This is a genomic window from Roseibium alexandrii DFL-11, from assembly GCF_000158095.2.
Taxonomy (GTDB): domain Bacteria; phylum Pseudomonadota; class Alphaproteobacteria; order Rhizobiales; family Stappiaceae; genus Roseibium; species Roseibium alexandrii.
This window is the reverse complement of the sequence record NZ_CM011002.1, coordinates 3,819,621-3,877,291: the sequence shown is the minus strand read 5'-3', so window position 1 is coordinate 3,877,291 and position 57,671 is coordinate 3,819,621. Positions and strand designations below refer to the sequence as shown.

At 55.9% G+C, this 57,671-nt stretch carries 54 protein-coding genes (2 of these 54 cut by a window edge); 25 read left to right on the top strand and 29 right to left on the bottom strand.

All coding sequences use genetic code 11. The annotated features are described in order from the left end of the window. The 8 genes from ureC to acs all read left to right on the top strand — a co-directional run. Positions 1-501, top strand: partial view of an urease subunit alpha gene (ureC, locus tag SADFL11_RS17760; protein ID WP_040451194.1) — the 3' end only. Its footprint begins 1,212 nt before the window's first position; 501 of the gene's 1,713 nt are visible here — the last part of the coding sequence; its start codon lies off the left edge, out of view; the stop codon is at positions 499-501. Positions 502-532: 31 nt separating this feature from the next. Then, a complete protein-coding gene (locus SADFL11_RS17755; RefSeq protein ID WP_008194664.1) occupies positions 533-1,144 on the top strand; it encodes a glutathione S-transferase family protein in 612 nt (203 codons plus the stop codon). A 112-nt stretch (positions 1,145-1,256) separates the two neighbouring features. Next, on the top strand, positions 1,257-1,739 hold the full coding sequence (locus SADFL11_RS17750) for an urease accessory protein UreE (protein ID WP_008195397.1): 483 nt from the start codon (positions 1,257-1,259) through the stop codon (positions 1,737-1,739). Between the two features lie 171 nt (positions 1,740-1,910). Next, positions 1,911-2,636, top strand: a complete 726-nt coding sequence (locus tag SADFL11_RS17745) for an urease accessory protein UreF (protein WP_008195765.1) — start codon at positions 1,911-1,913, stop codon at positions 2,634-2,636. Beyond that, a complete protein-coding gene (gene ureG / locus SADFL11_RS17740; RefSeq protein WP_008196876.1) occupies positions 2,633-3,244 on the top strand; it encodes an urease accessory protein UreG in 612 nt (203 codons plus the stop codon). Before SADFL11_RS17745 ends, ureG begins: the two co-directional genes overlap by 4 nt. Positions 3,245-3,399: 155 nt before the next feature. Then, positions 3,400-3,954, top strand: a complete 555-nt coding sequence (locus SADFL11_RS17735) for a hypothetical protein (protein WP_209002645.1) — start codon at positions 3,400-3,402, stop codon at positions 3,952-3,954. 127 nt (positions 3,955-4,081) lie between these two features. Continuing rightward, a complete protein-coding gene (locus SADFL11_RS17730) occupies positions 4,082-4,495 on the top strand; it encodes a DUF1761 domain-containing protein (RefSeq protein ID WP_040451195.1) in 414 nt (137 codons plus the stop codon). A gap of 442 nt (positions 4,496-4,937) precedes the next feature. After that, positions 4,938-6,875: an acetate--CoA ligase gene (gene acs, locus SADFL11_RS17725; protein ID WP_008189669.1), complete on the top strand. Its 1,938-nt coding sequence runs from the start codon at positions 4,938-4,940 to the stop codon at positions 6,873-6,875. A 73-nt stretch (positions 6,876-6,948) separates the two neighbouring features. Here acs and SADFL11_RS17720 read toward each other — a convergent pair whose 3' ends face one another. The 10 genes from SADFL11_RS17720 to SADFL11_RS17675 all read right to left on the bottom strand — a co-directional run bounded on the left by SADFL11_RS17720 (position 6,949) and on the right by SADFL11_RS17675 (position 16,869). Further along, positions 6,949-8,346: a TadE/TadG family type IV pilus assembly protein gene (locus SADFL11_RS17720; RefSeq protein ID WP_008190430.1), complete on the bottom strand. Its 1,398-nt coding sequence runs from the start codon at positions 8,344-8,346 to the stop codon at positions 6,949-6,951. Between the two features lie 285 nt (positions 8,347-8,631). After that, entirely contained in the window at positions 8,632-9,189 is a 558-nt protein-coding gene (locus tag SADFL11_RS17715; RefSeq protein ID WP_040452667.1) for an HNH endonuclease, read from the bottom strand. A gap of 294 nt (positions 9,190-9,483) precedes the next feature. Then, positions 9,484-10,896, bottom strand: a complete 1,413-nt coding sequence (leuC, locus tag SADFL11_RS17710) for a 3-isopropylmalate dehydratase large subunit (protein ID WP_008195833.1) — start codon at positions 10,894-10,896, stop codon at positions 9,484-9,486. A gap of 274 nt (positions 10,897-11,170) precedes the next feature. Continuing rightward, complete coding sequence (locus tag SADFL11_RS17705) at positions 11,171-12,043, bottom strand: isocitrate lyase/PEP mutase family protein (RefSeq protein WP_008195482.1); 873 nt, start codon at positions 12,041-12,043, stop codon at positions 11,171-11,173. Positions 12,044-12,052: 9 nt separating this feature from the next. Beyond that, positions 12,053-13,327 carry a TRAP transporter large permease gene (locus SADFL11_RS17700; RefSeq protein ID WP_008195300.1) on the bottom strand — a complete coding sequence of 425 codons (1,275 nt, stop codon included), beginning with the start codon at positions 13,325-13,327 and terminating at the stop codon, positions 12,053-12,055. Next, positions 13,324-13,818: a TRAP transporter small permease gene (locus SADFL11_RS17695; protein ID WP_008194340.1), complete on the bottom strand. Its 495-nt coding sequence runs from the start codon at positions 13,816-13,818 to the stop codon at positions 13,324-13,326. Before SADFL11_RS17695 ends, SADFL11_RS17700 begins: the two co-directional genes overlap by 4 nt. 4 nt (positions 13,819-13,822) lie before the next feature. Continuing rightward, positions 13,823-14,467, bottom strand: coding sequence for a LysE family translocator (locus SADFL11_RS17690; protein WP_008195617.1), 645 nt, complete (start codon positions 14,465-14,467; stop codon positions 13,823-13,825). An 11-nt stretch (positions 14,468-14,478) separates the two neighbouring features. Then, a complete protein-coding gene (locus SADFL11_RS17685; protein WP_040451196.1) occupies positions 14,479-15,471 on the bottom strand; it encodes a TRAP transporter substrate-binding protein in 993 nt (330 codons plus the stop codon). A gap of 274 nt (positions 15,472-15,745) precedes the next feature. Further along, positions 15,746-15,976 (bottom strand): PLC family EF-hand domain-containing protein, encoded by a 231-nt coding sequence (locus SADFL11_RS17680; RefSeq protein WP_008191794.1) that lies wholly within the window; start codon positions 15,974-15,976, stop codon positions 15,746-15,748. Positions 15,977-16,197: 221 nt separating this feature from the next. Next, complete coding sequence (locus SADFL11_RS17675) at positions 16,198-16,869, bottom strand: YggS family pyridoxal phosphate-dependent enzyme (protein WP_008191796.1); 672 nt, start codon at positions 16,867-16,869, stop codon at positions 16,198-16,200. 386 nt (positions 16,870-17,255) lie between these two features. Between SADFL11_RS17675 and leuS the strand changes: the two genes are divergently transcribed. Genes leuS through holA form a run of 3 tightly spaced genes read left to right on the top strand, consistent with a single transcriptional unit; the run spans position 17,256 to position 21,492 of the window. Continuing rightward, positions 17,256-19,880: a leucine--tRNA ligase gene (leuS, locus tag SADFL11_RS17670; RefSeq protein ID WP_008190956.1), complete on the top strand. Its 2,625-nt coding sequence runs from the start codon at positions 17,256-17,258 to the stop codon at positions 19,878-19,880. Continuing rightward, the gene (gene lptE, locus SADFL11_RS17665) at positions 19,867-20,433 is read left to right on the top strand and encodes an LPS assembly lipoprotein LptE (RefSeq protein ID WP_040451197.1); all 567 of its coding nucleotides are present in this window, start codon (positions 19,867-19,869) and stop codon (positions 20,431-20,433) included. Before leuS ends, lptE begins: the two co-directional genes overlap by 14 nt. 18 nt (positions 20,434-20,451) lie before the next feature. After that, complete coding sequence (holA, locus tag SADFL11_RS17660) at positions 20,452-21,492, top strand: DNA polymerase III subunit delta (RefSeq protein WP_008190846.1); 1,041 nt, start codon at positions 20,452-20,454, stop codon at positions 21,490-21,492. 59 nt (positions 21,493-21,551) lie between these two features. On the opposite strand, the gene SADFL11_RS17655 is transcribed toward holA, so the two are convergent. The 9 genes from SADFL11_RS17655 to hemE all read right to left on the bottom strand — a co-directional run bounded on the left by SADFL11_RS17655 (position 21,552) and on the right by hemE (position 31,740). Next, complete coding sequence (locus tag SADFL11_RS17655) at positions 21,552-22,457, bottom strand: ParB/RepB/Spo0J family partition protein (RefSeq protein ID WP_008193387.1); 906 nt, start codon at positions 22,455-22,457, stop codon at positions 21,552-21,554. 104 nt (positions 22,458-22,561) lie between these two features. Further along, positions 22,562-23,386, bottom strand: coding sequence for a ParA family protein (locus tag SADFL11_RS17650; protein ID WP_008192791.1), 825 nt, complete (start codon positions 23,384-23,386; stop codon positions 22,562-22,564). A 19-nt stretch (positions 23,387-23,405) separates the two neighbouring features. Then, a complete protein-coding gene (gene rsmG, locus SADFL11_RS17645) occupies positions 23,406-24,023 on the bottom strand; it encodes a 16S rRNA (guanine(527)-N(7))-methyltransferase RsmG (RefSeq protein WP_228198217.1) in 618 nt (205 codons plus the stop codon). Positions 24,024-24,061: 38 nt separating this feature from the next. Next, entirely contained in the window at positions 24,062-25,945 is a 1,884-nt protein-coding gene (gene mnmG / locus SADFL11_RS17640; RefSeq protein ID WP_040452668.1) for a tRNA uridine-5-carboxymethylaminomethyl(34) synthesis enzyme MnmG, read from the bottom strand. Positions 25,946-26,239: 294 nt separating this feature from the next. Then, positions 26,240-27,589, bottom strand: a complete 1,350-nt coding sequence (gene mnmE / locus SADFL11_RS17635) for a tRNA uridine-5-carboxymethylaminomethyl(34) synthesis GTPase MnmE (RefSeq protein ID WP_040451198.1) — start codon at positions 27,587-27,589, stop codon at positions 26,240-26,242. Positions 27,590-28,028: 439 nt separating this feature from the next. Next, positions 28,029-28,601, bottom strand: coding sequence for a GNAT family N-acetyltransferase (locus tag SADFL11_RS17630; protein ID WP_008190984.1), 573 nt, complete (start codon positions 28,599-28,601; stop codon positions 28,029-28,031). Between the two features lie 116 nt (positions 28,602-28,717). After that, entirely contained in the window at positions 28,718-29,983 is a 1,266-nt protein-coding gene (gene rho / locus SADFL11_RS17625) for a transcription termination factor Rho (protein ID WP_008191409.1), read from the bottom strand. Between the two features lie 296 nt (positions 29,984-30,279). Further along, positions 30,280-30,708: a protoporphyrinogen oxidase HemJ gene (hemJ, locus tag SADFL11_RS17620; protein ID WP_008195943.1), complete on the bottom strand. Its 429-nt coding sequence runs from the start codon at positions 30,706-30,708 to the stop codon at positions 30,280-30,282. 3 nt (positions 30,709-30,711) lie between these two features. Beyond that, positions 30,712-31,740, bottom strand: a complete 1,029-nt coding sequence (hemE, locus tag SADFL11_RS17615; protein ID WP_040451199.1) for a uroporphyrinogen decarboxylase — start codon at positions 31,738-31,740, stop codon at positions 30,712-30,714. 425 nt (positions 31,741-32,165) lie between these two features. Between hemE and SADFL11_RS17610 the strand changes: the two genes are divergently transcribed. The 5 genes from SADFL11_RS17610 to dnaQ all read left to right on the top strand — a co-directional run bounded on the left by SADFL11_RS17610 (position 32,166) and on the right by dnaQ (position 35,891). Then, complete coding sequence (locus SADFL11_RS17610; protein WP_081450527.1) at positions 32,166-33,014, top strand: pyruvate, water dikinase regulatory protein; 849 nt, start codon at positions 32,166-32,168, stop codon at positions 33,012-33,014. Positions 33,015-33,042: 28 nt separating this feature from the next. Beyond that, entirely contained in the window at positions 33,043-33,636 is a 594-nt protein-coding gene (locus SADFL11_RS17605; RefSeq protein ID WP_008190765.1) for a Maf-like protein, read from the top strand. Then, positions 33,633-34,481, top strand: coding sequence for a shikimate dehydrogenase (locus SADFL11_RS17600; protein WP_008193222.1), 849 nt, complete (start codon positions 33,633-33,635; stop codon positions 34,479-34,481). The genes SADFL11_RS17605 and SADFL11_RS17600 overlap by 4 nt, the downstream gene beginning before the upstream one ends. Then, the gene (gene coaE, locus SADFL11_RS17595) at positions 34,478-35,065 is read left to right on the top strand and encodes a dephospho-CoA kinase (protein ID WP_040451200.1); all 588 of its coding nucleotides are present in this window, start codon (positions 34,478-34,480) and stop codon (positions 35,063-35,065) included. Before SADFL11_RS17600 ends, coaE begins: the two co-directional genes overlap by 4 nt. Positions 35,066-35,171: 106 nt before the next feature. Further along, positions 35,172-35,891 (top strand): DNA polymerase III subunit epsilon, encoded by a 720-nt coding sequence (gene dnaQ, locus SADFL11_RS17590; protein WP_008193718.1) that lies wholly within the window; start codon positions 35,172-35,174, stop codon positions 35,889-35,891. A gap of 138 nt (positions 35,892-36,029) precedes the next feature. Here the strand turns inward: dnaQ and SADFL11_RS17585 are convergent, their stop codons facing one another. Continuing rightward, the gene (locus SADFL11_RS17585) at positions 36,030-37,016 is read right to left on the bottom strand and encodes a 2-hydroxyacid dehydrogenase (RefSeq protein ID WP_008196335.1); all 987 of its coding nucleotides are present in this window, start codon (positions 37,014-37,016) and stop codon (positions 36,030-36,032) included. Between the two features lie 312 nt (positions 37,017-37,328). Here SADFL11_RS17585 and SADFL11_RS17580 point away from each other — a divergent pair, with 312 nt between their 5' ends. After that, entirely contained in the window at positions 37,329-37,799 is a 471-nt protein-coding gene (locus SADFL11_RS17580) for an SH3 domain-containing protein (RefSeq protein WP_008196311.1), read from the top strand. A 68-nt stretch (positions 37,800-37,867) separates the two neighbouring features. Here the strand turns inward: SADFL11_RS17580 and fabI are convergent, their stop codons facing one another. The 3 genes from fabI to fabA all read right to left on the bottom strand — a co-directional run bounded on the left by fabI (position 37,868) and on the right by fabA (position 40,548). Further along, positions 37,868-38,680: an enoyl-ACP reductase FabI gene (fabI, locus tag SADFL11_RS17575; RefSeq protein WP_008197120.1), complete on the bottom strand. Its 813-nt coding sequence runs from the start codon at positions 38,678-38,680 to the stop codon at positions 37,868-37,870. A 10-nt stretch (positions 38,681-38,690) separates the two neighbouring features. Then, the gene (gene fabB / locus SADFL11_RS17570) at positions 38,691-39,914 is read right to left on the bottom strand and encodes a beta-ketoacyl-ACP synthase I (RefSeq protein WP_008194668.1); all 1,224 of its coding nucleotides are present in this window, start codon (positions 39,912-39,914) and stop codon (positions 38,691-38,693) included. Positions 39,915-40,041: 127 nt separating this feature from the next. Next, a complete protein-coding gene (gene fabA, locus SADFL11_RS17565) occupies positions 40,042-40,548 on the bottom strand; it encodes a 3-hydroxyacyl-[acyl-carrier-protein] dehydratase FabA (protein WP_008194104.1) in 507 nt (168 codons plus the stop codon). Positions 40,549-40,892: 344 nt separating this feature from the next. Between fabA and irrA the strand changes: the two genes are divergently transcribed. Continuing rightward, a complete protein-coding gene (gene irrA / locus SADFL11_RS17560) occupies positions 40,893-41,324 on the top strand; it encodes an iron response transcriptional regulator IrrA (RefSeq protein WP_008190843.1) in 432 nt (143 codons plus the stop codon). 12 nt (positions 41,325-41,336) lie between these two features. On the opposite strand, the gene SADFL11_RS17555 is transcribed toward irrA, so the two are convergent. Then, the gene (locus tag SADFL11_RS17555; protein ID WP_008190680.1) at positions 41,337-41,873 is read right to left on the bottom strand and encodes a GNAT family N-acetyltransferase; all 537 of its coding nucleotides are present in this window, start codon (positions 41,871-41,873) and stop codon (positions 41,337-41,339) included. Continuing rightward, a complete protein-coding gene (nth, locus tag SADFL11_RS17550; protein ID WP_008188754.1) occupies positions 41,867-42,688 on the bottom strand; it encodes an endonuclease III in 822 nt (273 codons plus the stop codon). Before nth ends, SADFL11_RS17555 begins: the two co-directional genes overlap by 7 nt. 22 nt (positions 42,689-42,710) lie before the next feature. On the opposite strand from nth, the gene SADFL11_RS17545 reads away from it, so the two are divergent. Beyond that, entirely contained in the window at positions 42,711-43,232 is a 522-nt protein-coding gene (locus tag SADFL11_RS17545; RefSeq protein WP_008196770.1) for a DUF2244 domain-containing protein, read from the top strand. Here the strand turns inward: SADFL11_RS17545 and SADFL11_RS17540 are convergent. Then, complete coding sequence (locus tag SADFL11_RS17540) at positions 43,229-44,428, bottom strand: MFS transporter (protein ID WP_209002643.1); 1,200 nt, start codon at positions 44,426-44,428, stop codon at positions 43,229-43,231. The genes SADFL11_RS17545 and SADFL11_RS17540 overlap by 4 nt on opposite strands. 264 nt (positions 44,429-44,692) lie before the next feature. On the opposite strand from SADFL11_RS17540, the gene SADFL11_RS17535 reads away from it, so the two are divergent. Then, positions 44,693-45,967 (top strand): hypothetical protein, encoded by a 1,275-nt coding sequence (locus SADFL11_RS17535; protein ID WP_008195552.1) that lies wholly within the window; start codon positions 44,693-44,695, stop codon positions 45,965-45,967. A gap of 289 nt (positions 45,968-46,256) precedes the next feature. Here the strand turns inward: SADFL11_RS17535 and SADFL11_RS17530 are convergent, their stop codons facing one another. Both SADFL11_RS17530 and mutS read right to left on the bottom strand, forming a co-directional pair. Continuing rightward, positions 46,257-46,910 carry a hypothetical protein gene (locus SADFL11_RS17530; RefSeq protein ID WP_008191525.1) on the bottom strand — a complete coding sequence of 218 codons (654 nt, stop codon included), beginning with the start codon at positions 46,908-46,910 and terminating at the stop codon, positions 46,257-46,259. 282 nt (positions 46,911-47,192) lie between these two features. Beyond that, complete coding sequence (gene mutS / locus SADFL11_RS17525) at positions 47,193-49,913, bottom strand: DNA mismatch repair protein MutS (RefSeq protein ID WP_008194110.1); 2,721 nt, start codon at positions 49,911-49,913, stop codon at positions 47,193-47,195. Positions 49,914-50,152: 239 nt separating this feature from the next. On the opposite strand from mutS, the gene SADFL11_RS17520 reads away from it, so the two are divergent. Then, positions 50,153-52,435: an NADP-dependent malic enzyme gene (locus tag SADFL11_RS17520; protein WP_008191252.1), complete on the top strand. Its 2,283-nt coding sequence runs from the start codon at positions 50,153-50,155 to the stop codon at positions 52,433-52,435. A gap of 78 nt (positions 52,436-52,513) precedes the next feature. Here SADFL11_RS17520 and secB read toward each other — a convergent pair whose 3' ends face one another. After that, positions 52,514-53,017 (bottom strand): protein-export chaperone SecB, encoded by a 504-nt coding sequence (gene secB, locus SADFL11_RS17515; protein ID WP_008190507.1) that lies wholly within the window; start codon positions 53,015-53,017, stop codon positions 52,514-52,516. Positions 53,018-53,203: 186 nt separating this feature from the next. Between secB and SADFL11_RS17510 the strand changes: the two genes are divergently transcribed. From SADFL11_RS17510 to SADFL11_RS17495, 4 genes are all read left to right on the top strand, one after another. Beyond that, on the top strand, positions 53,204-54,529 hold the full coding sequence (locus SADFL11_RS17510; RefSeq protein WP_008191802.1) for an ActS/PrrB/RegB family redox-sensitive histidine kinase: 1,326 nt from the start codon (positions 53,204-53,206) through the stop codon (positions 54,527-54,529). A gap of 99 nt (positions 54,530-54,628) precedes the next feature. Then, positions 54,629-55,186, top strand: a complete 558-nt coding sequence (locus tag SADFL11_RS17505; protein WP_008189998.1) for an ActR/PrrA/RegA family redox response regulator transcription factor — start codon at positions 54,629-54,631, stop codon at positions 55,184-55,186. Positions 55,187-55,325: 139 nt separating this feature from the next. Then, positions 55,326-57,128 carry a VHL beta domain-containing protein gene (locus tag SADFL11_RS17500; protein ID WP_008194625.1) on the top strand — a complete coding sequence of 601 codons (1,803 nt, stop codon included), beginning with the start codon at positions 55,326-55,328 and terminating at the stop codon, positions 57,126-57,128. Positions 57,129-57,312: 184 nt separating this feature from the next. Next, on the top strand, positions 57,313-57,671 hold the beginning of the coding sequence (locus SADFL11_RS17495; RefSeq protein ID WP_040451202.1) for a methyl-accepting chemotaxis protein. It continues 1,330 nt past the right edge of the window; the window shows 359 of its 1,689 coding nt (coding positions 1-359); the start codon lies at positions 57,313-57,315; its stop codon lies beyond the right edge, outside the window.

Sequence of the window (57,671 nt, the reverse complement as noted above, 5' to 3'; positions counted from 1 at the left end):
TACATGTCCAAAATCACCATCAATCCGGCGATCGCCCACGGGCTGGACGAACACATCGGTTCCGTCGAAGTCGGCAAGCTCGCGGATCTCGTACTTTGGGACCCGAAATTCTTCGGCGTCAAACCGGACATGATCCTGAAGCTCGGCACGATTGCCGCCGCCCCCATGGGCGATCCGAATGCCTCGATCCCGACACCGCAACCGGTGCATTACCGGCCGATGTTCGGCGCGTTCGGCAAGGCCATGACCCAGAGCCGGGTGACGTTCGTGTCCAAGGCCGCCTATGACAACGGCGTCAAGGACAAGGCCGGTCTCGACAGTCTGGTTCTGCCCGTCAAAAACGTGCGCGGCGGCATCTCCAAGAAGTCCATGGTCCTGAACGACGCCACCCCGCATGTCGAGGTGCATCCAGAGACTTATGAGGTGCGTGCCGACGGTGAATTGCTGACCTGCGAACCAGCCGACGTTTTGCCCATGGCACAGCGCTACTTCCTGTTCTAATCTCCCGGAAAACACGCAGAGGGAGAGAAAAATGTACAAGATTGTTGGCTATCCGCAGACACGGGCGATGCGCGTCATGTGGCTTCTGGAGGAGCTGGGCGAACCGTATGACATCGACCCGGCGATGCCCCAATCAGAGGGCATTCGCGAGGTCAATCCGGCCGGAAAAGTACCGGTCCTGATCGACGGCGATCTGATACTCCCGGAATCAATCGCCATCTGCCAGTATCTTGCTGACAAGCATGGAAAATTCACCTTTCCGGCCGGCACCAAAGAGCGCGCCATTCAGGACAGCTTCACCCAACTTGCGGTCGACGTTCTGGAAGGAGCACTCTGGACGGCGGCCAAGAACAGCTTCATTCACCCGAAAGAGCTTCGCGTTCCGGAGATAAAGCCGGTCTGCAAGGCGGAATTCGCTGAAGGGTTGCGGATCCTCGACGCGCGCATGGGTGAGGGGCCATATGTCATGGGTGAGACCTTCACTGTGCCGGACGTCATCCTCGGCCATTGCGGTGCCTGGGCCGTGACCGCCAAATTCGACCTGCCGAAAGAAGGCCGCATCTACGACTACTTCAAGGCCCTTCGAAACCGCCCCGGCTACAAGGCCATGATGGCCAAGGTCGTTGCGGCTGCAGCGGCCTAAAGCATCGGGCGTTTGATGAAAACGCCCGATGCTCGACCACTTTTATTGCGATCAGCTTTGGGCGCGAGATCGATCCCGATTAAACGCCCGCTGATCTAACAGGAAGGACTTCATGATCCGGGTTGCCAGCATCAAACCGGCCGGTGAATGGACCGGCCAATCCGCAGATACGATCACACTGGATCGCGAAGACCGGCATCGCCGCCGTGCGGCAATGACGGCAGCCAACGGCCTCCCTTTCCTTCTGGATGAGGCTAATGCGGTTCATCTTCATCATGGGGACGGCCTGGTTCTGGAAGACGGCAGGATCATCGAAGTGCTGGCGGAACCGGAAGACCTGGTCGAGATCCATGCCGAGAACACGGCACATCTTGTGAAGATCGCCTGGCATCTCGGCAACCGGCATTTGCCGACCCAACTGATGGGCGATACGCTGCGTATCCGGCGTGATCACGTGATTGAGGACATGGTCAAAAAGCTCGGCGCCAAGCTGACCGCCTTGAGCGCCCCGTTTGATCCGGAGGGCGGCGCCTACGGTCACGGCCAGACGCACGGTCATGGCCACAATCATGGGCATACGCACTCCCATGGCTGATGTTTTCCATACCTTTTTTATATGTGTCATCCCGGCCCCCGAGCCGGGATCCACTCGCGATTGTGCTTGCCGCAGCTCGGGCATTTCTTGTTCGATCGCTCTGCAAACGAGTGGATCCCCGCATGAATCGGGGATGACGCTTGAGAAGGCTGTAGCCGTAGGGGCTTTAGTATGACAGGGTCCGTCACCCAATCAGCGCTCTACAGGCTGCTGACGTTCCTCTCCCCGGCCTTTCCGATTGGAGCCTTCACCTATTCCCATGGGCTGGAACAGGTCATCCACGCTGGCGGTGTCAGCTCCGCCGAAGAACTCCGGATCTGGCTCAAGGACATACTGGCACACGGAGCCGGACGCAGCGATGCAATCCTGATGAGCCAGACCTACCGGGCGGCGCTTGCCGGATCACACGAGGACGTCCGGGAACTGGCAGAGCTTGGCCTCGCGCTTCAGCCCTCAAAGGAACGGCACCTGGAAACATCCGCCCAAGGCACGGCGTTCATTGACACCGTGACCGCAAGCTGGCCGCCGAACTCACAAACTACAGCAGGAGCTGTTTTCAGCAGTTTGACCAATGGAAATTCTGAAACGCCCCTGACCGAGTGGCCCTATCCTGTCGCGCTGGGTCTGATCTGCGCAGCTCATGAGCTGCCGGAAGACGCAAGCCTGACGGCCTTTCTCCACTCCTTTACGGCCAATCTCATCTCGGCAGCTGTCCGCGCCGTACCGCTTGGACAAAACGAAGGCCAACGGGTGCTGGCCGCACTGGAACCAGTCATCTCAGAAATCGCCGCCGAAGCGATGGACGCCGATCTTGACGACCTTGGCACCTCCACCTTTCTCGCCGACATCGCCTCCATGGCGCACGAAACACAATATTCGAGGTTGTTCCGCTCATGAAATCTCAAAACGGTCCCTTGCGCGTCGGCATCGGCGGCCCAGTCGGCGCCGGGAAAACGACGCTGACGGACAAACTGTGCAAGGCCATGCGCGAACGCTATTCGCTCGCGGTCATCACCAACGACATTTACACGAGCGAAGATGCCGAAGCGCTGATGCGGTCGCAGGCCCTGACCAGCGACCGGATCCGCGGCGTGGAAACCGGCGGCTGCCCGCATACGGCCATCCGGGAAGACGCCTCGATCAATCTGGCGGCGGTCAAGGATCTCAATGACAAAATCCCCGATCTCGACCTGATCCTGATTGAATCGGGCGGCGATAATCTGGCGGCCACTTTCTCACCGGAGCTTGCGGATCTGACGATCTATGTCATCGATGTGGCGGCGGGTGAGGAAATTCCGCGAAAAGGCGGTCCCGGCATCACCCGCTCGGACTTGCTGGTCATCAACAAGACGGATCTTGCGCCTTATGTCGGAGCAGATCTTAGAGTCATGGACCGGGACGCAGCCAAGATGCGCAAAACACGGCCGTTTGTTTTCGCAAACATGCGAGCCGGAGATGGTGTAGATAAGATCGTAGAGTTCATCATCGAAAAGGGCGGCCTATAGCTTTGACACCGGGGGAAACGGTTCAGCTTTGCGCAAGGAATAATGCGCTGTGGTGCGATGCCGTTCTGAGAACAGCCGGCGCAAAAACAAGTTTTCACCACGGTTTCTGGCGGGCCTCCAATAAACAAGTCCCTCTGTTTCCAAGCATTGTCACATTGGCCGCAGAGCACAGTGCGGATCTAACAACAGCGCTTTCCGCACTCCCTTCCAAGGCGGCGGTGAAGGACAGTTTCGATTGCCTTGATCTTCGTACGTCCGGTTTTGAGAAACTTCTCACCGGAACCTGGCTGTTCCGGTCACAAGAAGGCACACGAAAACCCAGTTCGCCGCCGGACTGGCAAAAAGCACAGACCTCGGAGGCGCTCGGTAAATGGCTTCCGGCGTGGAATAAGAGCGAAAAACTTCATACGCTTTTTCCGCCAAAACTGCTGGAGTTTCCGGACATTGATTTTGTATCGATCAGGCGGGACGACGCGATACAAGGCGGGGCTGTCTTGAATTACGGTCCATCTCACGCTGGCAAGGATTTCGTCGGCATTTCCAACATCTTCCATCGCAAGAGCTGGCTCTATGGAGCCCTCCATGCGCTCATCGAGCCGTTCCCGCATCGGCCAATTTGCACCTATGAGACCGACACAGCGCTGTTGCCCGTCTATCGCCAGATCGGTTTTGAAGATGTTGGAACCCTGACGGTCTGGCAAAAGCTTTGATTCTGGCTTCAGATGCCTCGCATTTTTGACAGGTACTTTTCTATCCAGTGCGCTTGATCTCCGGTCTGATTGATTTCATTGTCCAATCGAAAAGCGCGCATCGCAGTGCTTTAGGGAGAGTCCAAACATGATGTTCGATGGGATCAATCTGCTGGCAGCCGGAGGCGCAGCAGTTGCCTCATTTATCATCGGCGCGATCTGGTACGGCGTTCTTGGAAAAGCCTGGATGAAAGCCGCCGGCTTAACCGAAGAACAGACACGGCCGAACTCGGTCACGATGATTATAGCCTTTTTATGCCAAGTGGTTATGGCCATCGTTTTTGCCGGGATTATTTATCACACCGGCGAGGTAACAGTCCGTGCAGGCATCATCTCGGCCATCATGGTCTGGATCGGGATCGTAATGACGACTCAGATCATCAACCATCGCTTCCAGAACCAGCCGTGGGCCCTGACTGCAATTGATGGCGGCCACTGGCTGCTGGTTCTACTGGTTCAGGCAGTGGTGATCGGCTTGCTGTCCCCCTTCGTGATCGCCTGACGCAAGCGTAAATCCTTACGTATTTGAACGTGCAGGGCCAGGGCTTGCTCATATGATGGAACTGGTTGGAATGAGTTGCTTCGGATACGAGGCGCGAAGCTGCAGGAAACCTTCTGGTTTTCAAAGCTTTGCAACGCAGTTGCCGAAGAAATTCATCCAATCAATAGACGCTAAAACGGCTTCGATATGCGGCGTCAAAACGCTCGACCGGGCACCTGCCCGCTCCTCGCGCTTTTCCTTGCATCTCATCGCCGTTTTTAGCGCCAGATCAATCAGATGAGCAAGCCCTGACCCTATACCAATGTCGCGCCTACGAAAGTACGAATGTTAAGTTATGGACGCTGGGGAAGGCCATACGCATAATGGCCACCAGCAAATAAGACTGGCGGGAGGAGAGCAAATGCGACCGCCGGTTCAAATCGGGGTTTCTGGGAGGTCTTAAATGTCCGCATCTGTTTTTCCCGTTCCGGCGGAGGTAGCCGCTCGGGCGCATGTCGATAACGTCAAATATCTGGAAATGTATCAGCAGTCGGTGAGCGACCCGGATGGCTTCTGGGGCGAGCACGGAAAGCGTGTTGACTGGATCAAGCCTTTCACCAAGGTGAAGAACACCTCTTACGACTACCACAATGTCTCGATCAAATGGTTCGAAGACGGCACGTTGAATGTCTCGGCCAACTGTATCGACCGGCATCTGGCGACACGCGGCGATCAGCCGGCCATCATCTGGGAAGGTGACGATCCGTCTGAAAGCAAGGTGATCACCTACAAGGAGCTGCATCACGAGGTGAACAAGTTCGCCAACGTGCTGCATGCCCAAGGCGTCAAGAAAGGCGACCGGGTCACCCTCTATCTGCCGATGATCCCGGAAGCGGCATATGCGATGCTGGCTTGCACCCGGATCGGGGCGGTTCACTCGATCGTGTTTGGCGGCTTTTCTCCAGATAGTCTGGCCCAACGCATCGAAAGCTGTAAAAGCACCTGCATCGTGACCGCGGACGAGGGTCTACGCGGTGGCCGCAAGGTGCCGCTGAAAGCCAATGTCGACAAGGCGGTCGAGAAGGCACCGGTCGATAGCGTGATCGTGGTCAAGCGTACTGGCGGCGACATTTCCATGCAGGACGGACGGGACGTCTGGTACCACGACGAAGCCGACCGCGTGTCTGACCATTGCGATCCGGTTGAAATGAATGCGGAAGACCCGCTCTTCATTCTCTACACGTCCGGATCCACGGGTCAGCCAAAGGGGGTGGTCCACACCACGGGCGGATATCTCGTCTACGCCTCGATGACCCACCAATATGTTTTCGACTATCAGGATGGCGACATCTACTGGTGTACGGCGGATGTGGGCTGGGTCACCGGACACAGCTACATCGTCTATGGTCCGCTCGCCAATGGCGCGACCACGCTGATGTTCGAAGGCGTGCCGACCTATCCGGATGCCGGCCGCTTCTGGCAGGTCTGCGAGAAGCACAAGGTCAACATCTTCTACACGGCACCAACTGCGATCCGGGCGCTCATGGGTGCTGGAGACGACTTCGTAAACAAGTCAGATTTGTCCTCGCTGCGCCTGCTTGGCTCGGTCGGTGAGCCTATCAACCCGGAAGCCTGGAACTGGTATTACAACGTCGTCGGCAAGCAGAACTGCCCGATTGTAGACACTTGGTGGCAGACTGAAACCGGCGGCATCCTGATCACGCCGCTCCCAGGCGCGACCGACCTGAAGCCCGGATCTGCAACCCGTCCGTTCTTCGGCGTGCAGCCGGCCGTCGTTGATGCGGAAGGCAAGTTCCTGGAAGGGGCAACCGAGGGCAACCTGGTCATCACCGACAGCTGGCCGGGCCAAATGCGCACGGTTTACGGCGACCACGACCGCTTCGTGCAGACCTATTTCGCCACATACAAGGGCCTTTATTTTACCGGTGACGGCTGCCGCCGGGACGAGGACGGCTACTACTGGATTACTGGCCGCGTCGATGACGTGATCAACGTCTCCGGCCACCGCATGGGCACAGCGGAAGTGGAAAGCGCGCTGGTTGCTCATGAGAAAGTCTCAGAGGCCGCCGTGGTCGGCTATCCGCATGACATCAAGGGGCAGGGCATTTATGCCTATGTCACGCTGATGGAAGGCGAAGAACCAACGGATGAGCTGAAAAAAGAACTCGTCAAACATGTCCGGGCAGAAATCGGCCCCATCGCCTCACCGGACCTCATCCAGTTCTCACCCGGCCTGCCGAAGACGCGCTCGGGCAAGATCATGCGCCGCATCCTGCGCAAGATCGCCGAGGACAGCTTCGACAATCTCGGCGACACCTCGACACTGGCAGACCCGGCTGTGGTCGATGACCTCATCGACAACCGCCAGAACCGGGCGTAAACGCCAGTCGACAATAAGCACAAAATGGCCCGCCAATGAGCGGGCCTATTTCATATCCAGCAGCTATAAAACTTTACTGGGACAAGTAAATCTGTTGAATCCGCTTTGCGATGTTGGAGAATGCCGTAATCAACTCGTCTTTGTTATCGGCTTCATAATAATAGTCGCTTCCGCTGGCGCAGTATGACATGAGATCATCACCGAATGCTGAACCACCGGTGTCAAAAAACACTGTGAAGATTTCGATATTTTCTGCTTTCATGGCATCGCAAAGGGTCCGCGCACGGGTTGCCGGAGGGTCATTGTAATCTGAATATCTGTGATAGCGCTCAACCCAATACTCATTGGTTGTGCACACGCGGTTCCTGCCGCGTCCAGTACAGGTGGTGCGTTCTTCTTTGCCGTACTGAGCGTTAAAATCACCATCAGTCATGATCAGTGCAAACTTTTTGACATCATCATCCGGAGTGCCGTTGCCATAGGGTTCCGGATCGCTGTCAGTGGGCCAAAGGCTCGTCCAGTTGGGCGACAGAGTGTACCAGCCCCAAGCAACGCCTGTTTGGCCTCCTGTTCCGCCGCCCGAGCTTAAGTTCCGGATATCGGAAATCAAAGTGTTTTTATCCGATGTTAAAGGCTGCAAACTGCTCGACGGGCAGTCATCTCTCGCGCTTGACCAGTTTTCAGAGGACCCATAGTCCCAAATGAAATAGCTCTGAAGGCCATGAAAGTACTCAGAGTTTGTACCGTCATAATTATAGACCGCGTCTGTGTATTTTTGTTGTCCTTCGCGCTCGTTGACGCAATTCCGCCACGACGTACTTCCGTTGGTGACCGTAGATGCATAAGAACCAAGGTTTACGCCTTGGGAGTAAGGAACAAGTGAAATCCGAACTTTACTGGCACTGTTTGAGGCATCGTCCTCGATCAGGATATCAACAACCTCTTCTGCGGCATCTCTCAATGCACCCATATCGCCTGCCATAGACCCGGTAACGTCAACAACCAGGGCAAGCTCGACATCGAACCGAGAGTAGTTCACCTCCGCACTGGTGCCGAAGTTGAAGACATCAGGACCCAGGCCATCTTTTCCAAATCCTGGTATATTTAAAAAATAGTTGTTTAATCCGGCAGAAGACGACACCGTCACGGTGCCTGCATTGCTGTCGACATCGAAATCTAGATTGTCGATCGCCTGGTCCAGAAACTCAGCATCGCTTAGATTTGCTCGGAATGAGTTCTCGATCCGAGTTTTGATCTGGTTGTCCCTAAGAACAGTCGTTGACAGATCCGTTGCGACAGAAAGCGCTGCAGCATCAATGGCGTACGCAAGCTTTTCCCGTGCATTCACCGCCCGGGAGATATCGATCGCTGCGCCCCCAATGACGACCAGCACCAACACCATTCCCGCAAATATCGGCAGGATTGAACCATCTTGATTTCGGTTAAATTTTGAAATCAGGGCTTTTATCATTTAGCCACGCAATCCCGTTTCTACGAATGCCCTTCAGGCACGTTACGGAATAGCTACTAAAGAAAAGTACCTAAACAATTAAAATGCTACTAGAATTTTTGAAGTATTTACGCTTTTTTTACGAATCAAACCGCCACAAAACGTCAACTCGCTTCTCTGATTTGCCAGGCCAAACGACGATTTACGCCTGAATCCATGAGTGATTTTGAGGAAGTACACACCCTTCAACTCCCGACACACATGGAAGTCATTCAAAGATCGCAAGCTGAAAACTCTGAGACAACCCTATGGGTCCAGCTCTGTATCCCAGTAAAGGAAGTCCATCCAGCTTTCGTGCAGATAGTTTGGCGGGAAGCCGCGGCCGTTGTTGTGCAGATCCTGGATCGTCGGCCGGAACGGCATGTGCATGGGCCACATGTTGAGCTGTTCGCAGGACTTGTTGGATTTGCGCAAGTTGCACGGGGAGCAGGCAGTGATCACGTTTTCCCAGGTTGTCAGGCCCCCTTTGGAGCGCGGGATCAAGTGATCGAAGGTGAGTTCCTCTTTGCTGCCGCAATACTGGCACTGGAACTTGTCGCGAAGGAATACGTTGAAGCGAGTAAAGGCGGGGTGCCGGCTGGGTTTGACGAAGGTTTTTAAGGAAACGACGCTGGGCAGTTTGAATTCGAAGCTCGGACTTCGGACCGCCGCGTCATATTCCGCAACGATGTTCACCCGGTCTAGAAACACAGCCTTGATGGTGTCCTGCCAACTCCACAAGGACAAGGGGTAGTAGCTCAAAGGCCGGTAATCCGCATTGAGCACCAACGCCGGATGAGCTCCCGGCGATACCGCTATCGTCACCTTCCACTCCTTACGCTTCATCAGAACGTCTGGTGTCCAGTCAGGCGGACAGCAGATTATGTCCCTTTGCGACGCGAGTATTGTAGTGCCGAGGTGACAGTCTTGTGAAGACCAATGATTTCATTTATTCACCCTGCCGGGTGGTGCCGAAGACTCGTGAAAAAAATCCGGCAACTTTCTGAATCACTTAGCGAAATGCGGATGAATTCACTGAGCCGTGACAGTTTTTTCTTGCAAACCAAAAGGGGCGCTTTGACGCGCCCCCTGACTTTTTCCTAAAAGGTCAATGACGAATCAGTTGGCCGTCCAGTCGCGAATGTCGACGAAATGACCAGCAATCGCGGCCGCTGCAGCCATCGCCGGCGAAACCAGATGGGTGCGGCCCTTGTGACCCTGGCGGCCTTCGAAGTTCCGGTTGGACGTCGACGCACAGCGCTCACCCGGAGCGAGCTTGTCCGCGTTCATCGCAAGACACATGGAGCAACCCGGCTCACGCCACTCAAAGCCTGCTTCCTTGAAGATGACGTCGAGGCCTTCTTCTTCCGCCTGTTCTTTCACAAGACCGGATCCTGGAACAACCATTGCGCTGACGTGCGACGCGACCTTGTGGTTGCCGATAACAGCTGCAGCGGCGCGCAGGTCTTCGATACGGCCGTTGGTGCAAGATCCGATAAAGGCGCGGTCGATCTTGATGTCCGTGATCTTCGTGCCCGGCTCGAGGCCCATGTAATCGAGAGCCCGGAACTTTGATTGACGGCGGTTCTCGTCTTCGATCTCCTTCGGATTCGGAACAACCCCTTCAACGGAAACAACGTCTTCCGGAGACGAGCCCCAGGACACGATCGGCGGCAGATTGGCTGCATCCAGCTCGATAACCTTGTCGAAATAGGCATCTGCGTCGGTATGCAGGGTCTTCCAATAGGCAAGCGCCTTGTCCCAATCGTCGCCTTTCGGCGCTTTTGGGCGACCCTTGATGTATTCGAAGGTCTTTTCATCCGGCGCGATGAGACCAGCGCGTGCACCGCCTTCGATCGACATGTTGCAGACCGTCATACGGCCTTCGATTGACAGGGACTCAATGGCTTCACCGGCATACTCGATCACGTAACCTGTGCCGCCGGCCGTTCCGATCTTGCCGATGATCGCCAGAACGATGTCCTTGGCCGTGACACCGGCCGGGATTTGGCCGTTGACCTTCACCAGCATGTTCTTGGCTTTTTTCTGGATCAGGGTCTGGGTGGCCAGAACATGCTCCACCTCGGACGTACCGATACCGTGGGCCAGCGAGCCAAAAGCGCCGTGAGTGGACGTGTGGCTGTCGCCGCAGACAATGGTCATGCCGGGCAGGGTAAAGCCTTGCTCCGGGCCAACGATATGGACAACGCCCTGACGCATATCGAGCTCAGAGTAATACTCAACACCGAACTCAGCCGCGTTTTTGGCCAAGGTTTCCACTTGAAGAGCGGACTCAGGATCGTCAATTCCATGACGGCGGTCGGTGGTCGGCACATTGTGGTCGACCACGGCAAGGGTCTTGCCCGGCTGACGGACCTTGCGGCCGGTCATGCGCAGACCTTCAAACGCCTGCGGGCTGGTCACTTCATGCACCAGGTGGCGGTCAATATAGAGCAGACCGGTTCCGTCCGGCTGCATGTCGACCGCGTGGTCGTCCCAAATCTTGTCGTAAAGCGTCCGTGCCTTGGCCATGGGTCTCTCCTAAGTCAGGCTGGCCCTGCGCGTTTTCAAGCCGCGCCGCCAGCCTTCGTTCTCTCACAGTTGTCTCCCGGAATGGGGCTACTGCCAAATTCTGTCCAGTGAATGGCGCAGCTCCGCGTCAAGGTCAAGCATTCCGAGTTGAGCTGAATTCAACTGAGTTTGATTGCAGATGCGCAAGACCCGCCTGATCGAGCAATCAGGCGGCGAACCAACCCGCAAAAGGGCCGGTCTACGTGTGGCTTTGCATTCGCCGGCCCTCTAAATGCTAATCCCGTTTGGACGTCTCGTAGTGCGCTGACGCTTCGTAATAATCATTGAAGCCGATCCGGTCGCGGAGTTCAGAAAAGTTCATCAAATCCGGGGTGCGATCTTCATCCGATTTCAGCTTGGCCAAAGTCCCCATCATCGCCTGCATGGCACTGGCCATCAGGGTGAGAGGGTACGCCGCAATGGAAAACCCTATGTCTTCCAGTTCCTTGTGGGAGAGCTCCGGCGTTTCGCCGCCTTCCACGATATTAGCCATTTTTGGGCCTGGGAGTTCGCGGCAGATGGTTTGCATCTCTGAGACAGTCTTCGGCGCCTCGACAAAAAGGATGTCAGCTCCGAGCTCCTTGAACTTTGCCGCACGGTCGATCGCTTCGGTAAGCCCGTGATCATGGCGGGCGTCTGTCCGGGCGAGGATCAGGATGTCGGCGCCAGCATCCTTGGCATCTTGCGCGGCACGGATCCGATCAAAGGCTTCTGCGCGTGAGACGACTGCCTTGCCCGGCGTGTGTCCGCAGCGTTTTGGCGCGAGCTGATCCTCAATCATGACGGCGGCAGCGCCCGCCTTGGCAAATCCGGTGACGGTACGGCGTACATTCATGGCGTTGCCGTAGCCTGTATCCCCATCTGCAATCAGTGGGATCTCGATCGCATCGGTGACGTTACGGGCCTGATCGAGGACTTCGGCATAAGACATCAACCCCAGATCCGGCTGACCGATGCGGGACGCGGAAGTGGCAAAACCTGACATGAAGGTCAGCCCGAAACCCGCTTGTTCAATCAGCTTTGCTGACAACGCATCGAAGCAGCAGGGCATCACATTGAGTTTGTCTTGCGCCAGAAGGGCGCGGAGTTTGTCAGCCTGAGACGGCATGGAATGTCCTTAGAGTTTAAACGGAATATAGAGGGCCAAATCAGTCCAGAGGTACAGTATGACGACGCTCAGCAGCATAAGTGCCAGGAAGGGGAGAACCCCACGTGAGACATCCGCCAAACTGGATCGCGCCACCGACTGGATGACATAGAGATTGAGCCCGACCGGCGGCGTGATCAGTGCACATTCCACCATGACCACCATATAGACCCCGAACCAGATGGGATCAAAGCCAAGGGCCATTGCCGCCGGCAACAGAACCGGGGTCATGATCAAAACCATGGAGAGCGCCTCGAACACCAAACCCATGATCAAGAGCACCACCGACACCACCAGAATGAAGGTAAGCGGCGTATCGATGTTCTGACCGATGAACATCGAGATTTCCTGCGGGATCCGGTAAAGCGTAATCGCCTTGCCGAAGACCTTGGCACCGGCAACAATCAAGAGGATCGCAACGGTGGTCACCATGCTCTCAAAAGCTGCTTCCTTGAAGCCCTGCCAGGTGAGGGTTCTGAGGTAAAGGCCGGTTATCAAAAGCGCGACGGCAAAGCCAATGGCCGCGGCCTCGGTCGGTGTGGCGATCCCAGTATAGATAACACCGATCACCACGCCAGCCAGAACCATGGAGGGCAGGGCGCGGATCGTGCTGGAGATCCGCTCCTTGGTGCTCGTAGGCGGTTCCGGTGTGTAGCCGCCAAACCAACGGGCGTAGATCATGGCAAATGCGATGAAGAGCGCGACCAGCAACAGGCCAGGGCCGATTCCCGCCAAAAACAGCGCGATTACCGACTGTTCAGTGACGAAGCCGTATACGATCATCGGGATCGACGGCGGAATCAGGATCCCAAGCGTGCCACCGGCGGCGAGAAGCCCATAGACGAATTTTTTCTCATACCCCCGGCTGATCATCTCGGGGATCGCAACCGTGCCGATGGTGGCCGCTGTGGCAACGGACGATCCGGAGATCGCTGCAAAGATACCGCAGGAGACAATAGTGGCTACCGCCAATCCGCCCGGCCAATGCCCGACCCAGGCATGCACGGCGGCAAAGAGATCTTTTCCGACCCCGCCTTTCAGCAAGACATTGGACATTAGCAAAAACAACGGCACAGCAATCAGAATAAACCCGTCGAGTGTCGACAGGATGGCCTGCGGCGCCATCAGAGGTGAAAATCCGCCGAACAAAAGCAGGGCCAACCCAAGTCCGCCAAGCGTAAAGGCAACAGGTACCCGGATGAGCAGCAGCGTGAAAAGGGCTAAGAGAATAAGGATTGTTGTCAATGTCCGGCTCCACCTAGAGAAACCGGCCCTTTGGCCGCTTTGCCAAGCTCAATCAGCGCCTGCAGGAACAAGAGTGCAAAGCCAACCGGAATTGCGAGTTCCGTAACCCATGTGGGCAAATCCAGCATGGACCCGGTTGTCCGGCCACGCTCAAAGGAATCGTAGAAAATCCCGAAACCCTTCCAGGCCACAATGGCGCTGAACCCCGCGACAAAGATCATCGCAAGGCCCTGACAGACCCGCTGCGCCGTTAAACCCAGCTGGTTGGTCACCGCATCAACGGCAATATGCCGCCCAGCGCCGAGGATCCAGGGCATTGCGATCATGGAGCCCCAAATGAGGCTCATCTGGGACAACTCCGCAGCCCAAATTGTTGGCGCAACAAAGAGATATCGGGCCGTCACCTCAAAGGTAAGCATGCCGCCGGCCAGAACAAACAAGAGTGCCGATACCCAGGCAAGAGCGAGGGTCAGCTTCGAGAAAACAATCATTTTGTTACCGATGCGCTTCGCGCAATCCTGAAAGAATGAGAGCAGCGCCCATTGTGCCGAAGGCAGCAGCGAATGCAGCCTCAAATCCACGTTGGAATTTTTGATAGGCCAGGGTCATACGGCCCGTCGAAAAAAGCAGAGCGTAAGCGCCATAGACAAGGAAGGCTGAAACGGCCCCAAGCGGCCCGAAAGCAAGAACGGCTGGTGCTTCTAAACCCTGGCCAAACAGAAAGGATGCAACAGCAATCCACATCAAACCCGCTTTCGGATTGCTGAGCACAACGAAGAGGCCAAACCGCCAGTTTCTGAAATCAGACGCTTTCTTACCGGCAGCCCGGATCGTCCCACCAGACGATGGCCATAAAACCGAACGCGCCGCCTTGGCAGCCACATAAAGAAGATAACAGCCGCCGAGGATCTTCATGGCTGTCAGCACAGCCGGAAAAAGATCCAGTAAAACAGCCAGTCCGAACGCAACTGCCGTAACCCAGACAAGAACGCCGGACGCCACACCAAAGGTGACGTAAACGGCCGCACGGCGGCCTTGCCCCAAGGCGGCAGCTGCAACGGCAACCAGGTTTGGACCTGGCGCAGCTTGCGCGGCGACCGTGAGGATCAGGGCCGCCGCATAGGCTTCAACGATATACACGTCGAAACGTCCTAAAGCTTCTGCGCCGCATCCATGACTTGCTTGCCAAGGTCACCGGCTTTTTCGCCATAAGCGTCGTAAACCGGTTGGCTGACCGCTCTCCAGGCAGAGATTTCCTCAGCTGTCGGCCTGTAAACGGACATTCCGTTTTCTTCCGCAGCTGCATACGCATCCGCCTCGATCTGGGACATCCGGTCGCGAACATCATTTTCGGCCGTCAAAGCAGCAGCTTGAATGATTTCCTTGTGAGCGTCCGGCAGGCCATTCCAGAAATCCGTGTTCACAACGACAATGAATTCGATGTCCGCGTGGTTGGTCACGGTAATGGTGTCCATGACTTCCCAAAGCTTCCGGGACTTGACACCGGAAACGCCAGTCATGCCGACATCGACTGTGCCGCGCTGATAGGCGAGGTATTGTTCGGATCCGGAAATGAGCGTTGGAGCGCCACCCGCAGCGGTCACGAAATCGCTGAGGGTCTTGCCGAAGACACGGACTTTTTTACCCTTCATGTCTTCCGGCGTTTTGATCGGTCCGTCCTGAGACAGCATGATCGCACCACCATAGGCCTGCCACCACAGGACAGTTGATCCGGTGTCCTTGATCGCCTCATCGAGCGGTCCGCGGACAGGAGAACCTGGAGCAACAGCTGCGCGGACCTTGTCCTCGGTATCAAAAAGAAACGGCTGATAAAAAATATCGACCGCTGGAATGTCACCGACATATCGGGTCAGGGACGCCACGCCCATCTCGATCGCGCCGGACCCAACGGCAGCGGGCACTTCCTTGTCTTTATAAAGCTGCGCGGAGTCGTAGATTTCGACCGCTATATCACCGTTGGAGTTCTTCTCCACTTCTTCCTTGAACAAGGTAAGGTTTTGACCAAGGTGGCTTGTCAGCGGCAGCTGCAACGAAATACGCAGAGTTGTATCAGCTGCAAAGGATGAGCCGGCAGTCATGCTAAGCGCCATCGCGGCTCCAAGAGCCCACGTAAATGGTTTCATAATTTCCTCCCAATTATGGAAGGCAGTCTGACAAACGAAAAATTTTTGGTCAACAAATCCTTGACCACTTGGCCAAAAAGACCAGCCTCGGCAGGCACAGGACCGTAGAAATCAACATAAGCTTCCCGGGGTTTTCGGCTAACCGGCAGGATACAGATATCGAACATAAAAAAATAAAGAGAACCATCGCCGGCGTGACCTCTCCCGGCGATGGTCCCTACTGGGCGGACCGCGCACCTTCCGCGGTCCGAAAGCTACGATCCACCCAAGCCAGTTACGGCTGAACAGCCGAGAATTCTGCCGGATCGAGCAGGTTGTCCTGGTTTGCATCGGCTGCCTTGAAGGCATCCTCTGTTACATCCGGCATGACGGCAGTGACTTCATCAAAGCTGACAAATCCGTCCCGGTCGCTGTCGACAACATCAAAAGACATGCCCTGAGCAAATACCGCTGAAGAAGCGGTAACGGCACCGAAAAGCACGGCAGCTGCGAGAGACTTGGACATGATATGACCTCCAGTTTTGGTCTTTGTGCTCCGTCGCTCAACCAGACCCCTGCGGCCGGTGAACCGGAACGAGAGAACACTGATTTGAGATCGGGACGGCCAAAAGGCCGCTCAAAGGAACTGTTGGGGCATTGTTGTGACCGCCGGGCTTCGGCAGTCACGTCTCGGTCAAATTATTGTCAAAAGTAGCAATTTCGGACCGCAATAAGGCGGACACAGATTTACGCATAATCCCGCGATCCGAAAATCGCGGATCCGACACGCACATGGGTTGCGCCAAACCCAACGGCAGTCTCGTAGTCAGATGACATACCCATGGAGATCTGAGACAGGCCGTTGCGCGCAGCGATTTTCTGAAGAAGCGCAAAATGCTCCCCCGGGGCCTCATCAACCGGCGGAATACACATCAGACCGACGATGTTCAAACCGACCGTGTCCTTGCATTCCTTTACGAACTGATCGACCTCTTTCGGCGGTATTCCGGCCTTCTGCGGTTCTTCTCCGGTATTCACCTGGATGAAGCACGGCAGATCCCGGCCTTGCTTATCCATTTCAGCTTTGAGGGCTTTTGCGATTTTCTGTCGGTCCACCGTATGGATGACATCGAACGTCGCTACGGCTTCTTTCGCTTTGTTGGACTGCAACGGGCCAATGAGATGCAATTCAATCCCGTCATAGGATCCACGCAGCTCCGGCCATTTTCCCATGGCTTCCTGAACACGGTTTTCACCGAAAACCCGATGACCTGCCTCCAACGCCGGGCGGATGGCATCTGCCTCAAACGTCTTGGACACGGCGATCAAGGTCACAGCGCCTTCGGGCCTGCCATACTCTGCTTCTGCCTTGCGAATGTCTGAAAGAACGTTGGAAAGCTGATCTGCAACGGGGGCCATGAAGACTGCTCTGATTTAGGAATGGAACTTACTCTTTGACATATACGCAGGGTGATACCCCAACAAGGGAAGACTCAAAATCTTAAAAACCGAAACCAACTTTTGGCGGTCGTGATGAGCCAGATCCGCGCTCAAGAAGCCAAAGCACCAAATTGGGCCGTATGCTGAAAGTGAACATGTGGGGCCTAATGGTCATTGAACCCGTTGTTTGTGGCCCAGATTCCCAAACACAATAGCTTTACGGCCCCCGCTCTGCGCATTAAACAGCAGGGTAGCAATAGTTCACTCAAGGCATGTTGACCGCGGCACCGATTTCTGGTGACTGTCCCGCAGTCAGACATTCAAAAAATCCGCCGGGTCCGGCGGCAAGCAAACGGCAATAATTGATGGCAACGGAACGGTACAATGCGCGCGAAGTAGAAGCGCGCTGGCAAAAGACTTGGAACGACAAAGACGTCTTCGTCACCCACAATGACGATCCACGCGACAAATACTACGTCCTTGAGATGTTCCCGTACCCGTCCGGCCGAATTCATATGGGCCACGTTCGCAACTATGCCATGGGTGATGTGGTAGCCCGCTTCAAACGTGCCAAGGGTTTCAACGTCCTTCACCCGATGGGTTGGGATGCCTTCGGGATGCCGGCCGAAAACGCTGCGATGCAGAACAAGGTCCACCCGAAAGACTGGACCTATGAAAACATCGCCACCATGCGCGAACAACTCAAGATCATGGGTCTGTCTCTTGACTGGAGCCGTGAATTCGCGACCTGTGATGTTGCCTACTACAAGCAGCAGCAGGCGCTTTTCCTGAAGTTTTTGGAAGCCGGTCTGGTCTACCGCAAAAACGCTAAGGTCAACTGGGACCCGGTCGACATGACCGTCCTTGCCAACGAGCAGGTGATCGATGGCCGCGGCTGGCGCTCCGGCGCGCTTGTCGAGCAGCGTGAGCTGACCCAATGGTTTTTCAAGATTTCCGATTTTTCGGAAGACCTTCTGGAAGCGATCGAGACACTTGATCGCTGGCCGGACAAAGTCCGCCTGATGCAGAAGAACTGGATCGGCCGATCAGAAGGTCTGCGTGTCCGCTTTGAGTTTATCGAGGCTGCCCCGACGGGCGACACAACGCTGGAAATCTTCACCACACGGCCGGATACTTTGTTTGGCGCGTCCTTCATGGGCCTGTCTCCGGATCATCCGATTTCGGTGAAGCTGGCGGAGACCAATCCGGAGCTAAAGGACTTCATCGAGGAATGCCGGCGCGTCGGCACGTCAGAAGAAGCCATTGAAAAGGCTGAGAAGAAGGGCATCGATACCGGTCTCAAGGTCAAGCACCCGTTGGACGCTTCCATCGAGTTGCCGGTATACGTCGCCAATTTCATTCTGATGGACTACGGCACAGGCGCCATCTTCGCCTGTCCGGCACACGATCAGCGTGACCTGGATTTTGCCCGCAAATACGGCCTCTGCGTCAAACCGGTTGTTCTGCCGAAAGATACCGATCCGGCAACTTTTGAAATTGGCGACGAGGCCTACACCGACGACGGCACGATCTTTAACTCCGACTTCATGAACGGAATGACGATTGCCGATGCGAAAAACGCCGTTGCGGAAAAGTTGGAAGCCATCAAGGTAGACGATGGGCCGCAAGCCGAGCGTCAGGTGAATTACCGCCTGCGCGACTGGGGCATTTCCCGCCAGCGCTACTGGGGCTGTCCGATCCCGGTCATCCATTGTGACGACTGCGGCGTTGTTCCAGAAAAAGATGAAAATCTGCCAGTGCAGCTGCCGGACGACATCAATTTCGACAAGCCAGGCAATCCGCTGGACCGCCATCCAACTTGGCGTGACACCACTTGCCCGAATTGCGGCAAGCCGGCCAAACGTGAAACCGACACGATGGATACGTTTGTCGATTCGTCCTGGTATTTCGCGCGTTTTACCGCACCTGACTGTGATCAGCCGACCGACCCGAAAGCTGCAACCGATTGGCTTCCGGTCGATCAGTATATCGGCGGAATTGAGCACGCGATCCTGCACTTGCTGTATTCGCGGTTCTTCACACGGGCGATGCAAAAGGTTGGTGCGCTTGATCTGAAAGAGCCGTTCAAGGGCCTCTTCACGCAAGGCATGGTTACGCATGAGACCTACCGGCGCGGTGGAGACGGCTCCAATGGCGAGTGGGTCTCACCGGCCGAAATCAAGATCGAGGAAAAGGACGGTCAGCGCGTTGCGTCCATGCTGGACAGCGGTGAAAACGTTTCCATCGGCTCCATCGAGAAGATGTCGAAGTCCAAGAAGAACACGGTTGATCCGACGGACATCATCGACACTTACGGCGCCGACACAGCCCGCTGGTTCATGTTGTCAGACAGCCCGCCCGAGCGCGATGTCATCTGGACCGAAGATGGTGTCCAGGGCGCGTGGCGCTTTGTTCAACGCGTATGGCGTTTGATCGGTGAAATCGCCGAAAAGACAGAGCCGCGAAATTCCTCTGTTCCGGCCATGTCTCAAAAAGCCGAAGACCTGCGCCGCGCGACCCACAAAACCCTAGCTGCTGTCTCCAACGATCTGGAAGGCCTCGGCTTCAACCGCGCCGTTGCGCGCCTTTATGAGTTGGTCAATACGTTGAGCAAAGCGTTCAACGAGGGCCTGGAAGATCAGGGCAAGGAATACGCGGTTCGGGAAACGGTTGATTACCTCGTCCAGATGATGGCGCCCATGATGCCGCACCTCGCTGAGGAATGCTGGTCTGAGCTGGGTCATGACAGCCTGATCTCCGAAGCGGCCTGGCCGGAAGCAGATCCCTCGCTGTTGGCTGAAGATACAGTGACGTATCCGATCCAGATTAACGGCAAACGGCGCGGTGAGCTGAGTATTTCAAAAGAGGCCTCCAAAGAGGAGGTCGAAGCAGCTACCTTGGCGCTGGACTATGTGCAAAAAGCGCTTGACGGGAAATCACCGAAGAAGCTGATCGTTGTGCCACAAAGGATTGTCAATGTCGTTGTTTGACCAAGTTTTGACATCGAGCCGGATTACCAGAAACCTTGCTCTGGCGGGCTTTTTGACCTTTGGTACATTGGCAGGCGGATGTCAGATCCGCCCGCTCTATGGCACCACAGCAACAGGCTTCGGCGGGACACAAACCGTGTCCTCCGATCTTGCAGCGATCGATATTGAATCCATCGGCACCGATGTCTCTGGCCGCACACTTTACAACGAACTGACCTTCAATTTTGAGCGTGGCACAACTGCCCCGGCCAAGAAGTACCGATTGAAGGTTCTGGAAGACACCAGCACAGCTTCTGTCGCAGTCGAACAGTTCTCTGATGTTCCGTCGGCCTATACTTTGACCATGAACGCGTCTTTCGTCCTGAGTGACCTTGAAACCGACAAGACACTGATGACAGGACGGTCCTTCCAATCCGCCTCATATGACTTCTCCAGCCAGCGTTTCGCCAACTTAAGGGCGCAACGGGATGCAGAAGAACGTGTTGCAAAGGCGGTCGCAGAAGACATCACAGCCCGGATTGCCGGATACTTCGCAACCCATCAGGGTTCATAAAGAAAAGGCTAAACACACGTGTCCACGCTCAAGGCCGCGGAGATTGACCGGTTCGTCGCCAGTCCCCCGGATGGCGGCGGCGTAGTCCTCGTGTTCGGCCCGGATACCGGTCTGGTATCCGAACGTGCCAGCCGCCTTGTTGCCAAGGCGTCCGAAGGCGACAGTGATCCGTTCAACCTCATAAAAATTGACGCCTCTGAACTCAGTTCGGACAGCAGCCGTCTGATCGATGAGGTGCTTACCGTTCCGCTGTTTGGTGGCCGCCGTATTGTGTGGGTCAAGGATGCCGGCGGTAAAAACCTGGTGCCGTCGGTCGATCCCGTCTTAAAGCTGGATGATTGGCAAACATTGGTTGTTCTGGAAGCCGGCGACATCAAAAAAGGTGTTGGTCTGCGCAAACTGATCGAGCCACATAAAAAGGCTGTCGCGTTGCCGTGTTATGCGGACAACGACCGCGGCATTGACCACTTGATTGATGAAGAAACACGCGAAGCAGGCCTGACCATCTCCCGCGAAGCCCGCGCCGCCCTTCACAGCCTCTTGGGCGGCGATCGGATGGCCAGCCGGGGCGAACTCAAGAAACTCTGTCTGTACGCCATGCAGAAAGAGCGGATTGACACCGAGGACGTGGAAGCCATCATCGGCGATGCTTCGGCATTTGAAACATCTGAATTAATCGATGCAGCCGCTGGCGGCGATTTGTCGACACTCGATCATGGCCTGGAGCGCCTGACGGATGCCGGATCCAAAGCCTCGGTGATTGCCAATCAGGCGCTCAAACATTTCCAATCTTTACATCGGATGCGAATCGAAATCGACGCTGGGAAAAGTGCCCAGCAAGTCGTCGACGGTCAGCGCCCGCCCATTTTCTTCAGCCGCAAACCGAAATTCAGTCAGCAGCTGCGAATTTGGACCATTAAGGATTTGGAACGTGCAATGGGCATCCTGAGTGAGGCTACGCGGGTGTCCCGTCTGAACGACAATTTGGGAGTTCCGGTCCTCTCAGAGGCCCTACTGACGGTCGGCCGCGCCGCGCGCGCGCGCAGCCAACGCCGCTGACATAAAGGAAAAGGCCGGGAAATCCCGGCATTGATTACTTAAGTCTTTCACGCCAGTTCTCATCGGTTTTCAACGCCCAGCAGCCGGCAAATCTGATCGAGCTGTTCCAAAGACGTGTATTTGATCTTCAGATCGCCAGACTCTTTACCGGATTTGTGACCGACGGTGACTTTCAGTCCCAGCGTGTCTGCCAGCCGCTTTTCCAAAGCTTTCGTATCGGCGTCCTTTTGCAGCTTTTCGGTCGGGGTTTTTTCGCCCTTCAACTTCGCCAGTGCATCGGGGTCCTGAGCGAGCTTTTCCGCATCGCGCACCGTCAGACCCTTTTCAACGATCAGTTCGGCCAAGGCAGCCGGATCATCAACCGTAATCAGCGCCCGCGCATGACCAGCCGTCAAAAGCCCCTCAGCCAGATAGTCTTTGACTGAATTCGGCAGCTTCAACAGCCGCATGGTGTTGGCAACATGGCTCCGGCTTTTGCCGATAACCTTGGCTAACTCACCCTGGCTGTAGCTAAAATCGGCAGTGAGCTGCTCATAACCCATCGCTTCTTCGATCGGATTGAGATCCGCCCGCTGCACGTTCTCGATGATCGCCAGCTCCAGAGCTTCCTGATCCGTGACATCACGGATAATGATCGGCGCTTCATGAAGCCCAGCCCGCTGCGCGGCCCGCCAGCGCCGCTCGCCGGCGATGATCTCAAACCGGTTCGTTTTCCCGGCTGCAGGGCGAACAAGGATCGGCTGCACGATACCTTTGGCTTTTAGAGATTCGGAAAGGTCCGCCAGATCCTTTTCCGTGAAAGTCTTACGCGGATTGCGCGGGTTTGGCTCGATATGCTCAATCGGGACCCTGCGGCTGTCGCGAACCACTTTTTCAGGTGCTGGAGATGCCTCTTGCGCTGAATCGCCAATGAGAGCTGCTAGACCGCGGCCAAGCCGCTTGTTTTTGACGTCCTTGTCCGCCATTCCGCACCTTTTTCTTTTTATTTCAATAAGTTATGAAGGATCAACTCATATGTGGCCTGACCGATCCTTCCAACATGTCAATTCGGACCCGATTCAACCGGTTCTTAGGCTGCAACGCTGCGCAGCTGCCGCTCCCGCTGAATGATTTCAGAAGCAAGGCGGAGATACGCCTGACTTCCCGCACATTTCAGGTCATAGAGCAGCGCCGGTTTGCCATAGGACGGTGCCTCGGAGATCCGAACGTTGCGCGGTATGATCGTGTCATAAACGGCTTCGCCCATCGTTTCGCGAACATCCGCAACGACCTGACTGGAGAGATTGTTCCGGCTGTCATACATCGTCAGAACGATCCCGTGGATGCTGAGCTCCGGGTTCAAAGCAGATTTCACCTGCTCGACCGTGCTCAGCAACTGGCTCAAACCTTCAAGCGCAAAGAACTCGCACTGCAGCGGAACCAGGATCGAGTGGCTTGCAGACAGCGCGTTGATCGTGAGCAAGTTCAAGGACGGCGGGCAGTCTACAAGGACGTAGGTAAAGCCAATTTCCTTGAAGAGCCGGGAATGCGTCAGGTTTTCGATCGCATTGCGCAGCCGGAACGCCCGGTCGCTGGTAGACGCAATTTCAAGCTCTAGGCCGAGAAGGTCCATGGTGGACGGAGCCACCCACAAGCGTTGAACCGCGGTTTCGCGGATCGCCTCGTCCATCGCGCAGTCGCCGCTCAGGATTTCATAAGTCGACAGGCCGCGGTCCCGGTGCTCGATCCCAAGACCCGTCGAAGCGTTCCCCTGCGGATCAAGATCGATAACGAGGACTTTCTCCCCGATTGCGGCAAGCGCCGTTCCGAGGTTGATGGCCGTGGTGGTTTTCCCAACCCCGCCCTTTTGATTCGCGAGTGCGAGCACACGCGGCATTTCGGGAAGTATGTTCATTACCACCACACCTTCCAGGCTACTTTGACCGGGCTGATATATTTGAAAAGAGGAGCATCCGGCTCAAAGGATCAACAACACTTTCCTTTTCTACCAGATCGAACTGCCAAGAGTCAGACACTTCATCGAGTTCCCGACGAAAATCCTGGCCTTTGTGGAAAACGGCCTTTGACCCCTGTGCCGTAAACGGCTCGGCAAGATCAAAAAGCAGATTCAAAGAGGCCAAGGCTCGGGCAGAAACAGCATCCACCGGGCCATGGCTCCACCCTTCCGCAACCGATTCGATCCGGCCCGCGTGGACAGTCCCTTTCGATCCGGTCTCTCTCAAAGCCGTCCGAAGGAACGCCGCCTTCCGCTGATTGCTCTCGATCATGTGGACATGGGCATCCGGCTCGTCTGCCAGAAGGATCGCCGTCACAACGCCCGGGAACCCACCGCCGCTTCCGATATCCACCCAGACCTTCGCCTCTGGATAACTCCACTGCGTTTGCAGGCTATCCGCTACATGGCGGGTCCAGATATCCGGAATTGTAGACGGAGCAATGAGGTTTTGTGCGGGTTGCCACTTCAAAACCAGATCCACATAAATCTGGAGACGATCCAACGTTTCACGTGAAACATCCCCAAACTTATACACAGCATCTCCAGAACCATTCAACACCACCGGGCGCCCCATCAGGCCGCCCCGCGCTGAGACTGACGTTTCAAATGGGAGAGGATCAGTGTCAGAGCTGCAGGGGTCATCCCATCCATGCGCGACGCCTGCCCCAATGTCGCAGGCCGAATGTCCGCGAGCTTTTGTTTGACTTCATTGGACAACCCGACAATCGCTTCGTAATCGAAATCATCGGGGATTCCCAAAGCCTCATCGCGCTTCAAGGCTTCGATGTCGGCCGTCTGCCGCTCTAGGTAAACAGCATAAAGAGCATCCGTTGTAACCTGCTCGACAACTGCAGGATCCATATGCCCGAGCTCCGGCCAAACCATTTGCAGCCCATCAAACGTGACTTTCGGATAGGATAACAGATCGAAGGCGGAACGGCGGACGCCATCCTGATTGACAGGCAACCCCTTTTTTGTCGCTTCGTTCGGGGTCACCGTCAGGCTCTGCAGCAAATCGCGCGCAGCCAAGATCTTTTCCATCTTCGCTTCATAGGCGGCACGGCGGTCATCAGACACGCAGCCGATCTCAATTCCAAGAGGCGTCAAACGTTGATCCGCATTGTCTGCTCTGAGCGACAACCTATACTCCGCCCGTGAGGTAAACATGCGATAGGGTTCTGTGATTCCGCGGGTGATGAGATCATCGATCATAACGCCGATATAGCCTTGGGACCGGTCAACGATAAACGGCGCCTTGTCCGCGACCTTCAACGCGGCATTCAAACCAGCCACAAGACCTTGAGCACCCGCCTCTTCATAGCCGGTCGTTCCATTGATCTGACCTGCGAGGTAAAGACCCGCACACCGTTTGGCTTCCAGGGTTGCCCGCAATTCGCGCGGGTCGACGTGGTCATACTCGATGGCATATCCCGGCTGAATGACCTCAACGTTCTCTAGCCCTGGGATAGTCCGCAAGAAGGCAATCTGCGCATCTTCCGGCAACGAGGTGGAAATCCCGTTTGGATAAACCGTGTGATCATCGAGACCCTCAGGCTCCAGGAAAATCTGGTGGCCATCCCGATCGCCGAAGCGGACGATTTTGTCTTCAATGGATGGGCAATAGCGAGGACCGCGGCCCTTGATCTCACCGGAATACATTGCAGAGCGATCAAGATTGTCCCGGATTATCTGATGTGTTTCCGGCGTCGTCCGCGTGATGTGACACGGGATCTGAGGGATCGAAATCTTGTCGGTCAGCGTAGAGAACGGGATCGGTTCTTCGTCGCCCGGCTGCTCTTCCAGCCGATCCCAGTGAATTGTCCGGCCATCCAGTCGCGCAGGCGTACCCGTTTTCAAACGGCCAAGGTCAAAACCAATCTGTTCCAGCGAGTGAGACAGCCCCATTGCGGGCGCCTCACCAGACCGCCCAGCCGGGATCTTTCTGTCGCCGATATGGATCAGCCCGCGCAGGAATGTCCCGCTTGTCAAAACCACCGCGCCGCAGTCAATTACCTGACCAGACGCAAGAACGATGCCTGTCACGGATCTCGCATCTGCACCAGAGAACCGGAGCTGCTCAGCTTCGCCCTCCACAACGGTGAGATTTTCTACAGCGGCGATCTCACGCTGCATTGCTTCCCTGTACAGTTTCCGGTCCGCTTGCGCTCTCGGACCACGGACGGCTGGACCTTTGCGGCGGTTGAGCATTCGGAACTGAATACCGCCCTGATCAGCGACGCGTCCCATAAGGCCGTCGAGTGCATCGATCTCACGAACGAGATGGCCCTTCCCCAATCCTCCGATCGCCGGGTTACAGGACATCACGCCAATGGTCTCGAACTTGTGCGTTACAAGCGCAGTCTTAGCGCCCATGCGAGCCGAGGCAGCTGCTGCTTCGCAGCCGGCATGGCCGCCGCCAATTACCACAACATCAAACGATAGAACCTGATCGTTCATAGTCTCACCGCTTGTCCGGGTCGCTCTTTTTGCCGCGCGCCCGGCCATTCACATTCTGATTTCGGGATCATATCCGGATCTGAGCCGGAGTGTCAGACACAGCAAAAGCCGGTCTTGTTGCCGCCTTTATACGCCGGACCTACCCCTTAGGTCAAAAGAGATTTCGACACTGGGAGGCAGCCATGCTGAAGCTAGGGTCGCTCCACGCTTCAAAAAGCGGACATGATTCACGTGAAACATATTCCGGTTCTGAACCGATCCAGTCTTTCCCTGAATTGATTCACGTGAAACAATCTACTTCCCGATACAGAAATCCCGAAAGATCACATCGAGAAGATCCTCGACATCAATCCGACCCGTGATCCGGCCCAGGCTGTCCGCAGCCCGCCGCAGATCTTCGGCCCTGAGTTCTGTTGGCAAATGATCTGAGGATACGGCCTGACCCAGGCCAGACAGACAGTCGTTCAGGTAATGGCGGTGCCTTGCCCGTGTTGCCAGGGGTGCCTCGCCAACAGAAATCGTTTCCTCTGCAAAACGTGTCAGGGCATCAAACAGACCCTTCATTCCCTCATCGGACTTGCTTGATGCAGGAATTTTCTCGGTTATTCCGGAAGAGTCTTGTTCCGGAAGAGTCTCAAGATCGGCCTTTGTCCGCACCGTCCAGACAGGAACCCGGTCGGCGACATCCTCCGGAAGACCTGCCTGCGGGTGATCGGGTTCAACACCACCGGGTTCAACAGCCCAAAGAACGAGGTCCGCCTGACGTCCACGCTCTTCTGCACGGCGAATGCCTTCCCGCTCGACAATACCATCTGTCTCCCGAAGGCCTGCGGTGTCCACAAGGGTGACCGGATACCCGCCAAGATCAAGATGCACCTCGATCACATCCCTGGTCGTTCCCGCTTCCTCGGTGACGATGGCCACATCCCGGCCGGCGATCGCATTCAGCAAGCTCGACTTGCCTGCGTTGGGAGCCCCCATCAAAACCACTTGCAAGCCGGATCGCAAACGCTCGCCGCTTCTGGATTGTTCAAGGTGACGGGTAACTTCGCTTTGAAGTGTGGCGGCCTCTTTCCAGACTTCATCCGCGACACTGCCGGGGACATCCTCCTCATCGGCGAAATCGAAATCAGCTTCGATCATCGCCCGCATGTGTATGAGACGCTTACGCCAGTCTTCATAAAGCGATCCAAGGGCGCCACCCATTTGGCGGACAGCCTGTTTCCGCTGGCTTTCTGTTTCAGCGGCAATCAGATCCGCGAGCCCCTCCACCTCGGTCAGATCCATCCGGCCCCGGTCAAAGGCCCGGCGGGTAAACTCACCGGGCTCGGCGGGGCGGCAGTTTGGAAATTCGCCCAATATGCGAAGCATCGCAGCAACGACAGCGCGGCCGCCATGGCACTGAAACTCGACAACATCTTCACCGGTGAAACTTGCAGGCCCCTCAAAGAAAAGGACCAACGCCTGATCAATGATCTCTTGGGAAGCCGGATCGCGAAGCCTGGAAAGCATGGTCTTTCGTGGCGCGGGTATCCTACCGCACAGCGCCACTGTAGCGGTTCTGGCTTCAGGACCGGAGACGCGGATTACAGCGACCCCCGAAGGCACTGCACCACTCGACAACGCATAGATCGTGTCAGCCATAATACTTTCCGTTTCAGAGGTATTCTGCTGCCTCTTTAACAAGAAGCACGTGCGTTCGAAAGATGGTCGTGGCCCTGGTTCCTGATCGGAACTCAGTTTTATCAACTCTCCAGATTTGGAACAGAGAGACGTTGCACAGCCGAATCAAACTAGGTCGTGAGAACGATAGATAGACTTTTCTGTTTCACGTGAATCAAGCGGCTATGTCTGTCACACAGATGACCAACTCAGGACAGGGATTATGAGGCTCTCATCACAGTCTTCCCAACTACGGAGCCTTATCCAAAAAACAATCCGTACCCGATTCAGTTCGGATTCACGTGAAACAATTTTCGGATCGTCAATTCCGGTATCAAGTTTCTGAAAAGCCGCCCCACCCTGTGGATGTGTGTTTCACGTGAATCTCTGAAGCACAAAAGTTCCGGCTCAACTGCATTGGTCACATCCGACGGCTAGCCCAAGTCTCGCGGTCTAGACGGTACAAAACATGGAGTGCAAGCACATCGGTATCTGAAAGCATCGGGTGGAGAAAGTCATCTGCCGGATCCCGACCCATACCGACACGCGCCATAACCTTTTGAGAAGGAATGTTCGTTTCTGAGGTGAAAGAAACAATTTCGTCAAGACCTATGGTTTCAAAACCGAATCGAAGCCAAGCTAATGCGGCTTCACTTGCGTAACCCTTTCCCCAGGCTGAACGCTTCAAACGCCAGCCAATTTCCACGCATGGATCAAATGGAAGCGGCTTGGGGTATGCGGGAATACTCAAGCCGACAAACCCAAGAAACTCCGATGTCTCTTTGGTTTCCACTGGCACGAAACAAAAGCCATCCTGTTCTTGCTTTGCCTTCGCCTTATCAATCAAAGCGGTGGTTTGATCGTAGGTGAGCGGCTCGGGAAAATACCGCATGACCTCAGGGTCAGCGCACATTTGGGCAAATGGTTCGAGATCGGCATCCTGCCAACTGCGGCAGATTAACCGCTCCGTTTCCAGGAGAATGTCTTGGGTCATAAAACGGGTCCGAATCTAAAACTGGATTCACGTGAAACAGGTCTTAACAAAAGGTAAAGGCGTGACCCAATCTGGATCACGCCTCCACCGGTAACAATGATCGTTGGATGAAACGATCAGGTGTTCATGCTGTCGAAGAAGTCGTCGTTCGACTTTGTCTGCTTCAGCTTGTCGAGTAGGAATTCGACCGCGTCCACCGTTCCCATCGGATTGAGGATCCGGCGCAGAACGAATGTCTTCTTGAGACGCTCCGGTGGAACCAGCAGTTCTTCCTTACGTGTACCGGACCGCTGAATATCAATCGCAGGATAAACACGCTTGTCGGAGATTTTGCGATCAAGGATGATTTCGGAGTTACCCGTTCCCTTGAACTCTTCGAAGATAACTTCATCCATCCGACTGCCGGTATCGATCAGCGCCGTGGCTATGATGGTGAGCGAGCCACCCTCTTCGATGTTACGAGCCGCACCAAAGAAGCGTTTTGGACGTTGCAGCGCATTGGCATCAACACCACCGGTCAGAACCTTACCGGAAGACGGCACAACCGTGTTGTAGGCGCGGCCAAGGCGAGTGATGGAATCCAGCAGGATAACAACGTCACGGCCATGTTCAGTGAGACGCTTTGCCTTCTCGATCACCATTTCGGCGACCTGAACGTGGCGGGAGGCCGGTTCGTCAAATGTGGACGAGACCACTTCGCCGTCGACCGTCCGTTGCATGTCCGTCACCTCTTCCGGACGCTCATCGATCAAAAGAACGATCAAATAGCATTCAGGATGATTGTTGGTGATCGACTTTGCAATATTCTGCAGGAAGACGGTCTTACCAGTCCGCGGCGGCGCCGTGATCAATGCACGCTGGCCCTTACCAAGCGGAGCAACCAGATCGATCACCCTGGAGGACAGATCCTTAATCGTCGGATCTTCGATCTCCATCTTGAACTTTTCATCCGGATACAGCGGCGTCAGGTTGTCAAAGTGAACCTTGTGCCGGGCCTTGTCCGGGTCTTCAAAATTGATCGTGTTGACTTTCAAAAGCGCAAAATACCGTTCGCCCTCTTTCGGGCTCCGGATCTGGCCTTCGACAGTATCCCCTGTCCGCAGTGAGAACCGCCGGATTTGAGACGGAGACACATAGATGTCGTCTGGACCCGGCAGGTAATTGGCGTCTGGCGACCGCAGGAAGCCAAAACCATCCTGCAGGACTTCAACAACACCTTCGCCGATGATCTCTACGTCTTGAGCAGCAAGGTTCTTCAGGATTGCGAACATCAGCTCCTGCTTGCGCATGGTGCTGGCGTTTTCGACTTCAAGCTCTTCCGCTTTTTGCAAGAGCTCGGTCGGTGTTTTTTGTTTTAGGTCTTTGAGTTTCATTTCCCGCATCGAGTTTGGGGTCTTAACGTTGATAAGGATATTGGTTTGGAAGGTCGTTCCGGACCCAGGAAGATGGGAGGGCCGGAAAAATCTGAAAGACGTCTAGCTGTGTCCAGATTGCCGGTGAACGCGGGATATTAAGCTACGCAGCGTCACCAAATTGAAGTGGCTCGAAGATACGTTGTTTTATCGGCGAGCGCAAGACAGGAAATCTGCCGGTTCTTTGGGCATTGTTGCATCGCACCCAAAAAAGGCGGCCATCCGTTCGATTGCCGCCTTTCTTAACGTCATTTTTCAGACCGAAATCAGAATGGTTTCACAATCACCAGAATGACAACGATAATCATGATCACTGTCGGTATCTCATTGATCATCCGGAAATAGCGGGTGGACCGGGTATTCTGATCGGCTGCAAACGCCTTCACGCATTTGGACAGATGTCCGTGAAACCCGGACATGATGAACACAAGGAGAAGCTTGGCGTGAAACCAGCCGTCGCTCCAGGCGTTCAATTCGTAAGCGGTCCAAAGACCAAACACCCATGATGCAATCATGGCCGGTGTCATAATGGCTTTCAGCAGCCGCCGTTCCATTACCTTGAACGTTTCCGATTGGACAGAGCCAACCTCTGCGTCCACGTGATAAACGAACAGCCGCGGCAGATAGAGCAAACCGGCCATCCAAGCGATGATGGAAATGACGTGAAGGGACTTCACCCAGAGATAAAGGTCCATCGATTATCCCTGTTTCACCATCTCAACCATCCGCGCAACGTTGTCCGGATCCGCGTCCGGCGTCACCCCATGGCCGAGATTGAAGATGAACGGTCCTTTGTCAAACGTCTTCAGGATGTGCTGAACACCGTCTTCCAATGCCTTTCCGCCGGCGACCAGGCGCATTGGATCCAGATTGCCCTGGATTGGTACCTGTTTCTGGATCTCCAGAGCCAAATGGTCCGGTGCGGTCCAGTCGAAGCCAACCGCATCTACACCAGTGCCTTTGATGTAGGCTTGCATGCGAGCGGATGAGGCTTTCGGGAAACCGATGATCTTGGCATCCGGCCGGGCTGCTTTCACACCGTCAACAATCTTGCGCGTCGGTTCAATACACCACCGCTGAAACCCGGTATCATCCAGAACACCTGCCCAGGTATCAAAGATTTGAAGTGCATCAGCGCCCGCATCCAGCTGCCGGATCAGATAGGAGATCGACGCTGTGACCAACTCATCAATGAAACGCTGCATCAGATCCGGATCCTTGTAAGCGCCAACACGGGCAGCCACCTGATCCTGCGTCGTGTGACCGGCAACCGAATAACAGGCAACCGTCCAGCAAGCCCCACAAAAGCCGAGAAGAGTAGTTTCCTCTGGCAGCTCCGCCCGAAGTCGCGAAACCGTCTCTATGACCGGTTTGAGATGATCCTCGGCTCGGTCCTGCTCAAGACGATCGATCAAATCAGCTGAGAGAGGTTCCAGTACCGGTCCACGGCCTTCTTCAAACCTTACCGGATATCCGATGGCGTCGGGTACGACGAAGATGTCCGAGAACAAAATGCTTGCATCAAAGCCATACCGGCGGATCGGCTGGAGAGTGACCTCTGTTGCAAGATCCGGAGTGTAACAAAAATCGAGGAAGTTTTTCGCCTTGGCTCTGACTTCCCGGTATTCGGGGAGATAGCGGCCAGCTTGTCGCATCATCCAGATGGGGGGTGGCCAGATCTTTTCTCCTGAGAGAACCCGCATTACGGCTCTGTCTTTGGACTTCATACGGTCGCGCCTTTCCCACATTTCAAAACTAATAAGATTCTATATTTGAATCTGTTTCTTTTATTAGAGCGTGGATTACCGGGATCCTTTTTCATCCACAATCCATCACTCCGATATCTGTTTAGGGAAAAATCCGGCAGCAAACACGCGCTAACTCCTCCCCAGGAGTCGATAACAAAATTTCGCGCGCAATTACAGCGATTTAGAAAAGTGTTTACCTTTCGTTAAGAAATTGGGCGTTGGTGGATAGCCTGTCGAAATGTCACAGGCCTCATGTTGATCCACAAAAGCCCACAACCGTTCCGGTTTCAGTTTCCCGGCGTTTAGACATTGTTAATAAAATCGGCGGAGCGGGCATAAATACGTGCTAGGCAAAGAATAATGACGATAACACCCAATTCATCAACACCCCTGGGGATGATACCGTGAATAAGACGAGACACTACTTCCATCTGCACCTTGTCTCGGATTCCACCGGTGAAACTCTCATGACGGTCGCGCGGGCGGCCACGGTCCAATATGAGAATGTTCAGGAAATCGAGCATGTCTATCCGCTGGTGCGCTCGCAAAAACAGTTGGATCGGGTCATCAGTGAAATCGAAAAAGCCCCGGGGATTGTACTCTACACGCTCGTCGACGAGGAAATTGCCCAACGGCTGGAGCAAAAGTGCCGGGAGCTGGGTACGCCTTTCGTAAATATTCTCGATCCGGTTTTCGCGGTGTTTCAATCCTATCTGAATGTCACGCAGACCCACAGAATAGGCGGGCAGCATGAAATGGATGCGGAGTATTTCAGCCGGATGGAGGCGCTGAACTACACTATGATGCATGACGACGGACAGATCTGGGACGATCTGGAATCGGCAGATATCGTGCTCCTTGGAATTTCACGAACGTCCAAAACACCGACGTGCATCTATCTTGCGAACCGCGGTATCAAGGCGGCAAACGTGCCTTTGGTGCCTGACATTCCACTCCCGGAAAGCGTCAAATCCTTGAAGAATCCGATGGTGATCGGTTTGATCGCGTCGGCGGAACGGATCCAACAGATTCGGCGGAACAGGGTTTTATCATTAAATTCAGAAAGTTATAACGATCAGTATGTTGACCGAAAGGAGATTTCCCGAGAGATCAACATGACCCGGCGTCTGTGTTCTGAACACAATTGGCCTCTGATTGACGTAACGCGCCGGTCGATTGAAGAAACGGCTGCGGAAATACTGACTTTGTTCAAAGACTACAAGACAGCACGTGAAAACGGAGTATCGGAGTAATCCGGGCTTTTCATTTCAAGAGGATATCATGGCACTGGTTTTGGCAAGCGGCAGCAAGATCCGCGCTGAACTGATGAGAAATGCGGGTCTGACCATCGATGTCGATCCGGCAAATGTGGACGAACGCGCCGTGGAGGCTCCGCTCCTGAAAGCCGGGTTCCCACCGGAAGACTTGGCCAGTGTTCTGGCGGAAGCAAAGGCAAATGACGTCAGTGCGCGCCGCTCGGGCGAACTGGTGATCGGTGCAGATCAGATCCTTGCGTTTGAAGGCGAGCGCCGGACCAAACCGGACGATATGGAAGCGGCCCGCCGGCAATTGCTTGCATTTTCCGGAAAAACTCATGAACTCCTGTCAGCTGGCGTGATCTCCAAGGATGGTGAAGTGATTTGGCGGCACGTGTCGACGGCACGTTTGACCATGCGCACATTGTCGCCGGCATTCGTCGGCCACTATCTGGCTGAGGCGGGCGACGACGTTTTGTCGAGTGTCGGTGCTTATCAGCTGGAAGGGTTAGGTCTCCAACTCTTTGAAAAGATTGATGGTGACTATTTCACGATCCTCGGTTTACCGATGCTGCCGCTGTTGGCGCAGCTGCGGGAACTCGGAGTGATCGAGGCATGAGTGGGGAGACCAGAAAAGCCGCGATCACGGGCTTTCCGGTCGATCAATCTCGGTCTCCGCTCGTGCATGGATATTGGCTCAAGAAACACGGCCTTGATGGAGAGTATGGCCGGGTGTCGGTGACACCAGAAAGAGCTGATGCATTTTACGAGGATTTTGCCGCCTCCGGATTGATCGGCGCGAATGTGACAGTGCCGCACAAGGAGGTCGCCGCCGCCGCCTGTGCACATCTGGATGATGCGGCCAAAGCCATGGGTGCCGCCAACACACTCTGGCTGGATGAGACTGGGGCCTTGTGTGGTGCAAACACCGATGGGCTGGGCTTTCTGGGAAATCTGGATCAGTTGGCGCCCGGTTGGGATCCTTCTAACGGGACAGCAGTGGTTATGGGCGCCGGCGGCGCGGCCCGGGCCATCATATGGGCTCTGCTCTCCCGTGGATTCACAGCAGTGCATATTGTCAATCGAACCTTTGAAAAAGCGAAGGTTCTTGAGTATCAGTTTGGTTCAAAAACGAAGGCGTACGCTTGGGACAAGTTGGGGACACTTCTTGGAGAAACAGATCTCTTGGTGAACACGACGGCGCTTGGCATGACAGGAAAAGCATCGCTGAAAATTGATCTTGAACCGTTGCCGGTGTCCGCACTTGTGACAGACATTGTCTATGTGCCTTTGGAAACCGATCTTCTCAAACAGGCCCAAAAACGGGGCAACAAAACGGTCGATGGCCTGGGCATGCTGCTTCACCAGGCCGTGCCCGGATTTGAGCGTTGGTTTGGCGTTCGGCCCGAGGTCGATAAGGAATTGCGCGATCTGGTTCTGGCGGATCTCGGGGTGACACCGTGATCAAGCTTGGATTGACCGGTTCCATTGGGATGGGAAAATCGACGACCGCCAAGATGTTTGCTGAACTGGGTGTGCCCGTCCACGATTCAGACGCGACAGTGCACGCGCTCTATTCAGGACGCGCGGCACCATTGATCGAAGCAGCTTTTCCCGGAACCGTGGTTGACGGGACCGTCGATCGAACCCTGCTCTCCCCGCATGTCCTTGGAAAACCGGAAGCCATGAAGCGGTTGGAGGCCATCGTGCACCCCTTGGTGCGCGAAGAAGAATTGGCCTTTTTTGAAAAAGCCAAAGCTGACCGCCACCGGGTGGTGGTGCTGGACATTCCGCTGTTGTTTGAAACCGGTGGCGACAAACGAGTTGACGGTGTCGTGGTTGTAACGGCGGATGCAGATGTCCAAAGAGCGCGTGTCCTAGACCGGCCGGGAATGACCGAAGACCGGTTCAACGCGATCCTTTCGAAACAAATGCCGGACGCTGAAAAGCGCAAGCGCGCGCATTTTCTGATCGACACTGGATTTGGAATGGACGCTGCACGCCGGTCAGTCCTGGCTGTCTTGAAAGCCTCGGCCGCAATTGGCTAACGGTTTGCGCTGCTTTTTCCGCTGAAGACCGGGGAAAACCTGACGCTGATCTTGCGTCAGGGCTGCCTGCTTGCGCAGATGGGACAGGTGGAAAATAGGCGGAACCATGCGGGAAATCTCATTCGATACGGAAACGACGGGTCTTAATCCGCGCGGTGGTGACAGGCTGGTTGAAATCGGCGGTGTGGAATTGATCAATCACGTTCCGACCGGCAACGCCTATCACGTCTATATCAACCCGCAGCGGGACATGCCGGAAGGGGCTTTTAAGGTTCACGGCCTTTCTGAAGAGTTTTTGTCGGACAAGCCGTTATTTGAACAAGTCGCTGACGAATTTCTGGAATTTGTAGGCGATGGCACGTTGGTGATCCATAATGCGGCCTTCGACATGGGCTTCATTAATATGGAGCTGGAACGCTGCGGCCGACGGACCATCTCGAACACCCAGGTGATCGATACACTCGAGATCGCCCGGCGCAAGCACCCCTCTGGCCCGAACTCGCTCGACGCGCTCTGCTCCAGGTATGGCATCGACAATTCCAAGCGTGTCAAACACGGCGCGTTGCTCGATGCGGAGATCCTCGCCGAAGTCTATCTGGAAATGATCGGCGGAAAACAGCGCGCGCTGATCCTGGACCCGGATGAAGAGGATGGACTGATTGGTTCGGGAGACGCAGGATCAGAACCCGGAGAACTCGGTTCCTTCAAGGCCCGCCCCCGTCCCACTCCACTTAGCGCTCTTTTGAGAGGCGAGGAATTCGCTGCTCACAAGGCCTTTGTAGCTGGTATGGGCGACAGCGCGCTTTGGAAGAAATACGTCGGATAAGCTGGACTTCAAACCCGCATTAAGAGTCTGTCGTCCTTGGACCCGATACGGGCTGTTGGACAAACGTCTGCAAAGTGCAGATTCCATAATAAAAAACCCCGGCGCTTGGCCGGGGTTGGTCGTGAATTTTCAATTACTTCAGAGCATCGACGGCAGGACGCGGTCCGGCGGACGGTGTCCGTCCATAAATGTCTTTATGTTGATGATGACCTTCTCGCCCATTTCGATGCGGCCTTCGATCGTGGCCGAGCCCATATGCGGCAAGAGCACAACATTGTCGAGTTTGACGAGCTTGGGATTGACCGCCGGCTCATGTTCGAACACGTCGAGGCCTGCACCTGCGAGTTCGCCCGCTTCCAGCATCCGGATTAGGGCGTTTTCGTCAATCACTTCGCCGCGAGCGGTGTTCACCACGTAAGCGTCTTTTTTCAAAAGCTTCAGGCGGCGGGCAGAGAGAAGGTGGAAAGTGCCGGGCGTATGCGGACAGTGGATCGAAACCACATCCATGCGCGCCAGCATCTGATCGAGGCTTTCCCAGTAGGTTGCCTCGAGCTCTTCCTCAATACTGCCTGGAACGCGCCGGCGGTTGTGGTAGTGGATCGACATGCCAAAGGCTTTCGCACGGCGCGCGACCGCCTGACCAATGCGTCCCATGCCGATAATGCCGAGGCGCTTGCCCCAGATCCGGTGGCCCAGCATCCAGGTTGGCGACCAACCGGCCCAGTCACCACTTTCTAGCGCGTGGATACCGGCTGATAGACGGCGCGGCACGGCGAGCATTAGCGCCATTGTCATGTCGGCCGTGTCTTCGGTCAGAACCCCCGGTGTGTTGGTGACATTGATGCCGCGGTTGTTGGCCGTAACCACGTCGATGTTGTCGACACCATTCCCGAAGTTGGCGATCAGTTTTAGGTTCTCTCCGGCCTGGGACAGGACGGATGAGTCGATCCGGTCGGTGACCGTTGGAACCAGAACATCGGCGGTCCGTACGGCTTCCACAAGTTCTGCTTGGCTGAAGGGCCTGTCACTTTCATTGAGACGCGTTTCAAACAATTCGCGCATCCGGGTTTCGACCACATCCGGAAGTTTCCGGGTCACAACGACGACAGGCTTCTTTTTCGCCATACTAACTGCCTTTCGGGCTTCGTTGAGGAATCCTTAACCCCAACGGATTCACCTTGACGCTACGCGGAGCGCAAGCGGATGACACCACTCCCTTTTCCTTACCAGATGATCCGTCAGAAACAAGGGATTGGATGCATTCCTCAGCCAAACAGATAAGCTGATTCTGGCCTACTGGTTTTCGCGTCCACTTTTCTGTAGTGGTGTGCCTTAAACAACCGTTCGATAACAATTGGACTTACCGACAATATGGCCCGTTCGATCGCGACTGCGTTTTTCCTGCTTACTCTCGGGGTGATTACTGGTAGCACGTCAATGGCACCGCCTGTCTTTGCTCAAGGCACAACCACCGGCGCAACCGGTTTGCCTGTTCCCCGTTTTGTCAGTTTGAAGTCTGACCGGGTGAACGTCCGTCTCGGACCGTCCCGCGAACATGACATCTCCTGGACTTTCGTTCAGTCCGGCCTGCCCGTGGAAATCATTCAGGAATTTGAAAACTGGCGGCGCATCCGCGACTGGGAAGGCAAACAGGGATGGGTATTTCATTCCTTGCTTTCCGGACGGCGCACGGCCTTGGTTACGCCTTGGGAAAGGGACAACCGGACGCCGCTGCGTGCCCGCTCACAGTCCGATGCCGATATCGTTGCCGAACTGGAGCCTTTTGTTCTGACAGCCGTTGGCGAATGTGCAGGCGGCTGGTGCCGGGTGAGCGGCGAAGAATTCAATGGCTGGCTCGATCAGACACGCCTTTTCGGTGTGTATCCAGACGAGTTGATCGAGGACTGAGTTTTGATCCCTTTCTTATGAAAAAGGCGGCCAATCGGCCGCCTTTTTTTGTTCGGAAATTGTGCGAATCAGTCCACCCGGCTTTCCTGGGCTTTCAGTTCGTCCAAGTGCGGCATGGACATGATATTGTAGCCGCTGTCGACAAAGTGTACTTCGCCGGTCACACCGCCGGACAAATTCGACAGAAGGTACAGACCAGTTCCACCAATCTCATCCAGGGAAACAGTGCGCTGAAGCGGCGAATTGCGCTTCTGGAAGTTGAACATCAACCGGGCGTCGGAAACGCCAGAACCGGCCAATGTGCGCACCGGACCGGCAGAAATGGCATTCACGCGGATGTTCTGCGATCCATAATCAGCGGCAAGATAGCGGACGGAAGACTCCAGAGCCGCCTTTGCAACACCCATGACGTTGTAGTTCGGCATCACCTTCGTGGCGCCGCCATAAGTCAGCGTGATGATGGAGCCTCCATCTGGCATCAATTCGGCTGCGCGCTTGGTGATTTCTGTGAAGGAGAAGCAAGAGATCACCATGGTTCGGGAAAAATTATCTCGAGTGGTGTCGGCATATTTACCCTTCAGCTCATTCTTGTCGGAAAAGCCGATCGCATGAACCAGGAAGTCGATGGTGCCCCACTCTTCCTTCAGCTTTGCAAAAACAGCATCGACACTGTCGATGTCTTCCACATCACACGGAAGCATCAAGCTAGACCCAACACTTTCGGCAAGCGGCTTTGTGCGCCGGCCAAAAGCTTCACCTTGATAGGTGAAGGCGAGCTCTGCGCCATGCTCAGCCAATGTTTTTGCAATACCCCAGGCAATGGAGTGATCGTTGGCAACGCCCATAATCAGGCCGCGTTTGCCCTTCATCAAATCAGACATTTACCGCTCCTCAGCCGTGATAACGCGACATCGCAAGCGATGCGTTTGTGCCGCCGAAGCCGAAGCTGTTGGACAGGACTGTGTCGAGACCGGCATTGTCGACGCGTGTCGTCACGATCTCTTCCGGCTTCAGGGCCGGGTCGAGTTCATTGACGTTCGCCGAGGCCGTGATGAAGTCGTTCTGCATCATGAGCAGGCAGTAGATCGCTTCCTGAACACCGGTCGCGCCAAGGCTGTGGCCGGTCAGGGACTTGGTGGAGGAAACCGGCGGCTGGTTTTCACCGAAGACGCGACGAATTGCCTCGATCTCACCGACATCACCGACCGGTGTCGAGGTGCCGTGTGAGTTGATGTAGTCAACCTTGCGGTCGCCCAGCGTGCTCGTTGCGATCCGCATGCAGCGCTCACCGCCCTCACCGGATGGGGCCACCATGTCGTAACCGTCAGAGTTGGCCGCGTAGCCGGTGACTTCTGCGTAGATTTTCGCGCCGCGTGCCTTGGCGTGTTCCAGTTCTTCCAGAACCACGACACCGCCGCCGCCGGCTATGACAAAGCCATCGCGGGTCGCATCATAGGCGCGCGAGGCGGTTTGCGGAGTGTCGTTGTATTTGGAGGACATGGCGCCCATAGCGTCAAACAGGCAGGACAGGGTCCAGTCGAGTTCCTCGCCGCCGCCTGCAAACATCACGTCCTGCTTGCCGAACTGGATCTGTTCCGTTGCAGCACCGATGCAGTGCGCGGACGTCGAACAGGCCGAGGTGATGGAATAGTTGATGCCCTTGATCTTGAACGGGGTCGCAAGGCAGGCCGAGTTGGTTGAGCTCATGCCGCGGGTCACCATGAACGGGCCCATGCGCTTCGGAGAACCCTTTTCGATGACGATCTTGTGCGCCTGGAACAGGTTCTTCGTGGACGGACCGCCGGAGCCCATGATCAGGCCCGAGCGCTCGTTGGAAACATCACTCTCCTCCAACCCGCTGTCTGCGATTGCCTGCTGCATGGAGATGTAATTGTAAGCCGCACCGTCGCCCATGAACCGCAGCTGGCGCTTGTCGATCAGCTCGGGAATGTCAATGTTCGGCATACCGTGAACCTGGCTGCGGAAGCCATGCTCGGCATAGTCTGGTGCAAAGCTGATCCCGGATTTTCCTTCCCGGAGGCTTGCCAGAACTTCTTGTGCATTGGAACCGATGGATGACACGATTCCGATCCCGGTGACGACAACGCGTCTCATTGCGGTCTCCTAACGTTTCGATGGGCTTTGTTTTGACCCTTTGGTCCGGCCCTCAGAATGGATGAACCGGCGCATCCCTTTTTTAGGAGCGCCGGCTAGAACTTTTCTTGCTCCGCAGAACCGGAGTTTAGGCGGTGGAGAGGCCCACGCGCAGATCTTTTGCCTTGTAGATTTGCTCGCCGTCAGCTTTTAGCCAGCCGTCTGCAATGCCCAGAACCAAGCGGCCCTTCATGACGCGTTTGAAATCAACGCCATATTCGACGAGCTTGGTTTCCGGCGTGACCATGCCTTTGAATTTGATTTCACCGGTGGAGAGCGCCATGCCTTTGCCCGGTAATCCCTGCCAGCCCAGATGAAAACCAGTCAGTTGCCATAGGGCGTCCAACCCCAGACAGCCCGGCATGATCGGATTGCCTTGGAAATGGCACGGAAAGAACCAAAGATCCGGCTTGATATCGAATTCTGCCCGAATGTAGCCCTTGTCAAATTCGCCGCCGGTTTCGGAAATTTCCGTAATCCGGTCGAACATCAACATCGGCGGGAGAGGCAATTGTGCATTGCCGGGGCCAAACAGCTCGCCGCGGCCGCAGGCGAGAAGAGCTTCGTAGTCGTAGCTGGAGCGGCGCTCGGTCATTCACTTTCCGTCTTTTTGGCCAAGCCTCTTTTTTGGAAAGAGCCTTGTTATGGGTTTGTTTTCGTTTCGATTGTGGCGCCTTCCTAACACAGGGGAACCATGACCGAAAGATGTCGTACGCGTGAAGTTTGCCCCTTTTTCCGCGGTTTTTCGAACTTATTGAATGCTGCGCTGCACGAATTTTATAGGTGGCGGAGAAAGTAGCTCCGCGTTAAAAACTTGCATGTAAGGTGCAAGAAATGGCAGATATAAGCCAGTACGTGGCTTTTAAGCGCACGTGGAAGAGCTCATCAGCGTGATATGCATACGCTGTACATGGTGAAAAAGACTTGGACCGGATCTGAATGGCAATAGAGATCGTGACTGAAACAGCCGGGAAAGATGTGACCGATATGCTCCGGGACGCAGGCCTTCGGCCGACCCGTCAACGTGTCTCATTGGCCGAACTTCTGTATTCCAAGGGCGACCGGCACCTGTCTGCTGAACTCTTGCACGAAGAAGCTGTTGCTGCCGATGTCCCGGTGTCTCTGGCAACGGTCTACAATACGCTGCACCAATTCACTGAAGCTGGTCTTCTTCGCGAAGTCGCGATTGAAGGCAACAAGACCTATTTCGATACCAAGGTCTCAGACCACCATCATTTCTTTATCGAAGGCGAGAACAAGGTGATCGATATTCCCGGTGAGGGTGTCGGCATTGGTGTATTGCCGGATATTCCCGAAGGCATGGAAGTTGTGCACGTCGATGTCGTCGTGCGCTTGCGCAAAAAGCCCTAAGCCTCACTTCTTTCAAGACAGACTTTGAAGATCCGCGACGAAGTAGTCAGCGATCCCTTCAATCTTGGGCAAGGACTTTTGGCCGTTTGGCTGAAATCCGATTTTCATCAAAAGAGCCGAAGACCGCGCGTTTTCCGGATGCGTGATTGCGCAGAGCTGCGATAACCCGAGCTCAGACCGGGCAAACGCAATGATGGCTTTGGCTGCCTCCTGGGCATACCCCTTGCCTCGATGGTCTTTGTGGAACGCATAGCCGAGGTCCGGCATGTCCAGCCCGTCCCGCACAACTAGGCCGCAGAGACCTACAGGGTCATCGCTGTCTTTTTCTGCAATGATCCAAAGTCCGACACCCTCGTTTTCCTCAAAATCCGGCAGCACTTTTTCGTCGATGTAAGCGCGTGCGGCTTCGATGCTAGTGATGCCGCGGTCGGCGATAAAGCGAATGTAGTCTGGGTCGGACATCAGCGATTGATAAAACGCAGCGTCAGAGAGTTCCGGCAATCGGAAACGAAGTCTTGGGCTTTGCGGCATGCCGTCCGGTTTCAACATAAGCCGCCCTTTTCTCGCTCGATGATGGCTTTGGTCCGAACAGCGATATCCGGCACGGCATCGAACTTTTCTTTTTCCGGGCTTTTGCAAAGGTCATAGATCACGCAACGTTTGCACTCTGGCTTGCGGGCCTTGCAGATGTACCGTCCATGCAGGATCAGCCAATGGTGAGCGTGCAGGGAGAACTCTTTCGGCACCGCTTTTTCCATCGACTTCTCGACGTCCAGTGGCGTCTTGCCTGGTGCAATGCCGATCCGGTTGCCGAGCCGGAACAAATGCGTGTCGACCGCGATGGTCGGATGGCCAAAGAAGATATTGAGCACAACATTGGCTGTTTTCCGGCCAACGCCCGGGAGCTTTTCCAGCGCTTCCCGGTCTTCCGGCACTTCACCGCCATGATCGCGGATCAGCTGTTCCGACATCAGGATGACATTCTTGGCCTTGGTCTTGAAAAGACCGATAGTCCGGATTTTCTCGCGCACCTTGTCTTCGCCCAGCGTGACCATTTTTTCCGGTGTGTCCGCAATCTGAAACAAATGTTTGGTAGCCCGGTTGACGCCGATATCAGTCGCCTGGGCAGACAGAAGCACCGCGACCAGCAACGTATAGGCGTTGATATAATCCAGCTCCCCTTCAGGCTCTGGATTGTCCGCATGAAACCGCCTGAAAATTTCGTAGGTCTCCGCCTTCGTATAGCGGGACCGTTTGAGAACCTTGCCGGGGTTATCGACGGATGGCGCCTTTTTTCGGGCCTGCGCCGATTTGACTGAGCGTTTTGCCGGTTTGGCGGAAGCTGGGCTCTTTGCTTGCGTCATCTTCTCTCTATAATCCTCTCCCATGAGCGGGAACAATTCAGATCAGAGCCGTTTTGACAATACGGAAAGCGAAGACCGGCCGTTTTTTACAGCTGTTCTGACGCCCTACCGGTCGCTTGGGCCAAACGGGTTCCTGATCCTCATGTTCTGTCTGGGCCTTATCAGTTTTGTTGCCGGTGCCGTGTTCTGGAGCATGGGGGCCTGGCCGGTGTTTGGGTTCTTTGGCCTCGACATGGCTTTGATCTGGTTGGCGTTCCGGTTGAATTACGCCTCCGCGCGGCAGTTTGAAGAAATTCGCCTGTCCCGTTATGAAATCCTTGTCCGCAAGGTCGGTCCTGGCAAACGGAATCTTGAATACCGGTTTAATCCGATGTGGGTGCGCTTGTCCGTCGACAAGATTGAGGACGAAGGTGTGACCAAGATCTCTCTCACCAGCCGAGGAGAGACCGTTGACCTCGGCAATTTCTTAAACCCGGAAGACCGCACGAGCTTTGCTGGCGCTATGACAAATGCCCTTGCAACAGCGAAAGCCGGCGGCGTTTAGAAGGCACCTCGAACCGGCTTTGTTTCCGGAGAGGGCCTCAACCGGGCGGTGGCGAGCAAAACGGCCATTCCTGCCAAAGATACTGCCGAGGCGACAAACAGCACAGCGCGATAATCGACAGCCGAGGCGATGAAACCCATTGAAACGCTGCCGATCATACCGCCTAAAAACAGGCTGTTCATGTAAACCGCTGTCGCTCGTCCGGGCCGGTCAGGTGCGAAGCTCTGCACGAATGTAATCGCCACCCCGGCGAAGAGGCCATAATGAACGCCTTCCAAAACAGCGACCGCCGCGACCTGCCAGACTTCAGTCACCTGCGCAAACAACAACATGTCGATGCCTGCAAGACCTGCTGAAAAGAGCAGAATCGTACGGACACCAAACCGTTCTGCCAGGCGGACGGATGCCAGAATGATGATGACCTCCAGAAGGCATTTCACCGACAGCGACAAACCGGGTGTAAATCCAGGCAGGCCGACTTGATCGATGAAGTAAAGCGGCATCACTGAGACAAACAGGGAATTGGTAATGACGAAGGTAAGGCAGATCACCCCCGCCATTATAAGACCCCAGTTGATGGGATCCTTGTCGGTGGATGACGTGTCTTTGGGCGGCGCACGAAAGCCTTTCGGCATCACGACATGCCACAACACGAGATACACCAGACCGAGCCCAAAGGCGCTGATAAAGGCAGCCTGACAGCCGAACTGTGCTGCGATCGAAAACGCGGCTGCCGGGCCTATCATCCAGGCAAGCGAAACCGACATGCGCAGCCAGGAATTCATTCTGCCGATATCGACACCGGCCCGATCTGCATAAAGGCGGCCGTAGGTGAAGATGATCCCCGAGCCCATGTTGGAAAGGCTCATCAAGGGGGCGACGAGTGCCAGCAAAAGCCAGAGTTCTGTTGTCTGTGTCAGGAGACCGGCAACGGCAAGGAAGGCGATTACGGCAATAAAAAGCTGCGGACGGACCAACACTCCCCGGTCCAGCCGTTCGCCGGCCCATCGGTTGGTCAGCAAGGTGAGCGGTGCCACAAGTCCGGTGTAGAGCCCGATTTGCCATGGATCTGCGCCCAGCCCATCGACGATGAAATATCCCATCATCGGGACGAGCGACGACACACACATACTGTTGGTCAGCTGCAGCGCAATGATCAGCATTGCTTGCCGCGGCAAAAATCTGGAACGGGACACGAAATCGCCTTTGGGAGGGTCAGGCATCTGGAAAGATGTTGAAACCGTACCCCGGCACGCCTGAGGTGTCATCAGGCAAAATACAATTTTACTCCAATACTGGCTTGGAGGCGCTCAACGAAGAGTTCCCGTGAGCAGTCGGCAATTTTTGCCCAGTCATCAGGTGCCCTGTGCATATCGGAAAACGAGCTTGGTCGGTCCGTTGCCGTTTTTTGAACGGTTCCGCAAGGTTTTCATCTGTGCAGATGCGCTTGAGAGAGCAACATGGCCATGATGGAAAACTTGGCGGGCCAGCAGAAACAGCTCGCGTTGGATGAAAAACCGGAGCGGACGCTTCCGCCCACCTATGCAAGTTACGACTGGATCAGCGAAGGTCTGGCGGAACGGTCGGGCGAAAACGCGATCATCTACGCTTATTGGGATCAGCCGTTCGGCTGCAAGGTCCAGCGACAGAACCGGGAACCGGAAGACTTCCTTCCCGATTGGCCGGTTCTCGATGCTCCGGATTATGGCCGGAAAGCGGAACTCAAAAGTGTCCTCTCCCATCATCCCAAGACCCTTGGAACCGGGATTGCGGCCGGACCGGGCGTGGACAAGGCGTTTCAGGATTACATAGCGACCCTGCCGCTGAGCCTGACCCGGCTCTCCGCACCGTTCGGGGCCCAGCAATGGCTGCTCTTGGATCTCTTCCGCCGTGCGCCGGGCCTGTGGCGCAAGGTCCATCAGCAAACCGGACTTGGACGGCTTGGAACGTTATCGCTGACGCTCGAACTCTTTTGCGCTGCCGGACGTACGCGTCCGCAACAACGCCAGCAACTCGCAACAGCCCTTAACGAAACAACACGTGAAGTCGTACTCACCCGGTATCTTGGCCAAACGCCGGAACCGTCTCTCCTTGCGCTACTGGAACAGGTTCCGCCTGGCTCCGGCATTCTGGAACATCGGGCCCTCAAGGCCGCGCTCAACCAGAAAAGCGAATCCCAGGATTTGAAAGATCTGGTCCGCATGAAGGACGAGATGACTGACAGGATCCTGAAACAGACCGACTGGCCTGAGACGCTGCAAATCCGCGTGCTTTTGGACCAAGGTCTCTCCTTCGCCCGCATTCTGCATATCGTTCAGTCGGGTTTAAGAAACCTGACCGAGGCTGAGCGTGCCGGTGCCCTGAAGGCGTTAAAACTGATTGCCTCGCCCCAGAAACTGCAATGGTGGCTGGCACACTGGACAATGCTGGCGGGCCGAAGCCGGGAGGTTCCCCCGCCGCCCATTCCGGCAACGTCCCTGTTGTCTCCCCTGCAGACACTTTCTGCGATTGAGGAGGAAAACAGGCGTATGCGGAACGGCATCGCGCGGTATGTTCAGAACGTTCTGGCGGGAGATCTTTATTTCTATCACTGGGACGGCCACCCGGCAGCCACCCTCTGCCTTGCCGTTTCCGGCAATGGCGACTGGACCTTACTTGAGGCGCTGGGCGAGGACGGCGTCCCGATCCACGAAGAGGCTCTGGCCGAGATTTTGTCGGCGGTTCAGGCGGGATAGGAGGACTGTTGGATTTGATCGGTCTGCGAGATTTTCGCCGTGCCCACCAGATCAGCCACAGTCCGTGACCGTTTGTTCTGTGGTCATCCCCGCCCCGAGCGGGGATCCACTCGCAAACCCGCTTGCTGCAGATTTTGAGTGCAATTCAAGGGCGCTCTGCAAACGAGTGGATCCCCGGTCTTCGTGTCACTGCGCCGGGGATGACGTCCGAGTGTATAGCAACTATGTGCTCAATCTTACTTTTTGGAGATACCCGGAAAATCATGAGCAATCCGGACCAACATATTCCTCAATCAACGGCAACCGAACACCGCGTAAGCATCCAGTCCTTGGACAGCTTGCCGGAATCCAGAGCCTTTTTGAGGCGGTCGCTGATAAAGAAGTTGTCGATTATTGTCGGGTCAAACCACAGGTCTGGCCCATTGAGCACGATATCCGCGAACCATAGCTCAGTGTCTTTCTGGGGAAGCAAGGGAACAAGCCATTTTCCGTGACTAATGTCTTTTGCGCCTAGCGATTGCTCGGGCAAGAATGCGTCTTTTTTACTCGCGACATTCAGATAGAAATGGCGTCCAGGCATTGGGGTAATTCGGTCCGAGCGCCAAAGGCGGGTCGGATAGAGCGCGCCGTCCCCCAGATCGAACTGGCCAACAACATCCGCACTCTCTTCGGAGAGGAAAGTGAACCCGCTGGAGAAAATCTGTGGCACGGATTGTTTGTCTGTAGCCGGATAATTATCCGGCCGGGGATAATTGTCCTTCGGAAATTGGTCTTTCGAGAGTTGCCAGCCAATTTTGCTTTGCCTGATAGCCTTAAGGATTTCTTCCGCACGTATTTTGTTATCCTCGAACAACTCTGCGGGCTGCCATCCGCGGCTGTTTGCATCAGATAAATGGCCCCGAACCATCCAGATGATGTCGTCAGCTTCGCTCTGTTTCGTCATGGTCCTAGTCGGTGCTTCCCTTAAAAATCATAAGAAATCGCAAAAGAAGAGTTTACGGATGCAACTCTACCAAAGATGCAGCTGTAAAGGCTCGTGCCGTGCCTCTCTCTCCGTCGTCATTACCCGGCTTGACCGGGTAATCCATGCCGTGGCCTTGCCACAAGCGCGGCTGATCGGATGGCCACGAAGCGGCATGGATTGCCGGATCACGTCCGGCAATAATGGATGGAGGTGATGGGGGTGAATCCTGTGTCTTGAGGATTGCTGCGGGTACTTCCGCACCTACCCCTGTTTGACCTGCAATCCCTTCAGTTTGTAAAGCGCTTCCAAAGCTTCGCGCGGGGTCATGTCGTCGGGGTTGAACTCGCCGAGCGCTTCGTGGATTGGATCGGCCTCTCGCGCGGCGGCCGGGGCGCTGGGCGGTGGGGCGAGGGTTGCAAAGAGCGGCAGCTCGTCGATCAGATTTTGTGACGGTGCGTTGCGGTCCTGTTCTTCCAGCTGCGAAAGCACTTGCTTGGAGCGCTCAACCACCGTTGCCGGAAGACCGGCGAGCTTGGCGACCTGAATGCCGTAGGACCGGTCGGCGGCGCCCGGCACGATCTCGTGCAGGAAGATTACCTCGCCGTTCCATTCCTTCACCGACACTGTGGCGTTCGACAGCCGCTCCAGTTTGGCCGAAAGCGCGGTGAGTTCGTGATAGTGGGTCGCGAACAGCGCCCGGGATCTGTTGACCTCATGCAGGTGTTCGATGGTCGCCCAGGCGATGGAAAGCCCGTCGAAGGTCGCCGTGCCCCGGCCAATTTCATCCAGAATGACCAGTGAGCGGTCGCCCGCCTGATTGAGGATCGCGGCGGTTTCCACCATCTCGACCATGAAGGTTGACCGCCCGCGTGCCAGGTCATCCGCCGCGCCGACCCGGGAAAACAGCCGGTCGACAATGCCGATATGCGCAGAGGCTGCCGGAACGAAGGAGCCCATCTGGGCGAGGACGGCGATCAGCGCGTTCTGGCGCAGGAAGGTCGATTTACCGGCCATGTTCGGACCGGTGATCAGCCAGATATGGCCGATGTCTTCATCCGCTTCCGGCCCGAGATTGGCATCATTGGCAACGAAACTTTCCCCGCCCGCTTTTTTTAGTGCAACTTCAACCACCGGATGGCGGGCGGCTTTAATGTCAAAGGCGCGGCTGTCATCAACAAGTGGACGGGCATAGTTTTCATCCTGGGCAAGTTTGGCCAAAGCAGCCGACACATCCAGAATGCTGAGGCCCTGCGCGGCGGCCTTGATCGCATCGCCGGCATCGATGATGGCCTGGGATAGGCGTTCAAAAATTTCGAGCTCGATTGCGAGGGATCGCTCCCCGGCACTGGCGATCTTGGATTCCAGATCGGCCAGTTCCGTTGTGGTGAAGCGCATGGCGCCCGCCATGGTCTGCCGGTGGATGAACCGTCCCGGATCTGCCGTCAGCTTTTCGGTTTGTGCTGTTGGCGCCTCGATGAACCAGCCGAGTACGTTGTTGTGTTTGATCTTTAAAGAGCGCAGGCCGAGTTCTTCCGCATAGTCGGCCTGAAGTTTGGCAATCACCTTGCGGCTTTCATCGCGCAGCGCCCGCAATTCATCGAGGTCGGCGTTGTATCCGGTCGCAACGAAGTTGCCGTCGCGTTTCAAAAGGGGTGGCTCTTCCTTGATGGCGGCCACCAGCTCAGCTCCCAGTTCGTGCGGGGCCTGATCGAGGCTCGAGCGCGCCGCTGCGATTTCTGGCGGGATCTCAGACGGTGTCGTACCGGTCTGGTCCAGAACGGCGCGTGCTGCGGCCAACCCTTGCGCGATTGACAGGATATCGCGCGGGCCTCCGCGATTCAGCGCAATCCGGGACAAGGCGCGGGCCATATCCGGCGCGCCTTTCAAGGTCTGGCGCAGGCCCTCGCGCATGATTTCGTTGTTGAGAAAGAATGCCACCGCATCATGGCGCCGCTGAATGGCATCGACATTGATCAACGGTCCGGCCAACCGGCTCGCCAAAAGGCGGGACCCACCGCCAGTGACGGTCCGATCGATTGTGGACAGCAGCGATCCCTGCTTTTCACCAGACAGTGTGCGGGAGAGTTCGAGGTTGGCGCGGGTTGCAGGGTCGATGAGCATCCGTCCCGCACCGGCCTCGCGCACCGGTGGATCGAGCGGCGGCCGTTCGCCGAGCTGTGTTTTTTCGATGTAGGAGAGAATGCCCGCAGCTGCTGAAAGTTCGGCCCGGCTGAAGGTGCCGAAGCCATCGAGGGTTTTGACGCCAAAATAATGCGCCAGACGGTCGGCGGCCGTCGATCCGTCGAAAAAGGCCCGCGGTACGGGCGACAGAGCCCCGCCCGAGAGCTCTGCAAGCTGGCGGACGTCTTGTTCCTGCAGAAGATTGTCCGCAAGGATCAATTCTCGCGGGGCAACTTGTGCAAGATCGGCCGCAAGGCGCTGGTGATCTGTTTCGGAGACCTGAAACGACCCGGTCGACATGTCGATCCAGGCAAGACCATAGACCGCATCGCCCGCGAGCGATCCGCCCTTCAACCGGGTGAGTGCCATCAGGTAATTGTTGGCTCCGGCATCAAGAAGCCGTTCTTCTGTCAGTGTACCCGGCGTCACCAGACGCACCACATCGCGCCGGACAACGGATTTCGAGCCGCGTTTTTTCGCTTCCGCCGGATCTTCGGTCTGTTCGCAAACGGAGACGCGATGGCCCAGCGCGATCAGTTTTTGCAAATAATCATCTGCGGCATGGACCGGAACGCCGCACATCGGGATATCTTCGCCCTGATGCTTGCCGCGTTTGGTCAGCGTGATGCCCAATGCCCGCGATGCGATTTCAGCATCTTCAAAAAAAAGCTCATAAAAATCGCCCATCCGATAGAATAAAAGACTATCCGGGTTGGCGGTTTTGATTTCGATGAACTGGGCCATCATCGGCGTGACTTTGGTGTCCGCCGGAGCCGGTTTTTGCGCGGTCGTCTGGGTCATCCCCGATACCTAAAACAACGCGCTTTGAAGGGAAAGCTCCCGAAGCGCGGAACCGCGTCATTGGCCGCCGGTAAGAGATGTTTGTTGTGAATAGGCGCTTAGGCGTACCGTTCACACTGCCGTCAGCCTTGATCCGCATAAGGGATTAGATCCTCTGGGTTGAGGCATCAATACTCCGGCGATAAGGTCATACCCCGCCTTTCAGAAGCGCGCCGATAATTTAAGGAAACGCCTGCAAAATGTCCGCCGACAAGACTTCCTCCAAAACATCCGTCAGTTTCACAGATCAGGAAGCCCTGCAGTTTCACCAGCAAGGCCGTCCCGGCAAACTCGAAATCACCCCGACCAAGCCGATGGCGACCCAGCGTGATCTATCGCTCGCCTACTCGCCGGGTGTGGCCGTTCCGGTGCGGGCGATCGCGGAGGATCCGAGCAAGGCATACGACTACACCACCAAGGGCAATCTGGTGGCGGTGATCTCCAACGGGTCCGCCATTCTGGGCCTTGGAAATCTCGGTGCTTTGGCGTCCAAGCCGGTGATGGAGGGCAAGTCGGTTCTGTTCAAGCGGTTCGCCGATGTTGACTCGATCGATCTGGAACTGGACACGCAGGATGTCGATGAGTTCATCAACTCCGTGCGCTACATGGGGCCCTCTTTCGGCGGCATCAATCTGGAAGATATCAAGGCACCGGACTGCTTCATCATCGAGCAGCGTCTGCGCGAATTGATGGACATTCCCGTCTTCCATGACGACCAGCATGGCACGGCGATCATTGCCGCGGCCGGCCTGATCAATGCGCTTCACCTCACCGGAAGGGACATGAAGGACACGAAAGTCGTTTGTAACGGTGCGGGTGCGGCCGGGATCGCCTGTATCGAACTGATCAAGGCGATGGGCATTCCCAACGAGAACGTAACGCTCTGCGATACCAAGGGTGTGATCTATAAGGGCCGCGAAGAGGGCATGAACCAATGGAAGTCGGCTCATGCGGTCGATACCAAGGCCCGTTCGCTGTATGACGCCCTAAAAGGCGCGGATGTTTTCTTTGGCGTGTCAGTGAAAGGCGCGCTGACGCCGGACATGCTGCGCGTGATGGCGCCAAACCCGGTCATCTTCGCCATGGCCAATCCGGATCCGGAAATCACACCGGAGGAAGCCGCAGAAGTACGTGATGATGCAATAGTCGCGACCGGCCGGTCCGATTATCCAAACCAGGTGAACAACGTCCTTGGCTTTCCGTACATCTTCCGTGGGGCGCTGGATGTTCAGGCAATCACGATCAACGACGACATGAAGGTTGCCTGCGCCAACGCCCTGGCCGAGCTTGCGCGCGAGGAAGTGCCGGATGAAGTCGCAGCCGCCTATCGCGGTAATCGGCCGAAGTTCGGTCCGGAATACATCATTCCAGTTCCGTTCGATCCGCGCCTCATTCATGCAATTCCGCCAGCCGTCGCCCAGGCCGCAATGGATTCAGGCGTTGCCCGGCGGCCGATTGTCGACATGGAAGCCTACAAGCATCAGCTCTCGGCACGACGTGACCCGGTCGCCGGCACCTTGCAGCGGATCTTTTCCAAGGTACGCCAGCAACCGAAACGGGTCGTGTTTGCCGAAGGTGAGGAAGAGCCGACCATCCGCGCGGCTACAAGTTTCGTCAGTCAGGGTCTCGGAGAAGCTATCCTCATTGGCCGGGAAGACGAAATCCAGTCCATGGCTGAGCGCGCCGGGATCGACATCAACCGACCAGGCCTCAGTATTCAAAATGCGCGTCTGTCTGACCGGAACGCCGACTATGCGCAATACCTCTATGGCCGTATGCAGCGGCGCGGATACTTGCTGCGGGACTGCCAGCGCATGGTCAACAACGACCGGAATTATTGGGGCGCGATCATGGTGGCGCGCGGTGATGCCGACGCCATGGTGACCGGTCTGACGCGGAACTATTCCGTGGCGCTCGATACGGTCCGGGCAACCATTGATCCAAAACCGGGTCATCGGGTCATCGGTGTCTCCCTGGCGCTCGCTCGCGGGCGCACCGTTCTGGTGGCCGATACGGCCGTGATTGACATGCCGAATTCTGAAGAACTGGCGGATATCGCCGAAGAAGCAGCGCATGTTGCGCGTAAACTCGGCTATGAGCCGCGTGTTGCAATGCTTGCCTATTCCACGTTCGGACACCCGCGTGGTGAACGGTCTGAAAAGGTCATCGAGGCCGTCAAAATCCTCGACCGGCGCCGGGTTGATTTTGAATATGATGGGGAAATGGCTGCTGACGTTGCGCTCGATATGGACCGTATGGCGGCCTACCCGTTCTGCCGTTTGTCCGGACCGGCGAATGTTCTCGTAATGCCGGCCTTCCACTCTGCCTCCATCTCGACAAAGATGCTGCAGGAGCTTGGAGGCGCAACGGTGATCGGCCCGCTTCTGGTCGGGTTTGACAAGTCGATCCAGATTGTTCCGCTGGGGGCCAAGGACAGCGACATCGTCAACATGGCCGCCATCGCCGCGTTCAATGTGACTTAGAACGGGTTCTTACCCGAGCAACAAAAAACCCGCATCGGTGAGGCCGGTGCGGGTTTTGGTCTTTTATGGCGAAAAAGCTCAGTTCGGTTTTTGCTCGCCGGCCTGCTGATCTGCGGCCTGGTTGGCCATGTTCTGGCGGTAAAGCTGCGCAAAATCGATCGGGTCGAGCATCAGCGGCGGGAAACCACCGTTGCGGGTTGCTTCAGACAGAATGTTGCGAGCGAACGGGAACAGCATGCGCGGGCATTCGATCATTACGAACGGGTGCATGTGATCTGAAGGAACGCCAGAGATCTTGAACAGTCCTGCATAGACCAGTTCAACGTTGAACATCACCATGTCCGGGCGTTCTGCCTTGGCATTCAGGGTAAGGATCACCTCGAACTGGTCGTCGCCGACCTGTTGGGCGCCAACATTGACATTGATGTCGAGCTTCGGCTGTTCACCCTGGATCAGGGAGCGCGGTGCATTCGGGTTTTCGAAAGAAAGATCCTTGATGTACTGGCCAAGGATGTTCATGCCCGGTGCAGCATCGGCGCCTTCCGCCTGCGGGGCTGCGCCGCCGTCATTGGTGTCGGTCATCGTTGTATAATTCCGTTGCGCGGTGCTGTTTCAAGGTAAAGGGCGTTGCAGCCCCCACTGGCTGCAGGTCCGCGTCTGCCTACAACCACCATTCCCCGGCTGGCTACCATTTAGAGGGGCCAGACACAAGGGCCGGGTGGGGAATGGCGGCTTGTCAGGCCCGGAAAACCGTATCAAAAGGGACAGATGGCTGATGATCCGACTTCCACCGTCCTCCTGCAACACAGGCATCTGAAACTCGATACGCTGGTTCGCCTTCGCTGGCTGGCGATCGGCGGTCAAACCATCGCTTTGCTCGCAGTCCATGTGGGACTTGGGTATCCATTGCCGGCAGTGCCTGCCTTTGCGCTCGTCGCAATGTCGGCTTGGCTCAATATCTTCTTGAAAATCAGAGCTCCTGCGGTGACGCGCCTATCAGAGCGCGGCGGTGTGATCCAGCTCGGTTACGACATTCTGCAGATGAGCGGACTGCTTTTCCTCACCGGAGGGCTGGGCAATCCCTTTGCGTTTTTGCTGATGGCGCCGGTCATGGTGTCTGCGGCTGGTTTGTCGGCGCGTCACACGGTCCTTTTGGGCGCGTTGGCAACGCTGTGCGCGAGCATTCTTGCGGTCTACCATTTCCCGCTGCCTTGGCCGCTAGGAAATGAGTTCCGTCTGCCCGTGGTCTATTCCGTCGGCATCTGGGTCGCGCTGGTTTTGACGCTTGTGTTCATGGCGATCTATGCCTTTCGCGTTGCCGAGGAAGCCCGTCAGATGGCCGATGCCTTGGCGGCGACAGAACTCGTTTTGGCCCGCGAGCAGCATTTGAATGCTCTGGACGGGCTGGCAACGGCAGCGGCGCACGAACTCGGCACGCCTTTGGCAACGATTTATCTCGTCGCCAAGGAACTCTCCGACGAATTTGATGCCGAAGACCCCCGCGGCGAAGATGTGGCCTTGATCCGATCGCAGGCAGAACGCTGCCGCACGATCCTCAAACAATTGACGAGCCTTTCAAGTGAAGAGGACAAGACTTATCAGAGCATGCCGGTGTCGCAGCTGATTGAAGATGTGATCGATCCGTATCGTGGAACCGGAGTGCCGATCCACCCGGTTCTGGAGGGAGAAGGCACGGAACCCATCGGTACTCGGAACGCTGCGATCCGTTATGGTCTTGGGAACCTCGTTGAAAATGCGATCGATTTTGCCAAGTCCAGTGTTACCGTTTCGGCCGCATGGGACGACAAGACACTGAGCTTGACCATTGAAGACGATGGACCGGGCTTTGCACAGGAGATTCTCAGCAAAATCGGCGACCCTTATGTATCAATTCGTGGCGGAAAATCACGGGGCAAGGGCACGGCCGGCGGCTTGGGGCTTGGGATATTTATTGCCAAAACACTTCTGGAGCGGACGGGTGCCCGGGTTCAGCTTGGCAATCTTGGACCAGGGTCCAGAGGCGCCATGATCCGCGTCAGTTGGCCGCGAGAGGTCTTTGAACGGCATCAAGGAGTGGACGAAACGACCGATTAGCCCCATAACCAGAGAAAATGCAGTTCCGCCTTGGCAATAATTGCCCAAGTTTCATCCAGACGGGCGGTAACCGCGTATAGAAATAAATGGTTGTGCGGTATGACAGATCCGATTGTTTCGATTGAAAGCCTTGAGGACAAGAGCCTCCTCATCGTTGATGACGACAAGCCTTTCCAGCAAAGACTGGCCCGGGCCATGGAAAAACGTGGCTTCAGCACGGAGACGGCTGACGGATTGCAGGATGCCGTCTTCAAAATCAGCCACAATGCTCCTGCGTTTGCAATTGTCGACATGCGCCTGGAAGACGGAAACGGTTTGGATGTCATCCAGCAAATCCGTGCCCGGCGTCCTGATGCCCGCGCCATTATTCTAACCGGATATGGTAACATCGCGACTGCGGTGACCGCGGTGAAAATGGGCGCAATCGACTATCTGGCAAAGCCTGCGGACCCCGATGACATCATCGCTGCTCTGGCACGGAAACCGGAAGACAAGGCTGAACCACCGGAAAATCCGATGTCGGCAGACCGAGTGCGTTGGGAGCATATCCAGCGCGTCTATGAACTGTGTGACCGCAACGTGTCTGAAACCGCACGGCGGCTCAACATGCACCGGCGCACGTTGCAGCGCATTCTTGCAAAGCGCGCTCCCCGGTAAGATCCTGCTATTTGATAAGCTTGCAAGAAACACTGGAGGCTTGCCCTTTCGGTGCCACTTTGCCTAAGTAATCGCTACTGATTATCCCATCGCGCTCTCATGGAGATCGCCAATGCGGCGCCCGGCTGCCAGGACTGACATGTCAATTTTGTTCCGCACAGGTCTTGTGACCTTGCTTGGTCTTGGCGCGCTCGGCGCGATCAATGGTGCAAACGCGCAATCTGCGCCGGAAACCCTGCGCATCAATGTGGAGCCGGCGGAGCCAGGCATCCGGTCCGTTACCCTCAACAAACGCTACCGGCCAATAATCAATCGGGATGACAAGGGCGTTGTGATTGACACGATCGGCAGCAGCAACACGCTGCCTCCTTGCGATATCAAGCTTGAAATCACACTGGAAAACAGCCGGGTTCTGCACAGGGATGCCAACATCTGCAGCGGAAACACTTTGCTTGTCGATGTGACCAGCAACGAAAAGCCGGGTGCCGTTGCACGGGTTGTCGGAGCGGGATCCGGTGTGGCAGCCGGGCCGAGCACCAGTGCTCCTGAGCAGCAAATTACGGCCACGTCTGAAACGCCTCAGTCGAACCAGAACTCTGGATCCCCGGATCCGGTTGATCTTTCTGCGGTGGACACGGGGCCTTCCGGATCCCTGGAGCCTGTGGCCGGGGGGCTGGAGCCACTAGAACAGGTTGAAACGCCAATTTCCGTGCCGGACGGCCAGACTGACACAGCCGCTTTACCGGGCGGTTTGGAAAATCTGGTGCAAGACCGGCTCAATCAGACCGGTAATTCAGGACAAGCCAATACCCAGGCCGTCCTTCTGACCCCATCCGAAGTACGAGAGTGGATCGCCGAGCCGGGCAGCCAACCCGGGGCACTGTCTGTTCTTCAGCACTCAGTGCCGCAAACCGATGACCGGGACTTCCGGGCGCAATGCAGCACGCAGTCCGGCTTTGCTGCGGTGACGTTCCAGCAGGCTCCGGCCGGATTGATCGAAGGCATGCCGCAGACGGTCTCGCTGGTTGCAGGTGATTTTTCCGCAAGCTACAGCGCGTTCGGGTCCTCCAATGTCAATGAAGCCGGTGTATCGCTCCCGCAAGTGACACTGGAGATGACTGATCCCTTGTGGCAGGCGTTGATCCAGCAATCGGAACTGTCGATCACTGTCGAAGGGTTGCCGCCTTACACAGTGTCCTTGAGAGGAAGCGCGAACCCAGTCCGCCTGTTTGTTGCAACATGTGCGGTTCCGCAGCAGATCGTGTCCGACAACGGGCTTGCACCGGGTCAGGATCCGAGCTCGGACCTCGCATGTTCTGAACTGGGCCGTGTCCGCTCTTTAGAAGCTGAAAGGCCGGGTGAAATCATCTTCCGCAACTCAAGCGCTGAAGTGATTGAGGTGAACTGGGTCGACTATCGTGGCGGTGAGCGTCCCTATGCCCGGCTCGAGCCGGGTCAGATCCTGGAGCAGCAAACCTACGTCTCCCACGCATGGACCGTGCGCGGTGCCAACGGCCAATGCCGGGGCATTTATGTGAGCCGCACACCCTATCGCGAAGTGGTTGTTCAAGGGGCGCCGGGCTCTGCGCCTGGCGGCTTTGGAAACACGTTTGATGGCCAGCCAGGGCAATTGCCGGCAGGTCCGGTCCCCCCAGGAAGCGTCGGAGGTTTAAATTCTCCGCAGGCCTATCCGCAGCAGGCGGCGCGCGGCAATGTGGCAGACTATCTATGCACGGCGGGCATTGATCTCAATGTCGTCTTCTCGCCGGATGGTCAGACGGCAACGGTTGCCGAAATGGGATATGGTGCCGTCACCCTTCAGCGTCAGGGAGGAGCGAATACATTTTATTTCGAGGCCCAGGGGCATGTGCTGAAAGGTCAGCTCCAAAACGCCAGCTGGTCACGGCCAGGTTTGCGGGATGTCTTTTGTGCCAGAAGGTGATTACTGTTAAGCTGTGATAGAAAAATAAGCAATCAAAGGTAGTCATTGAGCAGTAACTGCATGTCAGGTAGGTCGATCTACCGATGAATGCCCTTTTTATTTGCGAAAATGCATAACTTTTAAGCCTTTGGTCAGCAGTTCGGTGTTTCTTTCACTCAGGAGTTAAATGAGGGAATCACCTGAAATGTCATTCGCCCGCTGGCCAATCACCTGGAAGATCAGTCTACCGATCGCCACCATTCTTCTTTTCACAATTGCGATCTGTGTCATCAGCTTGAACAGCCTTTATTCGGCTATGTTCGATCAGAAGCTCGCGAAGATTGAAGACATTTCCAACAGCGCAGCAACGATCGCTGCCTACTACCAAGAGCAGGAAGCGTCTGGCGCCATGAGCAAGGAAGATGCTCAGGCCGCCGCGAAGGCCGCTATTGGCGCCATGCGGTTTGAAGGCGAGAACTACGTCTTCGTTTATGACTACGCAGGCAACAACCTTGTTCATCCGAAAGCATCCCTGATCGGCACAAACATGATGGGTTTTGCCGA

Excerpts from the sequence above, each read along its gene's own strand:
- SADFL11_RS17755 (WP_008194664.1), top strand. The coding sequence starts at position 533 with ATGTACAAGATTGTTGGCTATCCGCAGACACGGGCGATGCGCGTCATG.
- SADFL11_RS17750 (WP_008195397.1), top strand. The coding sequence starts at position 1,257 with ATGATCCGGGTTGCCAGCATCAAACCGGCCGGTGAATGGACCGGCCAA.
- SADFL11_RS17745 (WP_008195765.1), top strand. The coding sequence starts at position 1,911 with ATGACAGGGTCCGTCACCCAATCAGCGCTCTACAGGCTGCTGACGTTC.
- ureG (WP_008196876.1), top strand. The coding sequence starts at position 2,633 with ATGAAATCTCAAAACGGTCCCTTGCGCGTCGGCATCGGCGGCCCAGTC.
- SADFL11_RS17730 (WP_040451195.1), top strand. The coding sequence starts at position 4,082 with ATGATGTTCGATGGGATCAATCTGCTGGCAGCCGGAGGCGCAGCAGTT.
- acs (WP_008189669.1), top strand. The coding sequence starts at position 4,938 with ATGTCCGCATCTGTTTTTCCCGTTCCGGCGGAGGTAGCCGCTCGGGCG.
- SADFL11_RS17720 (WP_008190430.1), bottom strand. The coding sequence starts at position 8,346 with ATGATAAAAGCCCTGATTTCAAAATTTAACCGAAATCAAGATGGTTCA.
- leuC (WP_008195833.1), bottom strand. The coding sequence starts at position 10,896 with ATGGCCAAGGCACGGACGCTTTACGACAAGATTTGGGACGACCACGCG.
- SADFL11_RS17705 (WP_008195482.1), bottom strand. The coding sequence starts at position 12,043 with ATGCCGTCTCAGGCTGACAAACTCCGCGCCCTTCTGGCGCAAGACAAA.
- SADFL11_RS17695 (WP_008194340.1), bottom strand. The coding sequence starts at position 13,818 with ATGATTGTTTTCTCGAAGCTGACCCTCGCTCTTGCCTGGGTATCGGCA.
- SADFL11_RS17685 (WP_040451196.1), bottom strand. The coding sequence starts at position 15,471 with ATGAAACCATTTACGTGGGCTCTTGGAGCCGCGATGGCGCTTAGCATG.
- SADFL11_RS17680 (WP_008191794.1), bottom strand. The coding sequence starts at position 15,976 with ATGTCCAAGTCTCTCGCAGCTGCCGTGCTTTTCGGTGCCGTTACCGCT.
- SADFL11_RS17675 (WP_008191796.1), bottom strand. The coding sequence starts at position 16,869 with ATGGCCCCCGTTGCAGATCAGCTTTCCAACGTTCTTTCAGACATTCGC.
- leuS (WP_008190956.1), top strand. The coding sequence starts at position 17,256 with ATGGCAACGGAACGGTACAATGCGCGCGAAGTAGAAGCGCGCTGGCAA.
- lptE (WP_040451197.1), top strand. The coding sequence starts at position 19,867 with ATGTCGTTGTTTGACCAAGTTTTGACATCGAGCCGGATTACCAGAAAC.
- SADFL11_RS17655 (WP_008193387.1), bottom strand. The coding sequence starts at position 22,457 with ATGGCGGACAAGGACGTCAAAAACAAGCGGCTTGGCCGCGGTCTAGCA.
- SADFL11_RS17650 (WP_008192791.1), bottom strand. The coding sequence starts at position 23,386 with ATGAACATACTTCCCGAAATGCCGCGTGTGCTCGCACTCGCGAATCAA.
- mnmG (WP_040452668.1), bottom strand. The coding sequence starts at position 25,945 with ATGAACGATCAGGTTCTATCGTTTGATGTTGTGGTAATTGGCGGCGGC.
- mnmE (WP_040451198.1), bottom strand. The coding sequence starts at position 27,589 with ATGGCTGACACGATCTATGCGTTGTCGAGTGGTGCAGTGCCTTCGGGG.
- SADFL11_RS17630 (WP_008190984.1), bottom strand. The coding sequence starts at position 28,601 with ATGACCCAAGACATTCTCCTGGAAACGGAGCGGTTAATCTGCCGCAGT.
- rho (WP_008191409.1), bottom strand. The coding sequence starts at position 29,983 with ATGCGGGAAATGAAACTCAAAGACCTAAAACAAAAAACACCGACCGAG.
- hemJ (WP_008195943.1), bottom strand. The coding sequence starts at position 30,708 with ATGGACCTTTATCTCTGGGTGAAGTCCCTTCACGTCATTTCCATCATC.
- hemE (WP_040451199.1), bottom strand. The coding sequence starts at position 31,740 with ATGAAGTCCAAAGACAGAGCCGTAATGCGGGTTCTCTCAGGAGAAAAG.
- SADFL11_RS17605 (WP_008190765.1), top strand. The coding sequence starts at position 33,043 with ATGGCACTGGTTTTGGCAAGCGGCAGCAAGATCCGCGCTGAACTGATG.
- SADFL11_RS17600 (WP_008193222.1), top strand. The coding sequence starts at position 33,633 with ATGAGTGGGGAGACCAGAAAAGCCGCGATCACGGGCTTTCCGGTCGAT.
- dnaQ (WP_008193718.1), top strand. The coding sequence starts at position 35,172 with ATGCGGGAAATCTCATTCGATACGGAAACGACGGGTCTTAATCCGCGC.
- SADFL11_RS17585 (WP_008196335.1), bottom strand. The coding sequence starts at position 37,016 with ATGGCGAAAAAGAAGCCTGTCGTCGTTGTGACCCGGAAACTTCCGGAT.
- SADFL11_RS17580 (WP_008196311.1), top strand. The coding sequence starts at position 37,329 with ATGGCACCGCCTGTCTTTGCTCAAGGCACAACCACCGGCGCAACCGGT.
- fabI (WP_008197120.1), bottom strand. The coding sequence starts at position 38,680 with ATGTCTGATTTGATGAAGGGCAAACGCGGCCTGATTATGGGCGTTGCC.
- fabB (WP_008194668.1), bottom strand. The coding sequence starts at position 39,914 with ATGAGACGCGTTGTCGTCACCGGGATCGGAATCGTGTCATCCATCGGT.
- fabA (WP_008194104.1), bottom strand. The coding sequence starts at position 40,548 with ATGACCGAGCGCCGCTCCAGCTACGACTACGAAGCTCTTCTCGCCTGC.
- irrA (WP_008190843.1), top strand. The coding sequence starts at position 40,893 with ATGGCAATAGAGATCGTGACTGAAACAGCCGGGAAAGATGTGACCGAT.
- SADFL11_RS17555 (WP_008190680.1), bottom strand. The coding sequence starts at position 41,873 with ATGTTGAAACCGGACGGCATGCCGCAAAGCCCAAGACTTCGTTTCCGA.
- nth (WP_008188754.1), bottom strand. The coding sequence starts at position 42,688 with ATGACGCAAGCAAAGAGCCCAGCTTCCGCCAAACCGGCAAAACGCTCA.
- SADFL11_RS17545 (WP_008196770.1), top strand. The coding sequence starts at position 42,711 with ATGAGCGGGAACAATTCAGATCAGAGCCGTTTTGACAATACGGAAAGC.
- SADFL11_RS17535 (WP_008195552.1), top strand. The coding sequence starts at position 44,693 with ATGGCCATGATGGAAAACTTGGCGGGCCAGCAGAAACAGCTCGCGTTG.
- SADFL11_RS17530 (WP_008191525.1), bottom strand. The coding sequence starts at position 46,910 with ATGACGAAACAGAGCGAAGCTGACGACATCATCTGGATGGTTCGGGGC.
- mutS (WP_008194110.1), bottom strand. The coding sequence starts at position 49,913 with ATGACCCAGACGACCGCGCAAAAACCGGCTCCGGCGGACACCAAAGTC.
- SADFL11_RS17520 (WP_008191252.1), top strand. The coding sequence starts at position 50,153 with ATGTCCGCCGACAAGACTTCCTCCAAAACATCCGTCAGTTTCACAGAT.
- secB (WP_008190507.1), bottom strand. The coding sequence starts at position 53,017 with ATGACCGACACCAATGACGGCGGCGCAGCCCCGCAGGCGGAAGGCGCC.
- SADFL11_RS17510 (WP_008191802.1), top strand. The coding sequence starts at position 53,204 with ATGGCTGATGATCCGACTTCCACCGTCCTCCTGCAACACAGGCATCTG.
- SADFL11_RS17505 (WP_008189998.1), top strand. The coding sequence starts at position 54,629 with ATGACAGATCCGATTGTTTCGATTGAAAGCCTTGAGGACAAGAGCCTC.
- SADFL11_RS17500 (WP_008194625.1), top strand. The coding sequence starts at position 55,326 with ATGTCAATTTTGTTCCGCACAGGTCTTGTGACCTTGCTTGGTCTTGGC.